Here is a 57,671-nt window from a genome sequence, read left to right as displayed (position 1 = left end):
TTTTTGGTCTAAAGCAATTGACGTTCCTTTGATGATGGGATAGGCATTGTTATGACCACCACCTATGACGACGGGTATTTTTCCAGCGGTAACAATCCGTCTGATCAGTGGATAGATTTGTTCATCAATCCAGGCAACTTTTTCCATTTGCAGTACTCTGGAGGAATCTGTTGGCAGATAGAATTCAAAATGGCCGAGTAGAAGGAGGTCTTCTCCTGAAAAAAAGCTATTGCTTTGTGTATTTAATAATGCATTTAAAGTCGCGTTCCAGGCTGTTGAGCTACCTCTTATGCCGTAATTTGCAGAAATGCCAATATCTTCCGGGATCCCAAGCAACACAAATTTAGCAGGTGATGATTCCAGTTCCTGCCCTGCGTTAAGATAGGCGATCTGCTGTCCGAGTCGGATTTCCCCATCACGAACGTTCACGAAAGCGGCGATGTCTTCTTTTTGATAACGTTTAAAACCTTCCATTAGTAGAATTCACCATTAAGAACGATATGTTCAATTTGAGATTGGCCAAAGCTATAGGGTAAAAATGCGATACTGCTTAAAGTGCGTGTAATAAAAAAATTAGCTCTTTTTCCCTTAGTTATACTGCCTAATTCATGACCTAGCTCCATTGCCGCAGCGCCATTTATTGTGGCGGCGTTGATTGATTCTTCAGGGAGCATCCGCAGGTTGATACAGGCGAGCGAAACTACCAGGTTCATGTTTCCCGAAGGCGTAGACCCTGGATTATAATCTGACGCAATGGCAACTGGAATATTTGCGTCGATTAATCCACGGGCGTTGGCATAGGGTATACGTAGAAATAAAGAGCATGAAGGCAGTAAGGTCGCAATTGTATAATGGTTGGTCATGCTGCCTATAACAAGCGCATCTGTGGCTTCTAAATGATCCACCGATATCGCTTTGTGTTTGAGGGCAATTTCTACGCCACCGGAAACCGATAACTGATTGGCGTGAATTTTTGGCTTTAGTCCGTAGTGCGCTGCGGCGGCGAGCAGTTGATCTGTTTCTTCGACTGAGAAAAATCCTTTTTCACAGAAAACGTCAAAATAATCTGCCAGACCTTCTTGATAGACTGCTGGCAGGAGCTCTTCAACAATCATGCTGATGTAGGCCTGATGGCTTTCCTTGTATGCCAGGGGATAGGTGTGTGCCGCCAATAAGGTCGCTTTGATCGGGATTGGTGAGTTTTCTTTGAGTCTTTTGATGACGCGCAGCATTTTAAGTTCGCTCTCCAAAGTGAGTCCGTAGCCGCTTTTGATTTCCAGGGCGCCGGTACCTTGTCCGATCATGTCATTTAACCTGGCAAACGCGGCATCATAAAGCTCTGATTCATCTGCCGTTTGCATTTTTTCTGCAGAATTAAGGATTCCGCCCCCATTTGCTGCGATCTCTTCATAGCTTTTTCCCTTAATTTTCATCACAAACTCCTCCTCACGCGAAGCGGCAAAAACAATGTGTGAATGTGAGTCGCACCAGGAAGGGAAAATGGCTCCACCATTGACAGAAAAAATGTTTGTATCAGGTGGCAGTTGAGTGGGGATGTTGTTCATATTGCCGAAATCCAGAATAAACCCATTTGCACATAGCAGCCAGGCATCATTAAGGACAGGCAAATTGGCCATCATACTACCCTGTAACACAGCTGTCCCTTCAGGATGTATGCCAGCCAATATTCCAATGTCGCGGATCAGCAGAGGTTTCATCAGGCGGGATTAAGCTCGAGCAATACCGGGCAGTGATCAGAATGGATAGCATCAGGTAGGATAATGACGCGCTTAAGTCGCTCTAGCATAGGGACTGTTGCCAGATGATAGTCGATACGCCAGCCCAGGTTCTTTGCTCTTGAGTTGGCCCTGAAACTCCACCAGGTATAGTTGTGCGGGTCTTTATTGAAATGGCGGAATGTGTCAATAAATCCACGATTCAGAAATAACTCCATCCATTCCCGCTCTTCAGGTAAAAATCCCGACGAATTGGCGTTTGATTTCGGATTATGGATGTCCATTGACGTGTGGCAAATGTTGTAATCGCCGGAGATAATGAGATTTGGATGTTCTTTTCTAAGGTCATCGATATAGCCGTCGAAAAATTTCATGAATGCGTATTTTTTTACCTGACGCTCATCGCCACTGGAGCCCGATGGAAGATATACACTCATTAAAGAAAAGGTGTCAAAATCGGCCCGTAAAATACGGCCTTCCATATCGATCCATTCTTCACCACAACCGTATTCGACATGATTGGGTTTAATTTTAGTCAAAATCGCGACTCCGCTGTATCCCTTTTTCTCTGCTGGAAACCAGTAGTGATGATAACCCAGTTGTTCAATTAGCGCAATAATTTCAGGGATTTGTACCGGAAGTGCTTTGACTTCCTGCATGCAGACCATATCTGCATCAGTGGATTGTAGCCAGCAGAAGAAGTTTTTTGTAGAGGCAGAACGGATGCCATTTACATTGTAGGAGATAATTTTCATAATTTATAAGCTCTTGAGATGGAAGGAGCCATCTGTGATTTCGAGTTCTTTCTCTAGTTTTTTTGATGCCCGGCGTTTTAGAATCGTAACGGTCATTTTTACATCGTCTAAAGGTCTGTCGGACGTATCTTTTTTAACTGAAGCGATCTGATCTATCGTTGGAATGCCCTTGACTACCATACCATAAACAGTATAATTCTTGTCGAGATGCGGGGCACCGCCAATTGTTTTATAGATTTCGCGTTCCCATTCCGGGAGCCGGAACTTCAACCTGTTTTTTTCTACAACGCTGAGTGTTGAATCTGAGTATAACTTTCCTTGAACAATATAGAACTGACATCCACTGCTTGCCTTTTCAGGGTTGTTATCCCGGGCTGCCGCTAAGGCACCCTTTTGGTGGAAAATGCTATCCCGAAATTCTGCTGGAATGGTATAACCCACATCGCCATCGCCCAATGCGGCCCCTTTCATCGCGTTTTTAGATTGGGGGTCTCCACCCTGAATCATGAATTTTTCAATTACCCGGTGAAATAGTGTTCCGTCATAAAAGTGAGCTTTAGCAAGTTTCAGAAAGTTATCGCGATGGAGCGGTGTTTCATTGTAGAGCATGATGGTGAGTTCGCCAAAATCTGTCTTGACCCGTACAAACTTATGTTTAGGCTTTGCAGCGAAACTATAAAGTGAACAACAAACCAAAAGGAGAGACAGGAGTCTTTTCATTGTATTAAGTTTTTGCTAAGATAAATTAATTCCCTTGTCGGCAAAAAAACGTTTGCGGACTAATGTTCTTTACTGCTGTTTTATTGCAGAATAATATATAATTTTGCGGCGTAATGCATAGCCGAAAAAAAATAGCACTGAGTTTATGTGTCCTTTACCTTTTTAGTGTAATGGGCATTGCGCTAAGTCTGCATTTTTGCGGCAATAAGCTGGATGCAATTGGATTTACACAAACTGCTGGATGTAAGATGTGTAAATCAGCAGAAAAGAAGACAACTGAAAACAAATGCTGTAAGAATACTGCGGTAGACGTTAAAGTAACGGATAGTCACCAATCTAGTGTCAAAACGGTTGTTCCAAAGAGCCTTAGTCTTTCACTTTTATTTTCTCCGATGGTGAGCAGGTTGTTGAATCTCTTGATGCCAAGATTGTTTGACTATGTTGCACTGCATGTTCCACCGCCGTCGGGAAAAGTATCCGCGTACGTACTTCATTGCGTTTTCAGGAATTAGGAATAATACACTCATGCTATTGCTTAAGGCAATATTTTTTGATTGAATTTTAATTTTATTCCAGTTTTTATGAAAACATATATTTTTCTTTTAACAGCATTCGGCCTGTTTATGGGCTTTCCGGGCAAGGCCCAACAAATTTCGAACGCCGAAATTCAGGTAACCGGTCTTACCTGTTCCATGTGTTCCAAAGCAACAGAAACGGCATTAAAAAGTCTTGACTTTATCAACAGCATCAGCACAGACCTGAATCAGAATTTATTTACAATTAATTTCAAGAAAGATAAAAATGTAAATATCGACCTGATCAGGAAAAAAGTTGAAGATGCCGGTTTTTCTATAGGAAAACTTAGCGCTACATTTAATTTCAATGCGGTTGCGGTGGATCGGGATGGTCGCGCGACAGTAGATGGAAATGTATATCAGTTAACGAATTCCGACAGAAAAATTTTATCAGGCCCAATTAAGGCTACCGTAATTGATAAGAATTTTGTGCCTGGAAGTACATTTAAAAAGAACGTGAACACGCTGAAAGTGGATTCGTATGCCAGCGGGACAGCAGTGATAAATGGGCGCAAGACACGCGTATATCACCTCAGTATTTAATGATGAGAAAATATATGTGCATGTTGCTTCTGGTTATGATGACCAAAAGCATCTATGCGCAGGAGTTGTATGTATTTACAGAGCCTGCAAGCAATATGCCTGCGCGATCCATAGGTGTCCGACTTACGCATGAAGGAACAACGGGAAGCCAATGGAGCAGTAGAACAATTCCAGAAGTAATGATTGGAGTTAATAGAAAGCTGATGTTTCACGCACAAGGTTTCTTTTCTGATATGGATGGGCGTTACAGAGTTGAAGGCGCTAGTTTATATGGGAAGTACAGGTTTTATTCGGTCGATGGTACGCGTAAACACAGTCGAGCCGCCGCATTTCTACGTATCAGTCAGAGTAGACGGACATTTCCTTCTTCTGATATAAATTTGGAAGGAGATAATAGTGGAACACAGGGCGGATTAATCTTCACGCAGCTGCTGCATAAACTGGCCCTTTCTGCCAATATAAGTTATACAAGAGCCTTCGGCCAAAATCGGTATAATGGACAGATGAATAGCGCGGATGATATGATCGGATATAGTTTGTCGTCTGGTTACCTTGTTCTGCCTGTCGTTTATAAAAACTACAGCCAGCCTAACTTTAATGTTTATTTTGAAGTACTTGGAAAAACGGATCCATCCGATGGGAAGGCGTATTTGGACTTTGCACCAGCTATACAAACAGTCATTAACAGCCGTACGCGGGTAGACCTCGGTTACCGCTTTCAAATCGCTGGAAATATGTGCGATAGGTATTTGAAGAATATGTATTTGGCCAGGGTGGAGTTTAACTTTTTTAATGTGTTGAAATAGCTTATTTCTTACCTTATGTCAAGCTTTTGAAAGGGAGGTTATCGCTAAATTTGATGATTAAATTAAGTTACGATGTCTTTAAGATCACAATTTCAGCAAATACCGTTAAATCCTGTAACAGGGACAGTTATGCCAGCACTTTTTATCGGGCATGGTTCCCCAATGAATGGTATTGAAGATAATGAATTTAGTCGGCAATGGGCGGCCATAGCACGAGATATTCCCCTTCCTTCTGCAGTTCTTGTTGTGTCTGCCCATTGGTTTACAAAAGGGACTTTTATTACGGCTATGGATTTTCCTGAAACTATACATGATTTCGGGGGCTTTCCGCAGGAGTTATTTGATGTTGTTTATCCAGCTCCGGGGAGTCCGGCCCTTGCTGCCGAAACAGTAAGAATTGTTCAGGATACGATTATTACACCCGATCATCACGACTGGGGCCTTGATCATGGTGCATGGACGGTTGTAAGGCACATGTATCCTGATGCCAACATCCCCGTGCTGCAACTCAGCATTGATTATACCAAAGACGGCAGGGCGCATTACGAACTGGCTAGGGAATTATACCAGTTGCGTAAGCAGGGCGTGCTTATCTTGGGCAGTGGAAATATGGTGCATAACTTACGTATGATCAGTTGGGAAATGATAAATGGAGGTGGTTATGACTGGGCTTTACAGATGAATGATACATTTAAGCGCTTAATTCTTGATGGTGATTATCAACCATTGATGCGTTACCAAAATCTTGGTAAAGAGGCTATGCTCGCTATACCCACACCAGAGCATTACCTTCCCCTGATGTACACGTTGGGGCTGAAACAAGATCATGAGCAAGTTTCTATTTTTAATGACAAAGCAATTGGAGGCTCACTTACCATGACATCGGTAAAAATTGGCTAAATTTGTGTTTTAGGGGTACACAAATGATAAAAAAGAGTCTGCTTTTGCTGATCTGTATCTTTGGCTTTTTAGGCCTGAAAGCACAGAAAATAAAAACCGATGTACTGGTTACCGGAAGGGAAAACTGGGCTGCAGCATTACAGTCTGCCTCCTCGGCAGTAAAAACCATATTTTTATATAGCCCAGGGAATTTTCCTGTCGGCCAGCTCGATGTCAATCTCCCTTCGGGAATCGCTGCTGAACTGTTAAAAAAAACGAAAGGCACTGCGACTACAGCACAGACAGATTATATTATTGAAAAGTGGCTCGACTCTACAAAAAACCTCAGCCTGATTCAGGTCCAGGAACCCTTTATGCTATTATCTTCCGGAAGTGGCTGGAAAGTTAGATTGGCAGATGGAAGAGATCTCAGGGCGAAAGTCGCTGTTAGCAGTACTCCATCTCTAAATCAGCCTTTGCCAATTGATTATACCGCAATGGAATATCGGACAAGTTTGGGCTCTGGAATTTACTATTCCGGCAAAAAAACAACAGCGACATTTTTTACGCTGCGAGATTTTCTCAGTCCTGAAAAGGAAAATGCGGTATATGTCCCCTTTACAGAAATACAAGCCGCTCAGGCCGCTGGAGCTATTGCGGCATATGCTGCATTTTTTAAAACTAAAACCAGTCTGTCGAATGTTAAAAGGATTCAGGGTGAGTTGCTAGGTTTCAAAATGGCATTGGTGCCATTGACAGATGTCAGTCCGAGTGATAGCACCTGGCGGGCAGTCCAAAACTTAACACTAATGGGTGTACTAAAGCCAGTGGTTCAGGATGGAAATCTATTTTTTAAGCCCCGCCAGCCAGTCCAGATAGAAGAGGTGAAACAACCCCTAAAGGATCTTTTTTATAAAGCCCAAATCTGGTTTGACGATAATGGGGCCGGTACCATGACTCTGGCTAAAACTATTGCATTGGTGTGTTATGTGGGTAACAAATCTGAAGATGCCGTCCGTATGGTCCTGGAAAAAAGATGGGACATTGATTTTAAACTTGAAGGCCCACTAGATTACACAAAACCGATATCGAGAACAGCTTTTAGTATCCTGGTGAATGCCTATCTGAAACCGGCTGATGTTGGAACAGATAAGTCTGGTAGGATAACACGCTGATATACTGATGCACAGACACACTGTAACATTTGTAAAACCTTGTTTTACTTTAGATTATGCCTTTGTTTTTTTTATAAATTGCAGGCATAACCTAAATTAACATGAAGAAACTTTACCTCCTAAATCTCTTTATGCTTTGTCTGGCCGGTACCGGCTTTGCCCAGTCGCAAACAGACTATAGCACAAATGCACAATTAACCGGGCGGGTGGATGCCCTGGCAAAGAAATTTCCACAATACCTAAAAGCAAAAGTACTTACTAAAACTGTGACAGGCAAAGATGTCTGGATGCTTACGCTGGGCACCGGGGACACCCAGATGAAGCCAGCTATCGCTGTTGTTGGTGGTGTGGATGGCAAGCATCTGTTAGGTGTTGAAATGGCTCTCGGTTTTGCTGAGAAGTTGATGGCGCTACCTGCCGACAGTTTGAAAAAGATTCTGACTGCGCAGACTTACTATGTCTTTCCAAACATGAGCCCTGATGCCACGGAGCAATATTTTGGTAAAATTAAGTATGAGCGCAGCGGGAACGGTACACCCACAGACGATGACAGGGATGGAAAAGTTAATGAAGATGGGTATGACGATCTTGATGGAAACGGAAAAATCACCTCGATGCGCGTACTTGATCCTACAGGCACATATAAGTTGAATCCTGATGACAACCGATCCCTGGTGCTTGCCGATGCAGCAAAAGGAGAAACGGGAAAATACAAACTCCTTCGTGAAGGAATCGACAACGACAAAGACGGGGCATTTAATGAAGATGGCGACGGCGGGATCAGCTTTAACAGAAATTCCAGTTATAACTTTAAAAATTTCGTTGCCGGGGCCGGGGAGTATGCGGTATCTGAAAAAGAAAACAGAGCGCTTTTTGACTTTCTTTTTGACGCGTCCAATGTTTACGCACTTGTCAGTTTTGGTCCGGCTAATAACTTATCTACGCCAGTTGTTTTTAATCCAATGGGTATAAGCAAAAGAATCATTACCGGATGGTATGATCAGGATGTTAAGGCGAATGCGCTGGTTTCTGAGAAATACAATAAAATTACAGGTACCAAAGATGCTCCAAAAGTTACTCCGGAAAGTGGAGACTTCTCGCAATGGGGATATTTTCACTATGGTCGCTTAAGTTTTAGTACACCGGGATGGTGGGTTCCTAAGGCTCGCCCAGACACAACCAAGAAAGAAAAAGCATTTAGCGTTGAGGATGCCGTCCCTGCTTATTTGCGTTGGGCAGCAACACAGGGAATAACCAACACCTTTACCGAGTGGAAGGCTGTAAATCATCCGGATTTCCCAGGCCAAACTGTTGAAGTAGGAGGACTTGATCCCTATGTACTGATTAATCCACCTTATAAGTTGGTGGATCCAATTGTGAGCAAGCATACCAACTTCATTCTGGCATTATCAGCTATGGCGCCATCCATCGATCTGGTTGGTGTAAAAACGGACAAGTTAGGAGAAGGCTTGACGCGTATAACGATGAAAGTGATGAACGCTGGTATCCTGCCTACCCTGACTAAGGTTGGAGAAAAGAGCTATTTTCTGAAAAAGATTTCTGTAAGAATGACGCTTGCCAGCGGCCAGTCAGTAGTTAGCGGCAGGCAGTATCAGACACTCGATGCGATCCCGGGAAGGGATTTCACCGAGCTGACCTGGTTAATTAAAGGAAGCGGCAAAGTTGCAGTTTATGCAGGCAGCCCTTCTTCAGGAAATAAGACAGTTGACCTCACCCTCTAAGCAAACAGACATGAAGATTAAATATATTCTATTTACAGCCCTCGTGTTGTGTGGGCAACTGGTTAACGCACAAAAACCAGAAAACGTTATTGCTGCCGTAGGCAGTCCATTTAACCCCAAAGTACCAATAAGCTGGAACCGCTATTACGATTATGCAGGTTTGACAGATATGGTTAAAAAAATTGCCCAGGCACACCCGGATCTTGTTAAGCTTGAGTCTATGGGCAAGTCGTACCTGGGTAAGGATCTTTGGGTAATGACAATAACCAATTCAAAAGTTGGGAAGGCTGATAAAAAACCGGCTATGTATATCGATGGTAACATCCACTCCAATGAGATCCAAGGTAGCGAGTTTGCGATGTACACCGCGTGGTATCTAACGGAAATGTTTGCGCAGGGTAACAAAAGTATCCAGTCTCTGCTATCGGAGAAGACCTTTTACATTGCGCCGACCATTAATCCTGATGCTAGGGATAGCTTCATTCATTCACCAAACACTGCTCATTCACCAAGAACAGGATTAATTCCTATTGATAATGACCGCGATGGAAAGGTGAATGAAGATGGATTTGATGACTTAGATGGAGATGGACATATCGTAATGATGCGTAGAAAAAGTGCAACAGGTAAATTTAAAGCAGATCCTACAGATCCAAGACGCATGATTTTGGTTGGTCCTGAAGAAAAGGGCGAATATGAATTGCTTGGATCTGAAGGTATTGATAACGATGGTGATGGATTTGTTAATGAAGACGGTGAAGGGGCATATGATCCTAACAGAGACTGGGGATGGAACTGGCAACCAAACTATATTCAAGGCGGCGCTTACAAATATCCTTTTTCAATTCCTGAGAACAGAGCAGTTTCTGATTTCGTGATGAAGCATCCAAACATTGCTGCGGCACAATCTTACCACAACAATGGTGGTCAGATCCTGAGGGGGCCAGGTGCGATGGAAGATATTGATACCTACAATGCACAAGATGTTCGGGTATACGATGCGTTAGGAAAAAAGGGAGAAGAAATGCTTCCTGGTTATCGTTATCTGGTAGTATACAAAGATCTTTATTCTGTATTTGGGGGAGAACTTGATTGGTTCTATGGGGGGCGTGGAATCTACACATTCTCCAATGAGCTTTGGACAGATTATTCCATGTACAATAAGCCAAACGAGGATGGACAATCCCAAACCTACAAGTTTGACCGTGATTTATTGATGAAGGATGCATTTGTCGATTGGCATCCATTTAAACACCCTCAGTACGGTGATATTGAGATTGGCGGTTTCAAGAAAACCTACACCCGTTTGCATCCCGGCTTCCTGCTGGAAAGTGATGCACACCGCAATATGTCATTCAGCGTTTACCATGCATACAATACGCCAAATCTTGCCGTCGGAGAAATTGAGGTTAAAGATCTGGGTTCGGGCTTAAATCAGGTAACTGCGATTGTATCTAACGACCGCATGATTCCAACGCACTCTAGTCAGGATTTAAAGAACAACATTGAGATCCCAGATGTGATCAGCTTGTCGGGAGGAAAAGTAATCGCCGGTATGATTGTAGAAAACAGGGATCTGAACATCACTAGAGAACAAGCTAACGACGCTGCACATATTAAGGTCGCGAACATCCCGGGGAATGGCTTTGTTACCGTACGCTGGGTGGTCCAGGGTGGTGCAAAATACACTGTGCAAGTATCGAGTAAAAAAGGAGGCGAAGCCTCAAAAACAAATTAAATGAAAAGAATATTAGGTTTATTTTTATTAACTGCTTCGGCAGTACAAGCGCAGCAGCTGGCTCCGCTAACGGTGGAGAAAATCATGCGCGACCAGAAATGGATTGGCGTTGCGCCTTCGGCTTACAGGTGGTCGGACGATAGTAAGACGGTGTTTTTTAACTGGAATCCCGAAAATAAAAAGGAACAGCCCCTGTATGCGTTGCAAGTTGGTACAATGAAATATGAGAAGTCTGCTGACTCTCTGTTAAAAAAAGCTATCGGCTCTATCTATCGTTTTACTGCAGATAAAACTATGGGTGTGGCGGAGAAGGACGGCGACGTATATCTGCTCAATGTTAAGACAAAGAAGGTACAAAGGCTGATGCGTACTGTAGAAAGGGAAAGCAATCCTGGTTTCTTGTTTAACGGGGATGTGTATTTTCAGAAGGGCGACAATATATTTAGCCTTGACCTGAAAACCAATGAATTAGTGCAGTTAAGTAACTTTGTTAGAGGTAAGCGTCCGGTAGTGGTAGAGCGTAAGCCTGTTTCTGAACAAGACAGCTGGCTTAAAACAGAGCAAAGCCAGTTGTTCGATATCATCAAAAACCCCGTCCGCCAAACAGGTGGCGGTGGTCGTTTCGGCCGGTTTGCAAGGAGCGGCACTGCAGAATCAATGAAGGCAATTTATTTAGACGATAAAGTGTTAACGGGTCTTGGTGTGAGTCCGGATGGGCGTTACATCACTTATCAGCTGGTAACCCCAGCGGCGTTAGCGACACGTACGGTAGTTCCCAATTATGTAACGGCATCAGGTTATACCGAGGATATTCCTGGTCGGACCAAAGTAGGTGAGGCTATGGCTTCTTATGAAAACTTTGTATATGATAATAAAAAGGACAGTTCGTATAAAGTACATGTTGCGCAGATCCCCGGTATTAAGGATCTGCCAGACTATTTGAAAGACTACCCAAAACAGTTGGCTGAACGAACCAAGAAGAATGAAGACCGCAAAATAAGGCTTTCTGACGCAATTTGGAATGCAAACGGCACAACAGCTGTGGTGGTAGGAGAATCGTTGGATAACAAGGACCTTTGGATCCTGAAAATGGATGCAGCAACTGGTAACTTAACGATCATAGACCGTCAACGGGATGAGGCCTGGATTGGCGGACCAGGCATTGGCTCCAGAAATGTAGGTTGGATAGATAACAACAGACTATATTATCAGAGTGAAGCCAGTGGTTATTCCCATCTATATATTGCCAATATGGCAAGCGGACAAAAAAAGCAACTCACATCTGGAAAATGGGAAGTTCAAACGCTTCAACTTTCGAAAGATAAAAAAACCTTTTATTTCACGGCCAATAAAGAACATCCTGGCATTACCCACTTCTACAAGCTTAGTGTAGATGGTGGTGAGCCGGTACAGATCACGTCCACGAAAGGCGGAAATGAGATCACGCTTTCCCCTGATGAGAAATGGCTGGCGATCAATTATTCCTATATGGATAAGCCATGGGAACTGTATGTGCAGCCAAATCAGCCAGGCGCGAAGGCGGTTCAAATCACAAATTCAACTTCTGCAGAATTTAAATCGTATGCATGGCGTCAGCCGGAAATGGTTTCTTTCAAAAATCGATATGGAGCAGATGTTTACGCGCGAATATATCCTGCTAAAACGCCTGATGCTAACCACCCGGCTGTGGTGTTTGTGCATGGAGCAGGCTACCTCCAGAATGTGCACTATTGGTGGAGCCAATATTCCAGAGAATATATGTTTAACAACTTTTTGGCCGACAATGGCTATACGGTAATTGATATAGATTACACCGGAAGTTCTGGCTATGGTAGAGATCACCGCACAGGTATTTATAGGTTTATGGGTGGTAAAGACCTCACAGACCAGGTAGATGGCGTTAAATTACTCGTTGAGAAATACGGTGTTAATCCAAAACACGTTGGTTTATACGGGGGGTCTTATGGCGGTTTCATTACACTGATGGGCCTGTTTAAAGAACCAGAAGTTTTTGCTAGTGGAGCAGGGTTGAGGTCTGTTACTGACTGGGCGCATTACAACCATGGGTACACAGCGAATATACTTAACGAGCCTTTCAATGATGAGATTGCATACCAACGCAGTTCGCCTATCAATTTTGCTAGTGGTTTAAAGGGAAATTTACTGATGGCACACGGTATGGTAGATGTAAATGTACATTTTCAGGATATTGTGAGGTTATCGCAACGACTGATTGAGCTTGGTAAAAATAACTGGGAACTTGCTGTGTATCCTGTAGAAGACCATGGGTTTACTGAACCGAGTAGCTGGACCGATGAATACAAGCGAATATTCAAATTATTCGAAACAACGTTGAAGAATAAACAATAGTTATAATCTAATTTGTTTATGGGTGGTATAGATTCAGTCTATATGCCCATAAACAATTGATATCATCATTTTCATGCGCAGGGTTGTAATTGAGGCGGTATAGGCGTACCTTTGCGGCAGAAAAAAATAAAAAACATGATAAACTTAGGTCAACAATTCCCTTCATTTTCGAAAACAGCTGTAGTAAGTATTGAGAAAGGCAAAGAGTTTGAAACAATCAACTCTGATTCTATGATCAATGATAATAACGAGTGGACCTGTATGTTCTGGTGGCCAAAAGATTTCACTTTTGTGTGCCCAACTGAGATTGCTGAATTTAATGCAAATTACAGCGAGTTCCGCGACCGTGATACTAAATTGATTGGTGCATCTACAGATTCAGAAAACGTTCACCTTGCATGGAGACATAACCACGATGATCTTCGTGGGTTGAAATTTCCTATGCTTGCTGATACTTCTAAATCTTTAGCTGAAGCTTTGGATATTTTAGAGCCAACTGAAAAAATTGCTTACCGTGCAACAATCATCGTAGATCCACAAGGTATTGTACGTTGGGTAAGTGCAAATGATCTAAGCGTTGGTAGAAACGTAAAAGAAGTTTTGCGTGTACTTGATGCTTTGCAAACTGACGAACTTTGCCCTTGCAACTGGGAAAAAGGTCAGGAGACTTTAACAGTTTAATCTATTCTGTAAACCCATTGTCCCTGTGAAATGCATTTTTGCAGGGATTTTTTTTATCCTAAATTTTTAAAATCATGAGTGAAATCACAGAAGGAATACAAGAATTATTAGCGATTGTAGGTCTGGATGCCGACTATAGAAATGAAAGCCTTTATTTATTGGAAAAAGGTAATTCAAGATACGTACGCGACCTTAAACTTAATTTTAGCAGTACATTTACTTCGAATCATATGACGGAGAAAGAGTGTGCATTACTCGCTTTGAGCATCGCTGTAAATAACAATAATAAGGTACTAACTGAGTTTTTCGAAAAGCTTGCCCTTTCAAAGGATGCTACTGAAGCGGAAATTGGGGAATCCGTTGGTTGTGCTTCTTTATTGGCATTAAATAATGTGTTTTACCGTTTCCGTCATTTTACCGGAAAAGAAAAATATACACAGATTCCAGCACGTGTAAGGATGCAATTAATGAGTAATCCTGTAACTGGAAAAGAATTTTTTGAATTAATGAGTCTGGCTGTTTCTGCCGTTAATGGATGTGAAATGTGCGTTAATGCACATGAAAAATCTATTCTTGGGCTTGGTGCCACAGAAGAGCGTGTATTTGACGCCGTAAGAATAGCTTCAATAGTTACTTCAGCGGGCAAAGTTCTGTACTAATCCTGTTTAAAAAACGGGCTTACTGATAGATTCGGTAAGCCCGTTTTTTTGCCTTTAAGCGAGATTTCGCCCTGCATTTACGATACCATATACAGTCCGGATTGCCAGCTTTTCATAGGCATTCTGCTGATCATCATCTAGCTGATGCTGCAATTGCCCTAGCGCATAATGTTGGATCAACACCAATGGAAGTACTATTTTTTCCCTCACGGCGATAGATCGCTTCTCTACGGGGTAATTTTCCATCAGGGAATCATGCCCCGCCAATTTCAATAGCATAGTCTTAGAGAGCTCAAATTCGTTGTGTAGCATAGTCCAGAAATCTCCGTAGGTTTCGTCGGCAGCGAAGTGCGCCGTGATTGCAAAATCTGTCTTGCTCATCGACATCATACAGTTTTCGATGATAGTTTTGAAATATCCTGATTCCTGATAGGTTTTATGAATATTGGACCAGTTTCCCTGGTCTTCCTGATTTTTTAAGGCAGTTCCGATACCATAAAAGCCCGGGATGTTTTGTTTGAGCTGGCTCCAGGCCGTTACAAAGCTGATTGCCCTGAGGTCTTCGAGCTTAAGTTGTTCGCCTGAGCTCCTTTTAACCGGTCTGCTGCTGATGGTAATTTTAGACAACAAAGTAAGTGGTGAAAATTTCTCGAGGTAGCTTAAAAACAGCGGATGTTTTCTGAGTGCGACAAAAGCGTCGTAGCTGTCGGCGGCCATATTATCTAGAACATCTTTATGCAGGGGATCAAGCAGGATATTATGCTTTTCTCTGATCCCTGCAGATATCCCGGCATTGATCAACTGCTCCATATTAAAGCCAGCGCTGTCTATAGACCCATATTGCGAACTGATGGTCTGTCCCTGAATAGTGAGTTGAATGTTGGTATTAGCAATTTCCTTACCCATAGAAGCATAGAAGCGGTGTGTTTTCCCTCCGCCACGTGATGGGGGGCCACCGCGACCGTCGAAAAACGCAAGCTTGATGTTATGTTTTTCAGCCACCGTAGTTAACGCCACCTTAGCGTTAAAAATTGACCAATTTGCCATCAGATAACCACCATCTTTAGTGCTATCTGAGAACCCTAACATGATATCTTGTTTAAAGCCCCGGCTTTCCAGGTGCTTTATATAAAAGGGATGAGTATACAGTGTTTCCATGATTTCCCCGGCACCAGCCAGATCATGGACTGTTTCAAACAAAGGCACGAAGTCGATGGTCAATTTTTCCTCGTCCCAGCCATTCCATAGGAAAAGCTCTATAAGTTGAAGAATGTCAAGTGCTTGCTGACAGTTAGAAATAATAAATCGATGGCAGGCCAGTTCGCCATTGCTTTCCTGAATCTGTTTAATTTCGGCAATGGTCTGTAAGGTATCATCAATAAGTCCGTCAGCCTCTTCTGTATAGGTGACTTTTGCGCTTTTGAACGAAAGCAAGCTGATTTTCTCAGTTTCTTCCAGGTCGTCGTAATTTTCGGGGAATATAGATACGATGGGTTTGCTTCTTCTGCAATAAGCATGGACATCACGAAGAACGCGACTATCCTGCCTGATGTCCAATGAAGCAAAGTGACTACCAAAAAGGTTGACTTTCCTGATCAGGTCGTCCACAACACCTGAAAACAGGCCGTCATGATTTTCAATCAGGGTGTTCTTGATATCATTGAGTTTTTCGAGCAGAAAAACGCTGATGTTTTCTGGAACGATGCTGGTGTCGAATGCATTATTATATAAGATGTCGTGCACCTCGGCTATGGTATCTTCAACACCCCTGAAGGTTATCCTTCTTTTCAGGTTTCTAAAATCCCGGTAATAGCAACGGAAAAGGATCTGTCTCAGCATTTTTGCTACCTGTATGGTGGCATCGGCATGGACATTTGGATTTCCATCGCGATCTCCACCCGGCCAGAAGCCCAGCTCGATAATCTTTCGGGAAGCTATGTTAAATTCGTCGAGACTATGGTCTACGTCTGCCTGGATATTTGCTGCGGCGAAATAGAATACGTTTTCGAGATACCAGGCAAGACTTAAGGCCTCATCAACAGGAGTTGGGGACTTCTTATTAAAAAATGGTGTTTTCCCCAATTGCTGAAGCAACTGGTTGATGGTCGAAACGTCATTTATTTTCAGCGCAGAGGTTAAGTCGGTAATGATTGAAAGTACGCTTCCGGGATAGAATTGTGTTGGATGGGCTGTAAGAACCAGACGGAGAGAAAACTCGTCTATCAGCTTCTCTATTTTATTTTTAAGGATCTTGTTGTCTATACCTTTTGACAAATAGGAGTGGAGTGAACTTTGATCATCAGGACTATTCAATTTATTGAAAGATGCATCTTCTACAGCATCAAACAACACAACCTGACGCTCAATATATTGGATAAAACGAAAAAGGAGATCTATGATTTCCTTGGGGTCATTATCCTGCGTATATTTTTCGAAAAATGAATTGATGATATCGAGGGGCTTTCCGCGCTCCTTTACTCCATCTTCGCAATGCTTGATAAAAAGGGGGAGCAGCGTGCCTGTGTCTTTGATCTTATAAAAGGGCAGCGTAAGAAATAAACTGTTGTAGAGTTCGAATCGGGAGACGACTTCATTATTGAAGGTCAACTCTTTTTGTCCGGTGGCTCGCGGTTTCTGGGTCATAATAAATGGTTATTTTCCGGCCTCAAGCTAGGAAAAATCATTTAGAATAGGGATATATGCATCCAAAAAATTTTGGCCTTCACGGGAAAATCGTTATCTTGCTTTCGTAAGTTTAAAGAATATTTAAACATCTGTTAAGACAGGTTCATTACTGATTTTAATTAATTGTTGATTTTTTTTGGAAAGAAAAGGTTGCCTTTATGGAGGGGCAACCTTTTTTGATTTGCGCTATCTTGTACGCTATAGTGAAAGCTGTGATGCAATATTCCCAGTTAAATAATCGATGACTTTCGTTTCTAAAGATGGTTCAGACATGAAAAAAAATGGTCTGAACATTATCTATGTCCAGACCATTTTTATTTATTAAAACCGAGTTTAATGTACATCAGCAGGAATGTCAACATTCTTTTTGAATTTCTGAAGGTATAATAATGGGATTGAACATAACATGATCAGTCCAGCTACCCAATAAGCATCATTGTACGTTAACAGCAATGTTTGTTTGAGTACGGTTCCTTCGATGGCTTTCGTAGCCATTAATTTGGCATCCAGATAAGTATAACCTTTACCCATAAAATTATGGATAAATGCATTGAAGCGCTCTGTAAAGGCCGGATTGTACTCATTCACGTTGGTGAGTAAATTGCTTCTGTGAAAGCCCTGGCGAACATGTATCAGCGTTGTTAAAGCGGCAATACCAAATGAGCCTCCCAGTTGTCTCATCATGTTATTCAAACCAGAACCCTGACCAATTTCAGGACCTTTAAGGTCTTGGATCGCTAAAGTGGTTAATGGAACAAACAGGAGTGCCATACCGACACCTCTGATCACCAAAGGCAAAAAGAAGTCGCTGGTACCCGAAGCAAGCGTCGACTTGCTCAGCATACTACAGAATACAAAGAACAGGAACATCCCAATAGTTGCCATAAATTGTGCAGGTATGCCTTTCTTAAGCATGATCCCAATAAAAGGCATCATTACGATAGTACATAATCCACCCGGGAAAAGGAGTTCTCCAGTTTGCAGTGCCGAAAATCCAAGCAGGTTTTGACAGAAGATCGGAAAAACAAACACTGATCCATAAAGCCCGAAGCCGAGTACGAAAGAGGTAAACATTCCGACTGCAAAACTGCGATGTCTCATGATTTTAAAGTTCACAATTGGATGATCTGTGCTCATCTCTCTCCATATAAAGAGGAAGATTCCCAGGATAGATGATACTGAAAGTACAGTGATATAGGCTGTCGAAAACCAGTCTTCACTTTCTCCTTTTTCCAAAACTGTCTGCAAACTACCAATTGCAACAGCCAGGAGGCCGATTCCCCACCAATCTACGGGCTTACCCTGCCCATCTTTCGGCGTCGTTCGGACAAAAGTTATCGTGAGATAGGCTGCAAGGATCCCGACGGGAATATTTACGTAGAAAATCCATGGCCATGAACTGATATCAAGGATATATCCACCAATGGTTGGCCCTACAGTTGGGCCTACTACGGCTCCAAGACCAAACAGGGCAGTAGCGATACCAACATCTTCTCTTGGCCAAGTTTCGATCAATATAGCCTGTGCAGTGGAGATCAGACCACCTCCTGCGATACCCTGCAAAACCCGGAAGAGTACAAGCTCTTCAAGACTTGTTGCGTTACCACATAAAAAAGAAGCAATGGTAAACACTATGATGGAAGTAAGAAAATAATTTTTACGCCCGAAGCGGCTACCTAACCAGCCCGACATGGGTAGTACGATAACATTTGCTACGGCGTAACCGGTAGATAACCAGGCAACATCCTCAAGGGTTGCGCCCAGGTTACCCTGGATCTGTGGTAGCGCTACGTTTACGATAGTGGTATCTATAAGCTCCAATAAGGATGCTGTGATTACCGTAAATGTAATGATCCACTTTTTTAAACCTTGCTCGGCCATTTTGATTAGTCTTTTATAGAAACAGAAACTTTAACGCTCATACCCGGACGGATTTTGTCGAGCATAGCTTTTGAAGCTTTTGTAATTTTGATTTTTACAGGGATACGTTGAACTACTTTTACAAAGTTACCAGTAGCGTTATCTGGGGGAAGTAATGAACCTTTGGCACCAGTTGTTGGAGAGAAATTATATACTTCGCCTTCAATTTTTTCATTAGGATAAGCATCTACTTCTACCTCCACTTTCAGTCCGGCACGGATATCTTCCAACTGTGTTTCTTTGAAGTTTGCAGTCACGTAAAGACTGCCTTCATTTACAATTGAGAAAAGAGACTGCCCGGCTTGCACCAATTGTCCTTTTTGCACATTCTTTTTAGAAACGATACCCGTTGCTGGTGATTTGATATCTGTATATGACAATTGTAATTTGGCAAAATCTACATCTGACTGGCGCTGTGACACTCCATTACTGCTTACAGCAAGTTGAGACTGCGTAGTTCCCACTTGTTTAACTGCTGCTTCGTATTGATCTTTTGTAGCGGTGTATGCGGCTTGCGCAGCTTCTTTTTCAGCCTTAGCCTGATCAAATTGCTGTTGTGTAATCGAACCGTCCTTTACTAGATTAGCATAGCGGTCATAATCCTTTTGTGCGAGGGATAGTTTAACCCTTGCAGCTTCGATATTGGCTTTGGCAGTGCTCGTATTTGCTGCTGTTGCTGCAATTTGAGACTGTGATACGCCAACACCTGCACTTGCGCCTTTTTGTCCGGCCTCGGCTTGTTCAAGCTTTACCTTGAAATCGCTGTCGTCCAATTTCACCAATACCTGGCCTTCAGTAACACGCGTGTTCTCTTCAAACATGATTTGATTCACGTAACCACCAACACGTGCAACTACAGGGCTGATGTCGCCATCAATCTGGGCATCATCTGTATCCACATGTTTACTATAATATAAATATTCTTTAACACCGAAGATGGCGCCCGCAATAACCAGTACCGCTAATATGATGGGTACGACTTTGCTTTTCTTTTTTGTTTCAATTTCAGTAGTCATTGCTGTTTGTGTTATTTATTGAGAAATTTTTCCTGTTGATTTTAATAATGTATAGTAGGCAAGGCCTGCATCTGCTTTAGCGATTTCCAGATTAATCTTAGACTGGTAAAGCAAGGTTTCTGCGTCGATCCTGTCTATTGCTGAAGCCACGTTGTTTTTGTACTTGGATTCGAGTAATCTGTCATTTTCCGATGCTTGCGCTATTGAAGTTTCCAGAATTTGGATTTTGTTGACCGCTAACTGGTAGTTTTGGTAGTTTCTGTTGATTTCTGTTTTTACGTTATCAGACTGAACATCTTTTTCGAGAACTACGCTTTTTTGCTGCACGCGGGCCTCAGAGACTTTATTTTTATTGTTCCACAAGGTTCCGATGTTCCATGAAACCGTTGCGCCAAGGGTTACCGGAACAATAAATTGATTTGCCGGAGGTATGAAACCGCCACTTGGATTGATGTAATATAAATTAGCACCAACACCAACTGTAGGGAGTGTATTCGCCTTAATGGATTTTACATTCACCTCCGCAACCTGGTTTCTTAGATCCAGTTGTCTAAGCTCTTGCCTTGTACTTAGGCCCATGTCTACATAGCTATTTAAAGGGTGAACTGTTTTTATACCATTATCTGGCTCAGTAATTTCTACGTCTGTATTTTCCGGAAGACCCAAAAGAATATCCAGATTGTAGTTGATGATCTTGCGGTTGTTTTCTGCTTCGAGTTGTGTAAGTGTTACGTTTGCTTGCTGCAGTTGAAATCTTAGTACATCATTTTTGGTCACAATACCTTGCTCGAAGAAACGTTGGGCTTGTTTTAGCTGACTTGCAATAGCATCCAGATTCTGCGCAATAACCTTTTTACTCTGCGCTATTTTATATAGGGAATAATAGGTGTTAATTACTACATAGCTGATTTCTTCCTGATCTTTGTCTGCATCTAACTTGGCAACTTCTGTAAGCAGGCGGGTAGATTCTGTAGCGAGTTTTAATCTTCCGCCACCATATATAACTTCTTCTACTGCTGCGGTTCCAACAAATGCGTCAGCACGTTTGGGTAAATGGATTGGATCGCCGCCGCCGATACTTAATGTGTTTGTTGGAATCTCGGCATGGTTATAAATGAACGAAGCACTGGCGCTAGGCAGGACATTGTCTTTAACAACATTAAGCCTGGCTACGGCCTCATCGATTTTATTTTGAGAAAGCTTCAAATTTTTGCTGTTTGCTATGCCAAGTTGCACAGCTTCCTGCAGACTTAGTTTTTTAACATTTTGAGCATACAGCATTCCCGGCAGGAGAAGAGCGAGAAAGCTTAATTTAATTGGTTTGTGTATCATTTTTGGGGTGTTAAATACGTTGTTATAAGATCTTTTAAATAGGTGATCAGCCTTTCAGTAAGGATGTCTTTATCAGCAGGTATGTTGATATCGAGTTTAGATCCGGCCGTAATCTTGGACGGCGAAATTGCCACATTAGTGATGGTACCCATAATTGTTGCGATTACCATGCGCACATCTACCTTTCTAAACATGCCACTTGATATCCCTTCGTTTACAATCTGTTCAATCACATTTAGGTTTCCTGTCATAGAATCTTTTAAGCGACAGTAAATCTCTGGGCGTTGAGAGAGGGAAAGCTCGCGATGCATCATCCGATGAAAGGCTATATTGTCCAGTATCCGGCGGGCATATTGTTCAATTACCTGCATTAGTTTTTCTAGTACAGAGATTTTTTCCTGATTGATGATGGCCAATTGTGCACTAAAACCTTCGATCCTATTGGACATAATTTCGAGGAATACACCATCCTTTGATCCAAAATAATAATTGATCATAGCCATATTAGCACCTGCTTCCTTTGCTATCTGACGCGTAGACGTGCCCTCATAGCCCAGCTCCGAAAATAACTTTTCGGCTGCTGTTAGAATGCTTGTTCTTTTATCTGGTTTTTCCATTTCTTTTTTGATGGCACAAAATTAATCAATCGATTGATTAGTTATAAGAAAATTTTAATGACATGCTTTATGATGACAGAAATCTGACAGGGGAAGACATACTACACTAATTGTATGGATATTTAAGCAGCTGATCTTATTTTTTTAGAAGATCGTCGGAGTTTATGCTGGAAATGAAGCGATTTTAAAATATTTCAATACCTTTGAAGCATAAGATTTTATTGACATGATTAAAGAAGAAAACAAACAGAATTTTAACTGGGTTTACGGCGTTCTAGGTCTTTTCTCGGGTATCTTGATAGCTGCGAGTATATCAGGTAGCTTTTTATGGTCGTTATTCGGTGGTATTTTGGGTCTGATTTTCGGCGCAGTATTCCTGAATAGTATTGTCAAAGGTCGTTCATACTAAAATTCCGGACGAAAAAATAGACCAAGGATGAAAAAATTAAGTATAATTATTGCGCTTGCATGCTTTGCTATTGCGGTAAATGCACAGGATGTAAAATTCCCACCATTAGATCCAAGTCCAGCAGATTTGGCTTACTTTCCGGTAAATGCAACTCAGAAAGCTGTTAAGGGCGGTCCGGTTTTGGCTATTGCCAAGGTTACCTATTCACGGCCTGCAAAAAAGGATCGTGAAATCTTCGGTGCTCTTGAAGGTTTTGGTAAGGTTTACCGTTTGGGGGCAAATGAAAGCACTGAAATTAAATTCTTTAAACCAGTTACGGTTGGTGGGATGCAGATAGCTGCCGGAAGTTATGGGCTGTTTGCAATTCCTAATAAAGATAAATGGACTATCATTATTAGTAAGGATACTGACCATTGGGGTGCATATACTTATGATGAAGCTAAGGATATCGTTCGCGTAGATGTACCTGTTAAGGCACTTGATGGCGTTGTAGAAAATCTGTCAATGGTGTTTACACCAGCTGCTGATGGAGCAACACTAAACATCGGTTGGGATAAAACAGCGGTGGCATTACCGATTCAGTTTAAATAAGAGATACAAAACATGTAAAAAAGGAGTCTTGCAAGCGCAAGACTCCTTTTTTTTAGCGTAGACTTTTTCTGCGAATAAAACCATCCAGGTAGATCAGTCCAAGTACGACGTCTACGAATAAAAATATCTTCATAAACAATGGCGTAATATATTGTGAGATATCGAAACTGATTTGCATTTTTGGCAGTTTAAAATCGGCTACGGTATAAGTTCCATGTGCAGCTGCATAACAAACAATGTAGATGAGTAGTAATACAAAAACAGCAGTTATCGCGTAGATGATGCGTTTGTCAACTTTTGTTTTTAAAGAAATCGGTGCGATTTCCAATTGAACAAGATCCATTACATTTCTCGTAAAGGACATGGAGGGTTCATCAAGCTGTTCGGCATCCAATAGCTGATGAATCTGCAGCAATTCAGCATAGACTGTGCTATAAGTCTCGTCTGAAGCGATTTTGGCGGCTACAATAAGCTTTTCTTCCTGACTGCATGTATTGTCGATGTAATCCCAGATTTGTTCGTCTATGCTTTTCATATCAATTCCTTAACTTCATCTTTTAATAAATATTGTAATTTCTCTTTTAGCCTTGCGCGTGCACGGTGTAATTTTACCTTGATGGTATTGCTTTCCATGTTTAGCGCCTGGCCTATTTCTTCCAGACTTTGTTCTCCCTTATAAAACAATGTAATAATAGCTGCATCATCGGGTAACAGCATTCCGATAGCCTGGTTTAGATAAGCATGACCTGACGTCTTTTCGATTGTGTTGGCATTATAGTCGGATATATGATTCTCCAGCTGTATAGCAGCCCCCTCATCGTCTATCGAAGCGATATCAAGCCTTTTTTTCCTGAGGAAGGTCATTGCTGTTGTATAGGTGATTGCGTATAGCCAGGTGGTAAACTTGGCATCTTGCTTAAAAGTACCTAATGCCCTGTAAGCTTTCACGAAGCAATCCTGCGAAATTTCTTCAGCATCTTCTCTACTTTTAGCGAAGCGCATGGCTAGCGTAAATACAAACCGCTGATGCCGCTTTACCAGCTGCGCATAAGCAGCGGTATTACCCTCCAGGATCATTGTAATTAGTGCTAAGTCACTGAGCTCTTGCTTCATGATACAATGTAACGCTTTAATTTAGTTGTGTAGATTGAGATGATAAAATCTGGTCCGGATGACCGGACCAGTCAGGCGTGTTTACAGTTTATCCGGATTTTTGTCCAGCCAGTTTTTTTCTACTGCATACGATCCAATCAATCCAAATCCACCAAAAAGGCTGATAGAGCCAAAATATACCGCTACAGCCTCGTCGTCGCCCATACCTGTACCCAGTACAGTAAATAATGCAACTATGATTCCTAAACCTAGGCCAACCAATAAAAGGCCAAACTTTAAACTCAAAAATGGTTTAGGGGCAGATTGTCCGGCTCTTCTAATGCCTGGGTCTATTCCTCTTTCAATCATCGCCATTTTTTCTTTATTTGAGAAATATCTTATGCCGAAGACCAGGGCAAAACCGCTGATAAATAATGTAATTGGGATTAGCTCTTCCATGATATTTAGTGTTAAATGTTAAAATTTATGTTCTGTTGAACTTGTGTTCTATGTACTATGACGACATCAAATTTTAAGAGGTTACACCTTGATATGGAAATATTTTATTTTTCTTGCGGTTTAGGTAGAATCGCTACAGTAAGACGGCTGATACAGCTTAACTTGTTTTGATCTGTGTAGAGTCTTATTTCCCAGACATGCGTTTTGGCACCTATATGGATCGGTTTGCAGATGCCAGTTACTTTGCCGTTTTTCACAGCACGCAGGTGGTTGGCATTAACTTCCAGTCCTACGGCGATATATTTTTCAGGGTCGATACTTAGGTAGGAAGCGATACTTCCCAAAGTTTCTGCGAGGACTACAGAAGCACCACCATGAAGGATGCCGAATGGTTGATGTGTACGTTCATCCACTGGCATGGTTGCAGAGATAGAATCATTCGTTATTTCTGTGAACTGTATCCCAAGCAAAGTACCAATATGTTTGCTCGGCCACGAATTGAGTTCTTCTGGGGTACGGGTTAGATGCCACATTACAAATACCGTTCTTTAATAATCTGTGTGTGGTGAATTACGTGGCCGGCAGTGACGAATAGGATAGCTTTTACACTGATGTCTCTGCCGGAGGCATTGCCGACGTTGCCTAATTCAGCCTCATTGAGCGATTTAAACAAATAGAGGTTCGACTTGCGGAGCAGTCCGAATTCTTCAGACAAGCTAAACAGACTGCGGTCAGCAAAGTGCGCATTTGCGACATACTCATCTTCGTCAAAACCGGGGATAGCATTTTTCTCTCCTCTTGCGAAGGCTGTTATGCGGAATGCGAATACCCGCTCAGTATCGATCATGTGTCCAAACAATTGCTTCAGTGTCCATTTGCCGGGCGCATAGGCATAGTCGGCTTTTTCTACCAGACTATTAATATATTCGGGAAATTCAAACGCCTGTCTCTCTAATATCTCTAATACATCGTCTTCTACTAGGCTGATATATCGCTCAGCCCATTGCGGGTATTCATTAGGTAATGGTCGGTTCATAGGTTAAACTGCTTTTTAAAATAATTCGGAAGGTTGTTCCTTTGCCAAGTTCAGAGTCTTTGACAAAAATTTGCCCACTATGGTAATTCTGTACGATTCTTTTTGTTAACGACAGCCCTAGACCCCAGCCCCGTTTTCGGGTTGTATACCCGGGCTGGAACACCGCGTCAAATTTAGACCGGGGAATACCTTTGCCAGTATCCGTCACGTCGATATAGACCTCTTCTTTTGCAAGGTGCTCAATAATGTCGACGGTAATCGTACCTTCGTTTGCAATGGCGTTCGCTGCATTTTTAAGGAGGTTTTCTGTAACCCAATCAAATAAAGGTACGTTTAACATTGCACGGACCTGATCATCACCTGTAATGATGAATTTAACTTTATCTGATGTGCGCAGTTTGAAGTAATCGATGAAATTGCTGACTACTACATACACCACGTGATCTTCTAAAACCGGTTTAGAGCCGATCTTTGAGAACCTGTCGGTAATTACCTCGAGTCTTTTGATATCATTTTCCATTTCTGCAACTAGTGGGTCATTTTCTGCATCGAATCGTGACTTGATGAGCTCTACCCAAGCCATAAGTGAAGAGATTGGTGTGCCGAGTTGGTGTGCTGTTTCTTTAGCCAGACCTACCCACACCTGATCCTGCTCTGCCTTACGGGCGGAACTAAAGGCAACGTAGGCGGTGATTAGAAACAGCGCAATCACGCTAAGCTGAATATATGGAAAATAACGCAATTGGGTTAGAATAAAAGAATCCTTATAGTATACCAACATTTTTTCGCCAAAATAGGTCATTTTTAGCGGTGCATGCTGTCTTTTCATGCGTCTCAGCTCACGTTGGAAATAAGCAGGATCGTATGTGAGGTTTGCTGAGGCTTCGGGATAATTTGTTTTGGTGCTATCGAGGCGTAAAAACGCTTTAATCTCTTTTCCCAAAGTGTCTGTGAGGATGATCGGCGTAGTATTATTTTCAGTAACACTGTTTAGTACAATCGCATCTGGAGAATCATTGAATATTTCGGAAGAGCGCTCCATACTTTTTACCCAAAGCAGGAACTGCGCCTTTTCCTCTAACTCCATTTTCTTGACAAAAAAATCGGTATAAAAGACGGATGCTGTACCTATAATTATGGCAAAGACGAGCAAAAATATTTTCCAGCGGCGTTTTTTTTCGTACGGATTCATAGTATGTGATGGCAAATTACAAATTATATATCTTTGCGTCACGAATATGGAAAAGAAAGTAAGAGTAAGAGTAAGATTTGCCCCAAGTCCCACAGGAGGCCTTCATTTAGGTGGTGTAAGAACTGCCCTGTTCAACTATTTGTTTGCGAAGCAGAACAATGGTACGTTTATTTTGCGTGTTGAGGACACGGATCAGAATCGTTTTGTTGCCGGAGCAGAGGAATATATCGTATCCTGTCTGGAATGGTGTGGAATTGTACCTGACGAAAGTCCACAGGCTGGAGGTCCGTTTGCCCCTTACAGGCAAAGTGAGCGCAAGGCAAACTATAAACAATATGCAGATCAGCTATTGGCAGATGGTTATGCGTATTACGCATTCGATACCCCTGAAGAACTGGATGCCAAAAGAAAAGAAGAACCGAATTTTTTATACGGGCAGCGCAGCCGCATGGGTATGCGTAATTCACTTACCCTTACTGAACAAGAAGTAAATAGCTTGCTTGAGTCGGATGCACCCTATGTTGTGCGAATAAAAATGCCGTCAGATGAGCAGGTTTCTTTTGTCGATCTGATTCGTGGACATGTAAGTTTTGATACTAATCTGGTTGACGATAAAGTTTTATTAAAGGCAGATGGAATGCCGACGTACCATTTGGCAGTTGTTGCTGATGACAGGGAGATGGAGATTTCGCATGTCTTCAGAGGCGAAGAATGGCTCCCGTCTGCACCAATCCATGTATTATTATGGCGTTACCTAGGCTGGGGTGATGACATGCCTGCATGGGTGCATTTACCCTTAATCCTTAAACCAGATGGGAATGGCAAGCTTAGCAAAAGGGATGGCGATAGGCTCGGATTTCCGGTTTATGCGCAGAACTGGACGGATCCTAAGACAGGTGATGTTACCAAAGGATTTAAGGAGCTGGGTTTCATGCCAGAAGCTTTTGTGAATTTACTGGCCATGTTAGGTTGGAATGACGGCACCGACCAGGAGATATTTACGCTTGAAGAACTTATAAGTAAATTTTCCCTGGATCGGATTAGTAAGGCAGGAGCGAAATTTGATTTTGAAAAAGCAAAGTGGTACAACCACGAATGGATCAAAAATGCAGATGCGGGAAAATTACTGCCATACGTGAAAAAAAGTTTCGAAATGTCGGGCATTCCCATCACAAATACGGATCGCTTAAGTGCTGTAGTTAACCTGGTTAAGGATCGCTGCAATTTATTGTCAGATTTTGTAACACAAAGTAGCTATTTCTTTGTTTCTCCTACTGAGTATGATCTGCCTGCTGTAAAACCGAAATGGACTGAAGAGAAGGCAGCGTTTTTTGAAGCATTTATTCCACTATTAACAGATGAATCTGCCGTAGACCTGGAAACCTCTTTTAAGGCTTTGGCGACTGAGCAGCAACTTAAATCTGGAGAACTGATGCTTCCATTCCGTATTATGCTTGTGGGAGGGAAATTTGGGCCAGGGGTATTTGATATAGCTGTATTATTGGGTAAAACCGAAACAGCCTTAAGGATCCGCGCGGCGATACAACAATTTAATTAGATAAAATATGCAATGGTTCGGTAAAGGCAGCGGCAATGTAGACGATAGAAGAGGTATGGGCGGCGGCACCATGGTAGGTGGCGGCGTTGGAATAATTCTCGTGGTACTTGGTCTTCTTTTTGGCAAAGACTTTACCGGCTTAGTTAGTCAGCTCCCTGTTGGTGAACAGGCGCCTACATCTGGTAAGCGGGGTGTACCAACTGATGCTAAAGGAAGGTGGGTGTCAAATATCCTTGAATCCACAGATTCAGTGTGGATAGCTAAATTCCAGGAAATGGGAAAAAATTATGAATCGCCAACACTGACACTTTTTGATGATGGCGTGAATTCCGCCTGTGGTAACGCGAGTTCTGCTGTGGGACCATTTTATTGCCCTGGAGATCAACACGTATACATCGACCTGAGTTTTTACGATGAACTTAAAAATCGTTTTGGTGCTGCCGGAGATTTTGCCCAAGCTTATGTAATTGCGCATGAGGTTGGACATCATGTTCAGAATCTTCTGGGTATTACTGAGAAAATGGATCGCTACCGTAGTCAGCTGAGCGAAGTGGAATACAACAAACTTTCTGTAAAATTAGAGTTACAAGCTGATTTCTTTGCCGGTTTATGGGCACATGATGCCCAAAAACTACAGAATTTCAGGCTTGATCCTGGAGATATTGACGAAGCTTTAACGGCTGCAAATGCTATTGGAGACGATAAATTGCAAAAACAAGCGCAGGGACAAGTTGTGCCCGATTCTTTTACCCACGGTACTTCTGCGCAACGAATGTATTGGTTCAAAAAGGGATATGAAACTGGTGATATCAATCAGGGAGACACTTTCAACTCAAAAGAGCTTTAAGTCGGCAATAGTTTTAACGGACAAATTGACCTATGAACGATAATATTCTTTAAAGTTCTATAACTTAGATATAAATTAAACAAATTTGGCTTTTGTAATGCAGCCTATTTAATATAGATAATGATCCTAATCGTAGATGATACCCCCGAGAACCTAATCTCATTAAAAAAGGTTCTTGAGAAGCATGATTTTGAAGTAGATACCGCTTCCTCCGGAGAAGAAGCATTAAAGAAAGTATTGAAAAATGAATATGTGCTGATTATTCTTGATGTACAGATGCCGGGTATGGATGGGTTTGAAGTAGCGGAAGCTATTTCTGGCTATAGTAAAGCAAAGGAAACCGCTATTATTTTCCTGTCCGCGGCAAACACAGAATTGAAGTTTATTACCAAGGGGTATTCTTCCGGTGGACTTGATTATATTACCAAGCCTGTAGACATGGGGATTCTATTGCTCAAAGTCAAAACCTTCTATAGAATCTACGAGCAAAGCAGAAAGTTAATTGAAATTCAAAAAGCTTTAATGGACGAAATTGAGTTCAGAAAGAAAGCAGAACACAAAAAAGATGAGTTTATCAGTATTGCCAGTCACGAACTAAAAACCCCTTTAACAAGTGTAAAAGGATATGTTCAATTATTAGGTAGAAGCATTGATAAAGGTGATCTTGAAACGGTTAAGAAGCACTTACAAAAAGCAGAAGTTCAGTTGGAAAAATTGAATGACTTAATTGCTGACCTGCTCGATATCTCTAAAATAGAAAGCGGAAAACTTAAATTCAATAAGAAGAACTTTGTTATGGATGATTTACTCGATAGTATCATCGAGATTATGCATCAGAGTAATCCTGAATTTCATATTCTTAAAGAAGGGCACGCCCCACAAGAGATATTTGGTGATGAAATGCGTATTGAGCAGGTTATCATAAATTTTCTCACAAATGCAATGAAATATTCTCCGGGAACTTCAGAAATTAAGATTGTTGTTCGTTTTGAAAACGCCGGCGTATATGTTGGGGTAAAAGATTATGGCATCGGTATAGATACTGAGCAGCAGAAAAGTGTTTTTGACAAATTTTACCGGGTAGAGGAAACGGCAATCCATTTCCAGGGTCTTGGCATCGGCCTGTATATATCGGCTGAGATCATCCGCAGACATGGAGGTGAGGTTGGTGTAAAGAGCGCGATTGGAGAAGGGTCGGAGTTTTATTTCCATATTCCCTTGATTTCACCTACAGATCCAGATTAATATTATATTATTATACTATGCAAAAATCTCTAAAAAAGAACCTTCGTATTGGTTTAGGGCTTTCGTTATTAATACTTTTTGTCAGTTCTCTAGCTTCTTACATCAGTATTAGGAATCTGATTAAAAGTGCAGATCTTGTCGCACATAGTAATGATGTGATTACAAAAACTGATGGTATTTTGTCAACGCTTAAAGATGCTGAAACCGGTCAAAGAGGCTATTTGCTAAGTGGCGATAAGATATTCCTTGAGCCTTATAATGGGGCAAAAGAAAAGGCCCTCGGATTACTAAACGATGTATCAGAGCAGACGGTTGACAATCCTTTACAGCAGCGTAATGCAAAGAAACTGCAGGATATCATTGAGAGAAGGCTAACCATCATCGAAAGCACGATCCGTGTTAAAGAGCGTGGCGGAAATGTGAGTGTGGCCGAGCTGTTGTCGGGTAAGGATTACATGGATTCGGCAAGGCTTATATCAAAGAACATGCAGACAGAGGAAACCAGGTTGCTTGAACTGCGCACAGCCGACCTGAACAAGCTGGCATCTTACACACCGACCCTAATTATTTTGGCGGCGGTCTGTTCACTACTCATCACGTTCTTCTTTTATAGAAAAGTCTCCACGGATTTTAATGCTCGGATGAAGTTACAACAAGCTTTACAAGATAAAAATGAGGAGGTAGATCATCGCATAGAAGTGATTCAGGGATTGGCAAGTCAAATCTCCGCTGGTAACTATAGTATCCGTTTGGAGGAGGGTACAGCCGATGGCCTTGGAAGTTTGGCGGGGTACCTGAATGCCATGGCGGAATCTCTGCAGTACTCATTTTCGCTGCTCGGTGATAAAGAGTGGTTACAAGCGGGAATTGCTAACCTGAATGATAAGATGGTTGGCGAGAAATCAGTTTCTGAATTGGCAGGAGATATTTTAGAAAATATCGTAGAACATACTAAAAGTCAGGTTGCAGCCTTTTATTTGCTGGAAGATAAGGATTTACGTCTTGCAGGGAGCTATGCTTTGGAAGACACACAAAAAAGAGAAATCATTAAATTAGGTGTAGGCATTACAGGTCAGGCAGCTGAATCAGGTAAACAGATGTTACTCAATGATATTCCTGAGGGCAAACTAACTATCAGCTATGCCAGTGGACATACGACGCCTAAAAATGTTGTTGCAGTACCTATTTTTAGAAATCTCGCCGTCGTTGGCGTGATGGAATTTGGATCCATCAGTGCCTATACACCATTACAACTAGAGTTTTTAAACAGCATCGCTAATAATATTGGAGTTGCTATCCACGTATCGCAGAATAGGAAAAAGCTACAAGAATTCCTTGAGGAAACACAGGCACAGGCAGAAGAACTTCAGGCACAGCACAGTGAATTGGAAGGTTTAAACGCAGAACTCGAAGCGCAGAGCCAAAAAATCCAGACATCAGAAGAAGAGTTGCGGGTACAACAGGAAGAGCTTTTACAGAGTAACCAGGAGCTTGAAGAGCGCACCAGTTTACTTGAAGAGAAAAATCAGTTGATTCAGGAGCGGAATCTTGATATTCAACAGAAGGCAGAGCAGTTGGAACAGAGTACAAAATACAAGTCTGAATTCCTGGCTAATATGTCGCACGAACTACGAACACCGCTTAACTCAATTTTACTTTTGTCTAAGTTGATGTCTGAAAATAAAGAACTTGACCCTGAATACATAGAGTATGCGGAAGTGATTCAAAGTTCGGGACAAGGATTGCTGGGACTGATCGACGAAATTCTTGATCTATCGAAGATCGAGGCAGGCAAAATGACACTGGACTTCACTGATGTTAGTTTGACGGAAGTATCGACAGACATGCGGTCGCTTTTCAATCCAATTGCGAACAATAAAAAGTTGAAATTGTTTATTGAAGTTGTACCAGAGCTGGACACCTTGAATACGGATAAAATGCGACTGGAACAGATTCTTAAGAATCTGTTATCTAATGCAATTAAATTTACAACTGAGGGCCAGGTGAGTCTGACTATCCATCCGGACGAAACAGCAAAAATGATCTTGTTTAAGGTTACGGATACCGGCATTGGTATCGCTTCTAATAAACAAGATCTTGTGTTTGAGGCCTTTCAGCAGGCGGACGGGTCAACGAGGCGTCGATTTGGTGGCACAGGGCTTGGCTTGTCAATCAGTCGTGAGCTTGCTAAGCTTCTCGGCGGAGAGATTGAACTTACCAGTAAGGAAAATGTAGGTAGTGAATTCACCTTGATTCTGCCATTGGATCGGGCGGCCACGATGGAGGCTGAAAATCAACAGCAAGTGGAACTGATTAAACTCAGTGAAGTCCAGCCTTCGGCACCGCTTAGCAAACTCCCTGAACGTTTTACGGTTGACCGTATTCCTCAGGAGATACATGACGATAGAGCGGACATTAAGCCTGGGGATAAAATCATTCTTATCATAGAAGATGATACCGCTTTTGCAAAAACGCTTTTGGATTTTACGCGTAAACGCGGCTACAAAGGTATCAATGCAGTAAGGGGTGACGTTGGAATAGAACTGGCCAACCACTATAAGCCGTTAGCCATACTACTTGATATACAGTTGCCAATTAAAGATGGCTGGCAGGTTATGGAAGAATTAAAATCTAACCCGGCTACCCGCCCGATTCCGGTTCATATTATGTCATCGCTGGAGGTTAAGAAGGAAAGCTTGTTAAAAGGGGCAGTTGATTTCATCAATAAACCCGTAGCACTGGAACATATGCGTCAAATCTTTCAGAAACTGGAAGATGCTTTGAGCAGGCATCCAAAAAAGGTACTTATCGTAGAGGAAAATCGGCAGCATGCAGAAGCATTGAGCTATTTCCTTAGTAATTATAATATTCAGACTGAGGTAGCGAACAACGTTAGCCAAAGCATAGGGGCTCTGAATAAGAAAGAAGTAGACTGTGTTATACTTGACATGGGTATTCCAGATAAAAATGCTTACGAGACTTTAGAAACAATTAAGAAAACTAAAGGTCTTGAGAACCTCCCGATCATTATTTTTACGGGAAAAAATCTATCTAAAGGAGAGGAAAACAAAATCAAGCAATATGCTGATTCCATTGTTGTGAAAACGGCACATTCTTACCAGCGCATTTTGGATGAGGCGGGTTTATTTCTGCATCTTGTGGAAGAAAATCAAACCGAAGAAAAAAACAAAAAGCCAGTGTCAGAGCGACTGGGCGGATTGTACGAGGTGCTTAATAACAAAACGGTACTGATCGCCGACGATGACGTCAGGAACATTTTCTCGCTTACCAAAGCGTTGGAGCAACATAAGATGAAAGTATTAGCAGCTACAGACGGAAAGGAGGCGCTACAGGTGCTTAAAGATAACCCGGCGGTAGATGTTGTGTTAATGGACATGATGATGCCTGAGATGGACGGATATGAAAGCACAAAAGAAATAAGGAAGAACCCGGCATACCGCAATTTGCCAATTCTTGCTGTAACAGCAAAGGCGATGATGGGAGACCGGGAAAAATGTATTGCCGCAGGCGCATCAGATTACATTTCAAAACCAGTGGACGTTGATCAGCTGATCTCGTTATTGAGAGTTTGGTTATACGATAAAGTTTAATGCATCATAAATTACTGTAGAGTTATGACTAAAGGTAGAATTTTGATTATAGATGATGACAATAGAAACATCTTTGCATTATCTGCCGTGCTAAAAGCCCGGAAATACGAGTGCCTGTCTGCTACCAGCGGAGAGGATGGTTTGCATTTGCTAAAACAGAATGCAGATATTGCTGTTGTGCTGATGGATATGATGATGCCGGGTATGGATGGTTATCAGGCGATGGCCAAAATGAGGGAAGATGAGACGCTAAGTGGCATTCCAGTTATCGCTGTAACAGCCCAGGCAATGGTTGGTGATAGAGAACGTTGTTTAGAAGCAGGTGCAGTTGGTTACGTTTCCAAACCCATCAACGTTGATACGCTAACTGGCTTACTGACAAAATATATTTAAACAAGTTAATGCTTTTGGATTTACCGGTAATTAGTGAGGAACAGGTGGAAATTTTGCTTTCAGATTTATTGGAGCATTATGGGTATGATTTTACGGGATATTCTAAGGCATCTATCAAAAGAAGGGTACTTAGATTATATATGCTGGATAAAGCGGTCAGCTTTGCGGAGTTCAGGTTTAAGATTATCAACGATCAAGTTTATTTCAAGCGCTTTGTAGAACAAATTACGGTAAACGTAACGGAGATGTTCAGGGATCCTGGTTTTTTTAAAACCTTGCGCAATGAGGTATTACCTAAACTTGGTACTTATCCCTTTATCAGAATTTGGCTGGCAGGCTGCTCTACAGGAGAAGAGGCATTTTCGATGTCTATTATTCTCAAGGAGCTGAACCTCCTGCATAAATCGCTTATTTATGCAACGGATTTAAATCCAACTGTTCTTGAGAAGGCAGCGCAGGGAATGTTCAGCTTGAGTCAGATGAAACAATATTCTGAAAACTACATTTTGTCTGGTGGGACTAAAGACTTTTCCAGTTATTATACTGCAAAATATTCGCTGGCGAAATTTGATGAAGAGCTGAAGCATAAAATTATTTTTTCGACTCACAACCTTGTCTCTGACCACTCCTTTAATGAATTTCAATTGATTCTGTGCAGGAATGTATTAATCTATTTTGACAGGGATCTGCAGCAGAAAGTTTTGAATTTATTTGATGAAAGTTTGGAGGATCTCGGCTATCTTGCTTTGGGAACCAAGGAGACGCTCGACTTTACTTCTGTCGCAAAGAAATACAAGCGTCTGCCACTGGAAAAAATCTGGAGGAAAGTTAGTTAATGGAAAAATGTAAGGCGTTGGTTATTGGAGGCTCTGCAGGAAGTCTCGATGTACTGTTGAAGGTGCTTCCCAATCTTAGTAATTCATTGTCTTTTCCTGTAATCATTGTGGTCCACCGCAAGCACGGAGCTGATTCTTTATTACCGGACTTGTTATCTGGAAAAACTAAACTTGTTGTGAAAGAAGTAGACGAAAAAGAGCCTTTGGTAGCTGGAACAATTTATGTTGCCCCTTCGGATTATCATTTGTTGATTGAACAGGATCAGACTTTTTCACTAGACTATTCCGAAAAAGTAAACTATTCGAGACCAGCGATAGATGTTACTTTCCAAACCGCTGCGGAAGTATATGGGGATAAGCTTGCTTGTTTGCTGTTATCTGGGTCAAATGCCGATGGGGTAAATGGGTTAAAGACGGTAAAGGATTATGGAGGAATTACATTGATTCAGGATCCACTAACTGCCCAGGTTGCATATATGCCTGCCCAGGCAGCGCTACATGTAGATATTGACTACGCGCTCAAAATAGAAGATATGGCACCATTTATAAATTTATTATCAGAATAAAAACCATTACCATGAATCAAGCAAAAAAAGTATTCGTATTTGACGACAATGTAGACATCCTGGAATTATGTACGATCATCTTAGAAGATGCCGGATATGAGATAAAAACATCCTCTACGTCGAATGATATTGTTGACCAGGTATCAGCTTACATGCCGGATATCATTTTCATGGATAACTGGCTTCCTGATGTAGGTGGAATTGATGCAACACGAGAACTGAAGGCCCACGAAACATTGAATAAAATACCTGTAATTTATTTCTCGGCAAACAACGACGTTAAATCCCTAGCCGATCAGGCCGGAGCTGACGGTTACTTATCTAAACCGTTTGATATAGCAGAATTGGAAGAGATTATCAAAAAGTATCTATAATCCGCCAAGAACGTCTACACCTTGTTCGAACACGATATCTACAGGAATTCCTTTTTTGCTTAACCTTTCAAGATCTGATTTTAATTCAGGAGAAATTACTGCATTTTCTTTTCTTGCTTTTTCTACAGCCATTCTATCGCCATTTCCTTGAAGCGTAATGATCATGTTGCTCAGGCCGTTCATAGCGTCCGCAAATTTCGCAAAATCCACTTTGTAAGTTCCATTGGACGTTCTCACGAAAGCTTGCTTATCGGCGAAATAGTTAAAACATTGCATGTTCGCCTGACCATGGGCATCAGCAGCACCGAAACGCACAGAGCGCAACAATCCAGCCATGAACGTTGTGTAGTATTCCTTAATGTCGCCGTTTAATTCACCTTTTTTAAGCAGGCCGGTCACCATATAGAGGCCCAGGATGTCTGCTTTTCCTTCTTCCAGCCATGAATATTGCTCTTTAAGGGCGTCCTTAACAAAACCTTTTCCTGTCACTGTCTTTTTAATACCTAATCCGTGTGCCACTTCATGAAACATCACGTTTGCGAAAAAGGCATCAAATTTCACATAGCTAATTTGCTGTTGATCTATTAACTCTTTTGCAATAGGCACCAGAATTTTCTCAAATTTAGCTTTCATGGCATTTTTTAGTTGCGAGCGACGAGTCCCTTTTTTCTGTTGGATGACTTCGTCGTTCGGCAGGTTTACTGCAATCGTCTTAGCGCCCGCATTGCAATCTCCTGCGTAGTAAACCACGTCATATGCGTTGAGCTCTGAGTCTGAGCCTGGTGTTTCATTTTTGTATTTTGCTGGAACTGGGAGCCCTTTTTGTAGATCTGGTAGCATTTTAACGTACTTTGCTAATCTTTTGCTCCAATCTTTATCTTTTACCAGAACATATGATTCATATGCTGCCCGGGCATTAAAAACTTTATCCTCATAGTTCTCAATCGGACCGATAATAATGTCCAGTCCGTTATTCTTCATGTCAAGCCACGCATAGTCGCTGGCTGTAAAATCGTCTGTTACAAGTGCATCTGCGCGTAGGTTAAGGTATTTTTTCAATCCACTGTCTTCAGCAAGTAAAGCTGCTTGCTTTAATAAATTTGATGCTTTTTGTAATTCTACAGCAAAAAGCACATGGTAGGGAACTGTATAAAGAGCACCTGTAGAGTCTTTTTTTACTACAGAATACTGTCCAAATTTATCTTTTAATGTCGATTTTTCCAGGTCTGCTTTAGTCATCCCCGCAGGATAAAATGTAGCACCATCAGGTTTAGCACCAACTCCACTAATAAAAGCTTTGTTGTCGTTTAATCTGTCCCAGGGTCCATAATTTATTTTGATGAAACTTTTTGTCCGCTCGTCTTTAACAGTATTGAGCAGGCTATCTCTTTGCGGGTAAGTTTGTTTCCAATATAGTTCATCCATAATCTGCGCGGCCTGAACCAATAGCGGCAAAATTTTGCGTTCGCTGTTAGTCAGGTTGTTCAGATTTGTGGTAAGACGTACAGTTTCGTAAATCCTCAACCTGCTGTTTACATATTGTTGCATGCTGTCTGGGAGGATCACAGTTTTGGCCGTGGTAACCACACCATCAGTGTTGGTATTGGTGCAAGAGGCAAGGCCTGCAACAATTATACATCCAGTAAGGAAGAGAGAAGATTTGCGAATAGCGGTCATTGGTATATATTTCTGATTTGTGGCAAAATTAGTAAAAAATGCAGCGGACTCATAAAGTTTGTCTTGCTGAGTGCTTTTGGGTAAATATTAGTAATTTCACCATAATTATCAATCACTATGTTCTATTCATTAAAACCATTCAATCCGAAGAGTTTAATTGTCCCTATGCTATTTCTTTTCGGCTGTGCCGGAAGCAAATATGCTGCAACAAATAAAGTCTATAAAAATCAAGCCAAAGGCTTTGCAGAAACGATAAAGTCAATACCTCCTGTTAATCAGCACATCGATTCTGTAAGCACCGATTTGCAATCCTTCACAGGTTCGGTTAATTTTGGTATTCGAAAACCAAATTTTGTAATTATACACCATACTGCTCAAGGGTCGCTGGATGAGACGATTAAGACTTTCACATTAACGCGTACTGCCGTTAGCGCCCATTATGTGGTGAGCCGCAACGGAAAGGTTGTCCAAATGGTTAATGATTATTTAAGGGCACAGCACGCCGGCGTAGCAAAATGGGGTAATGATACTGACCTTAATTCTTCTTCCATTGGAATCGAATTAGATAATAACGGCGATGAGCCTTATTCGGATGCTCAGATTAGAAGCCTGCTAGGGCTATTGGGGACGCTTAAAAAGAAATATAATATTCCAACGGCTAACTTTATTGGTCATGCTGATATAGCCCCTAAGAGAAAGCCTGATCCGAACAGGTTTCCGTGGAAAGTGCTGGCAGAAAAAGGATTCGGATTGTGGTATGACCAAATCTTAAAAATGCCGCCTGCAACTTTCGATCCCGTGATTGCGTTGAGGTTAATTGGTTATGATACCAGTAATCTGGCTGCGGCAGTTACAGCTTTTAAAAGGCATTTTGTGCAGACAGATATTACGCCGACAATCACTGCAGCTGACAAGCTGATCCTGTATAATTTGTATCCAAAATATCTATAGCATAAAAAAACCGGCTCATTAATCAGCCGGTTTTTTATATCTATTTATTGCCTTTTGACCAGGCGTCTTTCAGCGAAACGGTCCTGTTAAATACGAGGTGCTCCGGAGTTGAGTCTGTATCGAGGGTAAAATAACCCTTTCTTATAAATTGATAGCGGGTATCGAGGGTCGCATCTGCAAGGTATGGCTCGATGTATGCTTCCTTTATTACCTCCATGCTGTTTGGATTTAGGTAATCTTTAAAATCACCTTCCTCGCTATCGGGAGATTCTGAGGTAAATAACCTGTCGTACAAACGGACTTCCGCAACTTTAGCATGGGCTTTGCTTACCCAGTGGATGGTGCCTTTAACATTAATGCCGCTTGTGTCTTCGCCGCTTTTTGATTCTGGATAATACGTGCAATGGATCTCTGTAACTATGCCGCTTTCATCTTTAATAAAGTCCTCACATTTAACGATGTAGGCGTGTTTCAAGCGGACTGTTGCCCCAGGAGCGAGTCTGAACCATTTTTTTGCTGGAACTTCCATGAAGTCCTCGCGTTCAATCCAAAGCTCTTTACTGAAAGGGATTTCACGACTGCCACCTTTATCTTCTGCTTCTGGATTATTTTCTCCGATTAATACTTCCGATCGTCCTTCAGGATAATTGGTAATCACCATTTTGATCGGGTCTAAAACGGCCATTACACGGGTTGAAGTCTTATTCAGGTCTTCCCTTACGCAAAACTCAAGCAGGCTTAGTTCGATCAGATTTTCCCTTTTAGCAATGCCAATTCTTTCGCAGAATTCGCGAATGCTTTCAGGCGTGTATCCTCTTCTTCTTAATCCACTGATGGTAGGCATGCGTGGATCATTCCATCCGCTAACAAGACCTTCATTAACCAGTTGCAAAAGCTTGCGTTTACTCATTACGGTATACGTAAGATTGAGCCGTGCAAACTCGTATTGGTGTGACGGGAAAATATTTAGTTGTGCGATAAACCAATCGTACAGTTCTCTGTGCGATACGTATTCAAGCGTACAAATGGAGTGTGTTATTTCTTCAATACTGTCGCTTTGTCCGTGGGCAAAGTCATACATTGGATAAATACACCAGGTGCTTCCTGTGCGGTGGTGATCTGCGTGTTTAATCCGGTAAACGATCGGATCGCGCATAAGCATATTAGGGCTGCTCATATCGATTTTTGCACGTAGCGTATACGCGCCGTCAGCAAATTCGCCATTTTTCATGCGCGTAAAAATATCCAGGTTTTCTGCTATGCTTCGACTTCTGTGAGGGCTATCCGTTCCGGGCTCTGTTGGCGTGCCTTTAAGACGTGCAATTTCATCTGCCGAACTTTCATCAACATAAGCCAGACCATTTTCAACTAGTTTTACCGCGTAGTTGTACAGGGTGTCGAAATAATCGGATGTGTATAATTCGTTCTCCCATTGGAAGCCAAGCCACTTGATGTCGGCTTGCTGACTGTCTACATATTCTGTTTTCTCCGTTACCGGATTCGTATCATCAAAGCGCAGATTGGTGTATCCGCCATACTTTTTTGTTAGTCCGAAATTCAGGCATATCGCTTTGGCATGTCCAATGTGTAAATAACCATTAGGCTCCGGGGGGAAACGCGTAATTAAGGTTTTGTATTTTCCGCTTTTTAAATCGTTTTCAATGATCTCCTCAATGAAGTTCAATGATCTTTCCTCACTCATAAAAACTGTTAATTTACCTCAAAGTTAATGAAAAACCGCTAATTTAGTTACATTTACCATTGACTATTCTTATAATTTATGAGTAAAACGTTGAACAGACCCATCAGGGTTTTAGTCGCCAAAGTTGGGCTAGACGGTCACGACCGCGGAGCCAAAGTGATTGCAACCTCGCTGAGGGATGCCGGGATGGAGGTGATTTATACAGGACTCCGGCAAACTCCTGAAATGGTAGTCAACACTGCATTGCAGGAGGATGTAGATGCAATTGGAATCTCCATCTTATCAGGTGCCCATATGACAGTTTTTCCTAAAATAATAACAATTATGAAGGAAAAGCACGTGACAGACGTATTGCTTACCGGTGGAGGTATCATTCCCGAAGTAGATATGTTAAAATTGAAAGAAATTGGCGTTGGCGAATTATTTGCTCCTGGAACAAGTATGCAAAGCATCATCACTTACATACAGGACTGGGTTATAGAAAATAGAAACTTTTAAGTATGGATTATCAGAACATTTTGTCGGTAATAAAAGAAAACATTTTATACCTGACTATCAACAGGCCAGAAAAACTTAATGCACTGAACAAAGCAACATTAGCTGAGTTAGCTGATGCAATAGCTATTGCAAACAATACGCCGGAAATCCTCGCGGTCTTATTAACAGGAGCCGGAGAGAAAGCCTTCGTTGCCGGAGCAGATATCTCTGAATTTTCTTCTTTTGGATCTTCGGAAGGCGAGGCGCTAGCACGAGAGGGGCAAGAAAAGGTGTTTAACGCGATAGAAAATTCATCAAAGCCGTTTCTCGCCGCTGTTAATGGTTTCGCGTTGGGTGGCGGACTTGAACTTGCTATGGCCTGTCATATACGGGTTGTTTCAAGCTTTGCAAAATTAGGTTTGCCTGAAGTAACATTGGGACTAATTCCAGGTTATGGGGGTACGCAAAGGCTTACTCAGTTAGTTGGTAAAGGTAGGGCCTTCGAAATGATTGCTACGGCAGATATGATCACTGCCGAGCGTGCAGTTGAGATTGGACTGGCGAATCACGCTGTTCCTGCTGGTGATCTGCTCACGAAAGCTGAAGAAATTTTAACGAAAATAAAACAACGTGCGCCTTTGGCAATAGCTAGCGCAATCAAAGCAACAAATGCCGTACATCATGATCAGGCTAGTGGACTGGAACTTGAGATCAACGAATTTGGTAAGTGTTTTGATACCGCTGACTTCAAAGAAGGTGTTGCCGCATTTTTGCAAAAGAGAAAAGCAGTATTTACTGGAAAATAGTGACAGTAATAAATTTCGAAGTTCATTAAAACTGTAGAAAATATTGCCCACTGACGTTTTTTTTATATATTTATCTCATTAAAAATAATGCATCCCCTTTGCGTATGAGAAAAATATTAATCATTGACGATGAAGTCAATATAGGATTGTTGCTTTCTAAGTTTTTGACCAGAAACGGATTCACCGTTGATACTGCTATTAATGGCCTGTCGGCATTAGAGTACCTGGGTAAGAGTAGCTATGACTTGGTGCTTTGCGATTACCGACTGGAAGATACAGACGGACGGGAGCTGTTAATTAAGATTAAAGAAAGTCATCCTGCTACTGGTGTAATTATCATTACTGGTTATTCAGATATCAAGTTGGCGGTGGAACTGATCAAGCTTGGCGCTTACGATTATATTACAAAGCCTTTGTATCCTGATGAAATATTGAACACTATTAATAAAGCAATCGATACGCAGCAGGCGCTAAATGCGGATACCAATGAGCGTTCCGCGCAGGAATTGCAAAAAGGGAAAGCTGCGAAAGCAACGTATTTGCAGGATGCGAATTTTGTGGCGGGACAAAGTAGTGCGTCTAAAGAGCTCCTTAAACAGATTCAGCTGGTAGCTCCAACCACCTACAGTGTTATTTTAACTGGCGAAAGCGGAACAGGTAAAGAATCGGTCGCCAAGGCTATTCATGAAAACAGTCCGCGCAAGGACAATCCTTTTATTGCGATGGACTGTGGTTCTCTTACAAAGGAACTCGCGGGAAGTGAATTTTTTGGACATGAGAAAGGATCTTTCACAGGGGCCTTATATACCAAAATTGGTCATTTTGAAATGGCTAACGGCGGCACTTTATTTCTTGATGAGGTAGGTAATCTTTCATATGATATTCAGGCGGCACTTTTAAGGACTGTGCAAGAGCGAAAAATTAAACGAATCGGCAGTACAAAAGAGATTGAGCTTGATGTCCGGATTATTGTAGCTACTAATGAAAACCTGGGAAATGCAATTCAAAAGGGAAAATTCAGAGAGGATTTATATCATCGATTTAACGAATTTTCTATCAGCTTACCGCCTTTGAGCCAACGCGGAAAAGATATTATGATATTTGCTCAGACATTTCTTGAACTGGCAAACAAAGAGGTCAATAAAAACGTTCTGAGTTTTTCATCAGAAGTTGAAGATTGTTTTCTTACTTATAACTGGCCGGGGAATGTACGGGAGCTAAAGAACGTGGTTAGGCGGGCAACGTTGCTCACCGAAACACAGGAAATTCAGCTCAAGGCGCTTCCACTGGAAATTTCTACTTACGCAAAGAGCGCCGTTATGGAAAGTTCTATGCAAAGAACTGTAGAAAAACCCCGGGATTTGAAGAATGCTGCGCTTGAGGCCGAATATGAGGCGATATTGAATGTGTTGAGAGAGGTAAACTTCAATAAAACGAAGGCAGCAAAGATTTTGAATATAGATAGAAAGACATTATACAATAAGATGAAAGCAATAAATCTGGACACCTAATATTTTTTCATGTCTCTTCTTTCGTATAAGCAGCGTAATAATATAATACTGGTCATTATTGTTGCCCTGGGATGCTTGATTGCCTGGTCGTTGCTTGGAATCTTTAGTGCAATTCTGAGTACACTGGTTTTGTATACGATACTTCGGCCAGCATTTCTATATCTGGTAATAGACAGGCGGTGGAACAAACGGCTTGCCGTAATTCTTCTTCTGCTAACTTCGATTGTTCTCATCATCCTCCCGTTTTATGGGTTAAGCAGCATGGTAATCAGTAAGATTACGGAGTTGCAGAATGATCAGATTTACTACAAGAATATGTTTTTTAAGCTCAAGCATTTGATTCCTGTAGGGAGCAATATTCAGAGTCTCCTCGAAGACGGTTTGCGAAAAGCAGGTACTTGGGCAACGGAGTTATTTCCTTCTATAATTTCGGGTGCGTTTGATATAGTTTTTGGTTTAATCCTCATGTATTTCATGCTGTATTTCATGTTGATTGAACACGAAACGTTTGAATCGGCGATGTTAAAATACGCTCCATTCAGGGAGCAGAATGCGTTGCGCTTTGCCGAAGAAATGAAGAACACTACTTTCGCCAACGTAGTTGGTCAAGGCCTAATATGCGTAGTGCAGGGTTCTATGGTCAGTTTATCTTTTTTTGTGCTAGGATATAATGATCCATTTTTCTGGGGCGTAATCACCACCTTCATCTGCTTTATTCCGGTTTTAGGTCCGCCTATTATTTTTGTTCCGGCAGCATTGCTGCAGATCGCCAACGGACATAATTTTGCTGGCTGGGCGATGATCATCTTTGGTTTTGTAGTTATTTTAAACATCGACAATGTCCTAAGATTTATGATAGCCAAAAAGGTTGGCGATATTCACCCTATTATTACGGTAATCGGCGTAGTTATAGGGATTCCTCTCTTTGGAATCTTGGGGCTGGTATTTGGTCCATTATTGCTCTCATATTTTATTTTATTGGTCCGGATATATGAAACAAGCGCTATGGCATCAGACAGATTGGAAAGAATTAAAACAATTCCAGAAGAGGGAGAGTTATGATAATGAATAAACAATTGCAAAAAATCTAAGTGTTATGAATGATAATTCAAAAGTATTAGTAGGCCTTTTGGCTGGATTGGCGGCAGGAGCTGCGTTAGGATTGCTGTTTGCGCCTGAAAAAGGTAGTGAAACCCGCGACAGATTAAGTCAGTCTTTAAAAGATCTGGGTGATTCAATCAAAGAAAGAGCTGCAGACGAAATTGATAACTTAACTAATCTTAAAGATAAAGTTGTAAGTTCTGTTAAGACCCGTTTAAGGGATGCAGAAGACGAATTTGTTGACGATACTGAACACGCTTAACCAGTGTTTATTTAATTTTACTATGATGCAGGAAAATAAAGAAAAACATCTGGAAGATATTATTTCAGAAGCTAAGTCTTATCTCGATACCCGGGTCGAATATACCCGATTGTATCTGGTAGAGAAAGTATCCAAGATCTTCGCCGATCTGGTTACTAACGCTGCTGTAATCATCTGCTTTGTACTTGCGTTCTTATTTGGCACGTTTACACTTGCTTTGTTTCTTTCTGACTTGTTCCATAGTTACACGAAAGGCTTCGGTTGCGTATCGCTGATCTACATTGCTCTGGCAATTATTGTTTACCTGACAAAAGATAGATTTATTGAGAAGGCTATTATCAACTTCGCCATTAGAAAATATTTCAACAAATTAGCTGATAAGGAGGAAGGTGATGAGGAAAAGATATAACATTCAGAATCTGGAGGAGCTGCAAGGCAGGATCGCTGAACTAAAGGCCGTATATAACAGCCAGGGTAAATTGATCGTCGAAGATTCAAAGCTTTATGTGAAGCAATTTACGTTAGGAGCACTGATCAAAAAATATGCTACTCCTTCTTCTCTTTTAAAAGTGGACGATAAACTGAACATCAGCAGTAAAGTGATGTCTCTGGTGCTTCCAGTGTTGATGAACAGTACACTATTCAGGGGATCTGGTTTTATTACCAAGACACTTGTCGGGCTGGCTACAAGCAAAGTTGGAAAAACGCTTGATGCAGAGCATTTGTCAGCAATATTCAATTCTGTGAAATCGTGGTTCGGCGGCGATAAAAAGAAAAAAGTAAAACCGGTTGGTTATGTAGATTATGGTATTCCACCAGACAGCGAAACGTATTAAATAAAAAAAGGAGCAAATTAAATTTGCTCCTTTTTTGTGTTATCTCAGATCTGTTTTAATCTGCAACTCCTTGAGTTGCTTTTCATCTATTGTAGATGGACTATCGATCATCACATCTCTGCCTGAATTATTTTTCGGAAAGGCAATTACATCACGGATGCTATCCAGACCAGCAAATATAGAACATAAGCGGTCAAAACCAAATGCAATTCCACCATGTGGAGGTGCTCCAAATTCAAAGGCATCCATCAGAAATCCAAATTGCTTTTGAGCTTCTTCAGCACTGAAGCCAAGGTGTTTGAACATCAGCGCTTGTAATGTACGGTCATGGATACGAATAGAGCCGCCGCCAATTTCTGTACCATTCACTACCATATCATAGGCATTAGCCCGTACATCGCCCGGATTGGTATCCAATAGCGCAATATCTTCAGGTTTAGGGGATGTAAAGGGATGGTGCATGGCGTGGTAGCGCTCGCTCTCTTCATCCCATTCCAATAACGGAAAATCAAGTACCCATAAGGCGCTAAATTTATTCTTGTCTCTTAAGCCTAAACGCGTTCCCATCTCCAGCCTTAACTCACTGAGTTGTTTACGGACTTTATCGGTTCCGCCAGCCATAATGAGCACCAAGTCACCAGGCTCAGACTGCATCAACTCAGCCCATACCTTTAATTGAGTTTCATCATAAAACTTGTCCACAGATGATTTAATAGTACCATCTTCATTATGTCTGTAATAGATAAGGCCAGTTGCACCGATTTGCGGGCGTTTAATAAACTCTGTAAGCTCATCAATCTGTTTCCTGGTATAATGTGCAGATCCCTTTGCGTTAATGCCAATGACGAGCTCTGCCTGCTCAAACACCGGGAACTGATGTCCTTTTACAAGATTTGTTAAGTCTACAAAAGCCATGTCGAAACGGGTATCAGGCTTATCTGATCCGTATAGTCGCATAGCATCAGCGTATTGCATTCTTGGTACTTCTGGAAGGTCTATGCCCTTTAAGTCTTTAAATAACAGACGAATCAACCCTTCAAATGTGTTTAAGATATCTTCCTGCTCAATAAAAGACATTTCGCAGTCAATCTGCGTGAATTCTGGCTGTCTGTCGGCACGTAAATCTTCATCTCTGAAACACTTCACGATCTGAAAATAACGGTCAAAACCAGAAACCATTAATAATTGCTTAAAGGTTTGAGGAGATTGTGGAAGCGCATAAAATTCCCCAGCATTCATTCTACTTGGAACAACAAAATCTCGTGCGCCCTCTGGAGTAGATTTGATCAGCACCGGTGTTTCTACTTCGATGAAGTCGAGACCATCAAGATAACGACGTACACTTTGAGCCATCCTGTGACGCAGAATCATATTATTCCTGATCGGGTTTCTGCGGAGATCCAGATAACGGTATTTCATCCTTAAATCATCTCCGCCATCTGTTTCGTCATCAATTAAAAAAGGAGGCAGCTTGGCTGCATTTAATATTTCAAGCGCGGTGATCTTTATCTCGACCTCTCCGGTTGGCATTTTCAAATTCTTATTTGAACGTTCTACAACAAGTCCAGATGCTTTGATCACGAATTCGCGACCGAGGCTTCTCGCCGATTCACATAATTCCTTGTTGTCGTCCATATTAAATACGAGCTGGGTGATTCCATATCGGTCACGTATATCAATAAAGGTCATTCCTCCAAGGTCTCTTGATTTTTGTACCCATCCGCACAGGATTACACTTTCGCCTAAGTTGGCAATGGTAAGTGCTCCGCATGTAGTTGTTCTTAGCATGGTAAAAAGTATTAGGGCGCAAAAATATTCATTTTGAGCCACATATTTCTGCCCTAATCTAATTTACAGCGTGATATCATATTTTTTTTTCATATTGATGCAACGTTTGGGAATTTTGCCTGTCCTTTATATCGAATTACAAAAACATTGGAAGCTGTATACATAGACAAAAACATTGACCTGGTCAACGAATGCAGAAAGGGCAGCCGTAGTGCACAATTTGAGATTTACAAATTGTACTCAAAAGCAATGTTCAATATTGCACTCCGAATTGTAAACCATGAGGCAGAGGCCGAAGATGTTTTACAGGAGGCTTTTTTGGATGCCTTTGGCAGGGTTAAAGATTTCAGGGGAGACACGACCTTCGGATTGTGGTTAAAGCAGATCGTAATAAATAAATCGATAAACTATCTGCGCAAAAGGAAGGCGGAATTTGTTTCTATTGATGATGTTGATGTTGCTGACGAGCAAAAGGGAGATGAAGAAGATCTGGAACTGAAGATTGAGGCCGTAAAAGCAGCAATAGCGAAGCTGGCCGACGGGTACAGGATTGTGCTTACGTTATATTTATTTGAAGGATATGACCATGAAGAGATCGCCCATATCTTAAAAATTTCGGAGAATACTTCAAGATCCCAATACATGCGGGCCAAACAAAAATTACACCGTTTACTGGAAAAGAAAGGAGCACAGGATGAGTAACAAAATTGAAGAGTACATCAAAACTAACAAGAAAGCTTTTGATACAGCGGAGCCGGGAGCGGCATTATGGGCAAAAATCGATGCCGAGTTAAATAAAAAAAAAATAACACAACCCGTTAAGTTGCAGGTATGGATTGGTATTGCGGCTTCGTTGCTGCTGATCTGTAGTATTATGTTTTTCTACACGACTAAAGCCAGGTCAACGAATGGTATTATCGCAGAGGTTAACCCGGCTTATGCAAAGAAAGAGATGCGTTTCGCCAGTCTGATAGAAGAGAAAAGAGATAGCCTTGAGGTGTTTGCAAAGGACAACCCTGAACTCTATCAGAAGTTTTCTACAGATCTTGAAAAGCTGGATGGTGACTATAAATCTTTGAAACGGGAGTTACCGAATAGCCCTAACCAGAAACTTGTGGTAAAGGCAATGGTAAAAAATTTAGAATTACAACTGCAACTGATCTCGCAGCAGCTTACTATTATTAATCAAGTTCAACAATTTAAAAAAGATAATCAAATATGAAGCAGTTAATCATCATACTTCTGCTAGGCTGCGGCTTATGTGCCGGAGCGCAACAGCTTAATACGAATGCGCCTCAATATGCCCTGAATACAAATGCGCCTGCGAATGCCATGGCAAGCGCAGATGGACAGATAACTGCTTCGGTTACTCAGCCTGAAGAAGGCGACGTATCGAAAACATTTAGCAGAGCATTCGCTATTGATCAATCAGACAAAATAAGCGTAAGTAATCAGTTTGGGTCGATCACCATAAAAACCTGGGATAAAAGAGAGGTAAAGGCTGAGGTGTCAATCAGGGCATTTAGCAGTAGTGATGCTAAAAAGTTGCTTGATCAGGTGGTGATTGAAGCTGGTAAAGCAGGTGACTTAGTTACATTCAAAACGCGGATAGATGAAGAAAATTCGCGTTGGGGTAACTTTATAAGAAATGGGCGGAAGTCGAGACAGGAGGTTAAAGTTGACTATGTTATTTACATGCCGGCAACAAATGCATTAACGGTGTCTCAACAGTACGGGAATGTAACAATGGGAGATTTCGATGCTGCGCTTTCAGCTAAAGTTCAATACGGAAATCTGATTGTCGGAAAGTTGAGCAGCAGTAACAATTATCTTTCTGTGCAGTATGGAAAGATGAATGTTGCCGAGGCGACTAAGGCAACGATTAAACACCAATACGGAGCAGGTGTAGTATTGGGAACGATAGGAACACTGAATTTGAATGCACAGTATACAAAAGTAGATATCACAAGTATAACAGGGGAAGCAGTTATTGAACAGCAATACGGCCAGGGATTGACCATTGGTAGTGTTGGAAGCCTTAATTTGGATGCTCAGTACATCAAAGTGAAGATTGGTTCGGTTAAGAGAAACGGTGCAATTGTTAATCAGCAATATGGAAGTCTTGATATTACCAGTGTGGGCAGTATTAAAGTCGATGCGCAATATACAGGAGTCAATATTGGTCAACTAAATGGAGATGCAAGCTTCAATATGCAGTACAACAACCTAATTATTGGGACAGTTGGGGAGGGTGTTAAAAGACTTACCGCGGATTGTGAATACGTATCGATGTCGTTCAACTTCGCAGAGCGGTATAATGCAAATGTAGATGTTCAAACTTCTTATGCCAGTTTTAGATTTGGCGCGGGAGTTTCGGCGAAGCTGACAGGTGATGATGAAGACAGGAGTTCCAGGGAAAAAAATTATGTTGGCAAGATTGGTAGTGGTGGGACAAATGTGGTTAGGATTAAAGCGGAGTATGGATCTGTTACCTTTAAATAACCTTTCAGAACAATATATGTTAAAGCTTGTTGAGTAATTCAGCAAGCTTTTTTATATTAGCGAGTATATCACTATGGAAATCTTATCACAACCCGAAACCTGGATCTCATTAATTACGCTAACCTTATTAGAGATCGTCTTGGGGATTGATAATATTATTTTCATTTCGATCTTGTCTTCTAAACTGCCAGAAGAAAAACAGAAAAGTGGGCGCCAGTGGGGCTTAGGGTTAGCTATGATTACCAGGATTTTGCTGCTGCTTTCGTTAAGTTGGGTTATGACATTAACAGCCACTCTGTTTAATCTAGGCGAATTAATTAAACTGGATAATAAAGAGTGGCTTGAAAAGCTAGCCATCTCGGGAAGAGATTTGATCCTGATTGTGGGTGGCTTGTTCCTGATTTACAAAAGTACGCATGAAATCCATTTGAAGCTGGAAGGGGAAGAAGAAGAAGCCGGTAATGTTAAAGTTTATACATTTAGTGGTGTCCTGATACAGATCTTACTGTTGGATATTGTTTTCTCCCTGGATTCTGTAATTACCGCTGTGGGTATGGCGGATCATGTTGAGATTATGATCGCAGCAGTTGTTATTGCGGTGATTATTATGATGATCTCTGCCGGGGCCATTAGTGGATTTGTTAACAAACACCCAACGGTTAAAATGCTTGCCCTATCATTTTTATTACTTATTGGCGTTTCGCTGCTTGCAGAGGGATTGGATCAACATATTCCTAAAGGCTATATCTATTTTGCTATGGCTTTCTCTGTCCTTGTAGAGTTGCTCAACTTAAAAATGAAAAACAAGGGAAAAAAGCCGATAAAGTTAAGAGAGTCCCCGGAAAAGAATAAGGTTTAGTACTTTTGTCCATGATTTCTTTTTTTGAAGCCACCTTGGCTGAACTTTCCATCCACAGGGTGGGTAATAAAGCGCAGGATGAATTTTATGTCCTTTCAGAACAGTCTTTAAATATCCAGGACGAGTCCTTAAAAAATATCCTAATCAGTTATTTTCTGAGTCCATATCAGAAAACGACCGAGATCTATCGGTTTATGCATCCTAATGAGGATTTGAATCTCAATGAGGTTTATCATTTTGTGCATGATGTTTTTGAGAATGGTGAACACTTTCATGAGAATAGTCAGCAACTGGCTAAATACCTCTATGATCTTTCAAATCATCCTAAAATTAAGGCGGGTGAACTGTATGTTGCCTATTTTGAGAATGTTCAGATCGAGGGCGATCTCCATGACGCCATTGGTATTTTTAAGTCAGAGACTAAAGAAACATACCTCAAAGTATATCCTGAACAGGCTGGATTCAACATGAGCTATGAGGAAGAAGCAATTAATATCAGTAAGTTGGATAAAGGATGTCTGATCTTTAACACTGATGCAGCGGAAGGATATAAGGTGGCGGTCATTGATCAAACAAATAGAAGTGCAGAGGCAGTGTACTGGAAGGATGATTTCCTGAAGCTTAAGGTTAGGAATGATAACTTTAATCAGACAAACAATATTCTGGGTGTGTATAAGAACTTTGTGACTGAGAAGTTGGATGAGGATTTTGATATCTCTAAAGCAGACAAAATTGACTTACTTAATAAGTCAATGAAGTATTTCAAAGAAAAGGAAAGCTTTGATATTGATGAGTTTGCTAATGAGGTAATCGCTAACGAAGAAGGGATTGCATCATTTAAAAATTATAAAAAGAGCTACGAAGAAGAGTTTGACGCTACGATAGCTGACACATTCGATATCTCCAGTGCGGCGGTGAAAAAGCAGGCACGGGTGTTTAAAAGCGTACTTAAGCTTGATAAGAACTTCCATATCTATATCCATGGTGATAAGGAACTTATTGAAAAGGGATACGACGATGGTAAAGCGATGAACTATTACAAAGTTTTCTTTAGGGAAGAGGAATAAAAATTACAATATTTTAAAAAATGTGAATCATTGAGGTTATATTGTAGCTTTATAAAAGCCAAATATTTAACCTCTTATGAACCCGGAATCTGGAAAGAACAATATTTTCAAAGTGATCGGTGCCTCCTCTCTTGGCACACTGATTGAATGGTATGATTTTTATATTTTTGGTAGTCTTGCTACTATCATTGGCGCACAACTATTTCCTGCAGATGCGGGTGCATCTGCGCTGATCAATACACTGGCGATTTTTGCTGCCGGCTTTATCGTCAGGCCATTCGGCGCGCTGGTGTTCGGACGTTTAGGCGACCTTATTGGACGGAAATATACTTTTCTACTTACACTTGTGCTGATGGGAGGGTCTACATTCCTGATCGGACTTATCCCTTCTTACTCTAGTATCGGCTATGCTGCTCCCTTGTTGGTATTGCTGTTAAGGCTGGTTCAGGGATTGGCTTTAGGAGGAGAATATGGAGGTGCTGCTACATATGTCGCAGAACATGCCCCAGTGAACCGTAGGGGTTATTTCACCAGTTGGATCCAGACTACAGCAACGGGAGGCCTTTTCCTGTCGCTCGGTGTTATCGTGCTAACAAAGAATTTAATTGGTGCTTCTGATTTTGCTGCCTGGGGTTGGCGAATTCCTTTTTTGCTATCGATTCTGTTAGTGGGGGTGTCTATCTATATTCGTATGAAGATGCATGAATCACCGATGTTCACAAAGCTAAAAGCCGAAGGGAAGGTTTCAAAGAATCCACTCAAAGAAAGCTTTAGCAAGAAAGCTAATTTTAAAATGGTATTGCTTGCGCTGTTTGGAGCAACGATGGGACAGGGGGTAATCTGGTACACGGGGCAATTTTATGCGCAATCGTTCCTGGAAAACACGTGTAAACTTGATTTTAATGATTCCAGATATATCTTGCTTTGGGGAATAGTATTCGCCACACCATTCTTTGTGATTTTTGGATCCTGGAGTGACAAGGTTGGTCGAAAATGGATCATGCTTTCGGGAATGCTTTTAGGCATTATCTTTTACAGACCTATTTATCAGATATTTCTTGATGATACTGATTTTAGTCAGATCACCCAACAAGATGTCAAATCAGTCTCCGTACCCGTGATTGCTAAGGAAGTGCAGGCGGGAGACAGTCTTATTACACAAAAAAGTACAGTTGTTTTGGTTAATGGTGCTTCTTTTACGAGCATAAAATCTTTGACTAAAACTGCTAACGGAAAGGTGCTTGATTCCACTGAACTTATGAAAGACAAGAAGCTTTCTACAACAACATTCTGGAAGTTTGTTGGCTTGGTCTTTTTTCAAATCTTGTTGGTTACCATGGTGTATGGGCCAATTGCAGCATTTTTAGTAGAGTTATTTCCAACAAAAATCAGGTACACGTCTATGTCGTTACCCTATCATGTAGGAAACGGAGTCTTTGGCGGACTGGTGCCTTTTGTTGCAACGCTTATTGCAAGTTTCCCTGGGTCAACGCCGCTTACGGGGCTCTGGTATCCGATCGGGATTGCGGCATTGAGTTTTGTCATCGGCGCCATCTACTTATCTAATCAGAAGCCAGACCATGGCGAAATCACAGAATCAAACACGTAATTGAAATGAACAAGTTAAAAAAAGCACTGGGATTGTGCTGGATCCTTCTTGGTCCAGCAGCTGTCGTTTTCCTGTTTATACAGGCTATTGAAAAGACCAGATTAGCAGAACCAGGCATTGCACAAACCAACACTGCGCTGCAATGGGGAATTATCCTGTTCATATTTATTCCGATAAGTGCAGGCCTGGTGATATTCGGCTATTACGCCATCACCGGAGCTTACGAAAAAGAAGAGCTATAACACACGTAATAGCAGGCCTTTTAAGTACTCTCCTTCAGGGAAGGAAATTCTAACGGGGTGATCTTCCGGTTGAGTAAACTGTTTTACGATCTGTACTTCCCTTCCGGCATCAAGTGCGGCCCACGCGATGATTTGCTTGAATGTTTCTATGTCTACTGCACCGGAACAAGAAAATGTAGCTAAAAGGCCACCCGGAGGCAGTAACGCCATACCTAGTCTATTTAGATCCTTGTAGGCCCTCGCAGCACGATCCAGTGCTGAACGAGAAGGGGCATATTTTGGTGGGTCAAGAACAACGACATCAAAAAGATGACCTTCGTCTTTAAATTTACGCAGTTGTTTGTTTACATCCGCCTGAACGCTGGTATTTTGTTGTATGTCAAATCCATTGAGTTGAATGTTATGCTGAAGTGTCTCCAGCGCTAATGCGGAGCTGTCTACGCTTGTTACATGACTTGCACCGTGTCTTAGGCTGTTCAATGAAAAACCGCCGCTATAACAGAAGCAATCTAATACTTTTTTGTCTTTTGTATATTCAGCAAGAATTTGACGGTTGTCGCGTTGATCGCAATAAAATCCAGACTTCTGTCCGTTAACAATGTTAATGTGATAATTAATGCCATTTTCTTTTACAGCGATAAACTCTGGAGGGAGTTCTCCCCATAGTAAACCTTGTTTAGCTTCCAGATTTTCGTGATCCCGAGCAGTAGCATCACTTTTATCGAAAATTCCTTTTGGATTTAAGGCTGAACGGAGTATGTCAATGATATCATCCTTGACATTTTCTATGCCTGAACTTAAAATTTGTAAAGAGAGGAAATCAGCATATCGGTCTACAATCAGGCCAGGTAGATAATCGGCTTCGCTAAACACGAGGCGGCAGGTATCGGTTTCAGAATCCCTAAGGACGTGGCCTCTTGAAGAGATAGCTTTATGCAGTTTTTCTGCATACCAGTCCCTGTTAATAATTCGTTGTTCATCCCATTCCAACAAACGAACAGCTACTCTGGATTGTGCATTATAATATCCATATGCCAGGAAAGTTTTATCAGCAGCAAGAAGCCTGATAACATCTCCATTTGCAGGATCGCCTTTAACTTTATCTATCGCACCGGAAAATACCCAGGGGTGTTTCTGATGAACTGCTTTTTCTTTGCCTTTTTTAAGTATGATCTCAACCATTTGGCAAAGTTACTAAAAGCAAAACACCATTGTCTTTTCGTGGCCATATTTAATATGAAACCCTCAAAGGACAATGGTGTTTGTAAAGTATTCTAAAGCTTAATTAAGCTGTAGCTTTTTTGAAACGTTCTGCAACAGCATCCCAGTTCACTACATTCCAGAATGCAGCGATATAGTCAGGACGTCTGTTTTGATATTTTAAGTAATAAGCATGTTCCCATACGTCCATACCCAACACTGGTGTGCCCTTTACTTCAGCAACACTCATTAAAGGATTATCTTGATTTGGTGTAGAGCTCACAGCAAGTTTCTTGTCAGCTGTAACAATTAACCAAGCCCATCCAGAACCAAAACGTGTAGCCCCAGCTTCAGCAAATTTAGTTTTGAAATCGGCAAAAGAGCCAAAAGCAGCTTTAATAGCCTCAGCTAATGCGCCAGTAGGCTCACCACCTTTGTTTGGGCCGATAACTTCCCAGAATAAAGAGTGGTTATAGTGTCCACCGCCATTGTTGCGTACTGCAGCAGGGAATTTTTCAATGTGTTTGATGATTTCTTCTATGCTTTGAGAAGCTTCTGGTTTTCCTTCCAGTGCTTTATTTAAATTAGTTACGTAAGCCTGGTGATGCTTATCATGGTGAATTTCCATGGTCATTTTATCGATATGCGGTTCCAGTGCATCTGTTGCGTAATGTAACGCAGGTAATTCAAAAGCCATACTATTATGATTTAAGGTTTAAATAATTTGTAGACAAATATAACATTCAAAGGGAAAGATTGTTCACATTTTTTGGGCTTTAATCACGCTTATCGGCAAAGAAACGGCGCATCAATTTGGCCGCTTCCTCGTCAAGAACACCGCCTTTCACGATAGTTTTTGGATGTAATAACGTGTCGCCCTTGCTGGTAAAACCTCTTTTAGGCTCCGAAGCCCCATAAACAATACGTCCAATTTGTGTCCAGTAGCTGGCGCCGGCACACATTACACAGGGTTCAATCGTGACATACAGCGTACAATCTTTGAGGTACTTTCCTCCCAATGTTTGACTAGCCGCAGTAAAAGCCTGCATCTCTGCGTGCGCAGTTACATCGTTTAACTGCTCAGTCAGATTGTACCCCCGGCCAACAATTCGGCCCTTGCAAACCACAATTGCTCCAATTGGGATTTCTTGTGCTGCAAAAGCATGCTCAGCTTCCTGCAGCGCCAGCTTCATAAAGTGCACATCGGCAACTTCCAGGTCTGGTGTTTCAGAAAAATCATAAAAACTCATAATGCAAAGATACAGTTATGTTAAACCAGTTTACTCCCGTTGGGAACTTTGCGTTCAATCATTGTAAGTACAATTGCACCTTGCTCGTCGGCGAAGCCCGTAACCAAAAATTCAGACATGAACTTTCCGATTTGTTTTTTAGGGAAGTTGATTACACCGACAACCTGACGGCCCAGTAACTCCGCTTTGCTGTAGTGGACTGTGATTTGCGCTGAGCTTGTTCTTATACCAAACTCTCCGAAGTCGACTTTGATCTTATAGGCGGGTTTCCTGGCTTCAGGGAAATCAAAGACCTCTATTATCGTTCCTGCCCTTAATTCTACGCGTTCAAACTCGCTCCAACTGATTTCTTCCATATGTTAAATTCCGATTACGTCTTTCTTTTTACGTTGCTTCATTGCCTTAGGGATCACAGCAAGAATTTGTTCTTTCAAAGCGTTAAGCATGCGTTTCTTTATAAAGTTCTTATGAGTTACAAGACTGATCTCTCTCACTGGCTCAGGTGATTTAAACGAACGAACTTTAGTGAGTTGTTTGACACTGAGTTCCGCTAAAGCCAATTCCGGCAATAAGGTAGCGCCGTCATTGCGGTCAACCATTCTGATTAGTGTCTCCACGCTACCCGTATTGTAAGTGAGACCCTGAATCCTGTTATCCTTTGTAGACCGACAAATATTAAGAACCTGGGAACGCATGCAGTGTCCCTCATTTAATAACCAAATATTTTCATCTTCCAGATCATCAGCGTCGATCGCTTTCTTTTTAAACAGACGGCTATTTTTGCTGATGTACGTTACAAAATTTTCGTAGTACAGTGGGATCTCAGACATCGCAGGATCACCCAAGGGCGTAGCTAGAATGCCGCAATCCAGGATGCCTGTTTTTAGATGATGAATTATATCCTCAGTAGTATATTCCCAAATCTTTAAATTCAAGTCAGGGTATTTATCCATCATAGCTGCGATAACCTGCGGGAGGAGATAGGGCGCAACCGTGGGAATAATGCCGATGCGAATCTCACCTACAATTTCTTGCTGCTGACTGTCAATTATTTCTTTGATTTTTTGACTTTCCTGCAAGATAATTCGTGCCTGTTCTATGATCTGAGATCCGATTTCAGTGGGTACTACAGGTTGTTTGCTACGGTCAAAAAGTTTGACGTTCAGCATTTCTTCAAGTTTCTGAATTTGCATACTCAAGGTGGGTTGAGTAACAAAACATTTCTCTGCAGCACCTACAAAACTTCTGTAAGTGTCTACGGCAACAACATATTCTAGTTGAACAAGCGTCATAGCTAAAGTTGATTTTACAAACAAATGTAATCAACTTTAGCTATAAGGGAAATATTATGTATGCTTTTCGATGAAGTCTTCGTAAGCAAGTTTGATGCCTTGCTCAAGGTTAATCTGATGTTTCCAGCCCAGGTCATGCAGTTTGGTTACATCCATCAGCTTTCTTGGTGTTCCATCAGGTTTTGTGCTGTCAAATACCAGGTTACCTTCGTAACCTACAGTCTTCTTGATCAACAAAGCCAGGTCTTTGATCGTTAAATCTACACCAGTACCAATGTTAATCAGTGTAGGCTCATTGTAGCTGTCCATCAGGAAATAGCAGGCATCAGCAAGATCATCAGCAAAAAGGAACTCACGCATCGGTGATCCTGATCCCCAGAT

59 protein-coding genes (1 of these 59 running past the window's edge) are annotated in these 57,671 nt (G+C 41.6%); 35 read left to right on the top strand and 24 right to left on the bottom strand.

The window, feature by feature from the left end; translation table 11 throughout:
* The 4 genes in view from CLV32_RS21565 to CLV32_RS21550 are tightly spaced (at most 3 nt apart) and all read right to left on the bottom strand, a layout consistent with a single transcriptional unit that may run on beyond the window.
* Positions 1 to 474 carry the 5' end (the start) of a formimidoylglutamase gene (locus CLV32_RS21565; protein WP_133559049.1) on the bottom strand. 504 nt of this gene lie to the left of the window's left edge, so only the first 474 of its 978 coding nucleotides appear in the window; its start codon is at positions 472 to 474; its stop codon lies beyond the left edge, outside the window.
* A complete protein-coding gene (hutI, locus tag CLV32_RS21560; protein ID WP_133559048.1) occupies positions 474 to 1,718 on the bottom strand; it encodes an imidazolonepropionase in 1,245 nt (414 codons plus the stop codon). The genes CLV32_RS21565 and hutI overlap by 1 nt, the downstream gene beginning before the upstream one ends.
* Entirely contained in the window at positions 1,718 to 2,491 is a 774-nt protein-coding gene (locus CLV32_RS21555; RefSeq protein WP_133559047.1) for an exodeoxyribonuclease III, read from the bottom strand. The genes hutI and CLV32_RS21555 overlap by 1 nt, the downstream gene beginning before the upstream one ends.
* A 3-nt stretch (positions 2,492 to 2,494) precedes the next feature.
* The gene (locus tag CLV32_RS21550; RefSeq protein WP_133559046.1) at positions 2,495 to 3,211 is read right to left on the bottom strand and encodes a peptidylprolyl isomerase; all 717 of its coding nucleotides are present in this window, start codon (positions 3,209 to 3,211) and stop codon (positions 2,495 to 2,497) included.
* Between the two features lie 113 nt (positions 3,212 to 3,324).
* Here CLV32_RS21550 and CLV32_RS21545 point away from each other — a divergent pair, with 113 nt between their 5' ends.
* From CLV32_RS21545 to CLV32_RS21500, 10 genes are all read left to right on the top strand, one after another.
* Positions 3,325 to 3,723, top strand: coding sequence for an HYC_CC_PP family protein (locus tag CLV32_RS21545; protein WP_449415931.1), 399 nt, complete (start codon positions 3,325 to 3,327; stop codon positions 3,721 to 3,723).
* Between the two features lie 69 nt (positions 3,724 to 3,792).
* Positions 3,793 to 4,329: a heavy-metal-associated domain-containing protein gene (locus tag CLV32_RS21540; RefSeq protein WP_133559044.1), complete on the top strand. Its 537-nt coding sequence runs from the start codon at positions 3,793 to 3,795 to the stop codon at positions 4,327 to 4,329.
* Positions 4,329 to 5,135 (top strand): hypothetical protein, encoded by an 807-nt coding sequence (locus CLV32_RS21535; protein WP_133559043.1) that lies wholly within the window; start codon positions 4,329 to 4,331, stop codon positions 5,133 to 5,135. Before CLV32_RS21540 ends, CLV32_RS21535 begins: the two co-directional genes overlap by 1 nt.
* Before the next feature lie 72 nt (positions 5,136 to 5,207).
* Positions 5,208 to 6,035, top strand: coding sequence for a 4,5-DOPA-extradiol-dioxygenase (gene ygiD, locus CLV32_RS21530; protein ID WP_133559042.1), 828 nt, complete (start codon positions 5,208 to 5,210; stop codon positions 6,033 to 6,035).
* A 23-nt stretch (positions 6,036 to 6,058) separates the two neighbouring features.
* Positions 6,059 to 7,189, top strand: coding sequence for an S-layer homology domain-containing protein (locus CLV32_RS21525; protein ID WP_133559041.1), 1,131 nt, complete (start codon positions 6,059 to 6,061; stop codon positions 7,187 to 7,189).
* 101 nt (positions 7,190 to 7,290) lie between these two features.
* Positions 7,291 to 8,931, top strand: a complete 1,641-nt coding sequence (locus tag CLV32_RS21520; RefSeq protein WP_133559040.1) for a M14 family metallopeptidase — start codon at positions 7,291 to 7,293, stop codon at positions 8,929 to 8,931.
* 10 nt (positions 8,932 to 8,941) lie between these two features.
* On the top strand, positions 8,942 to 10,669 hold the full coding sequence (locus CLV32_RS21515; protein WP_133559039.1) for a M14 family metallopeptidase: 1,728 nt from the start codon (positions 8,942 to 8,944) through the stop codon (positions 10,667 to 10,669).
* Entirely contained in the window at positions 10,670 to 13,039 is a 2,370-nt protein-coding gene (locus CLV32_RS21510) for a S9 family peptidase (RefSeq protein ID WP_133559038.1), read from the top strand.
* A 135-nt stretch (positions 13,040 to 13,174) separates the two neighbouring features.
* Positions 13,175 to 13,720, top strand: coding sequence for a peroxiredoxin (locus tag CLV32_RS21505; protein ID WP_208111072.1), 546 nt, complete (start codon positions 13,175 to 13,177; stop codon positions 13,718 to 13,720).
* Positions 13,721 to 13,794: 74 nt separating this feature from the next.
* Positions 13,795 to 14,379 carry a carboxymuconolactone decarboxylase family protein gene (locus tag CLV32_RS21500; RefSeq protein WP_133559037.1) on the top strand — a complete coding sequence of 195 codons (585 nt, stop codon included), beginning with the start codon at positions 13,795 to 13,797 and terminating at the stop codon, positions 14,377 to 14,379.
* A 54-nt stretch (positions 14,380 to 14,433) separates the two neighbouring features.
* Here CLV32_RS21500 and CLV32_RS21495 read toward each other — a convergent pair whose 3' ends face one another.
* From CLV32_RS21495 to CLV32_RS21475, 5 genes are all read right to left on the bottom strand, one after another.
* On the bottom strand, positions 14,434 to 17,022 hold the full coding sequence (locus tag CLV32_RS21495; protein WP_133559036.1) for a phosphoenolpyruvate carboxylase: 2,589 nt from the start codon (positions 17,020 to 17,022) through the stop codon (positions 14,434 to 14,436).
* Positions 17,023 to 17,397: 375 nt separating this feature from the next.
* Entirely contained in the window at positions 17,398 to 18,945 is a 1,548-nt protein-coding gene (locus CLV32_RS21490) for a DHA2 family efflux MFS transporter permease subunit (RefSeq protein ID WP_133559035.1), read from the bottom strand.
* Positions 18,946 to 18,950: 5 nt separating this feature from the next.
* A complete protein-coding gene (locus CLV32_RS21485) occupies positions 18,951 to 20,000 on the bottom strand; it encodes an HlyD family secretion protein (RefSeq protein ID WP_133559034.1) in 1,050 nt (349 codons plus the stop codon).
* A gap of 15 nt (positions 20,001 to 20,015) precedes the next feature.
* Positions 20,016 to 21,332 carry a TolC family protein gene (locus CLV32_RS21480; protein WP_133559033.1) on the bottom strand — a complete coding sequence of 439 codons (1,317 nt, stop codon included), beginning with the start codon at positions 21,330 to 21,332 and terminating at the stop codon, positions 20,016 to 20,018.
* The gene (locus CLV32_RS21475; protein ID WP_133559032.1) at positions 21,329 to 21,949 is read right to left on the bottom strand and encodes a TetR/AcrR family transcriptional regulator; all 621 of its coding nucleotides are present in this window, start codon (positions 21,947 to 21,949) and stop codon (positions 21,329 to 21,331) included. Before CLV32_RS21475 ends, CLV32_RS21480 begins: the two co-directional genes overlap by 4 nt.
* Positions 21,950 to 22,175: 226 nt before the next feature.
* On the opposite strand from CLV32_RS21475, the gene CLV32_RS21470 reads away from it, so the two are divergent.
* Positions 22,176 to 22,358 carry a hypothetical protein gene (locus tag CLV32_RS21470; protein ID WP_133559031.1) on the top strand — a complete coding sequence of 61 codons (183 nt, stop codon included), beginning with the start codon at positions 22,176 to 22,178 and terminating at the stop codon, positions 22,356 to 22,358.
* 27 nt (positions 22,359 to 22,385) lie between these two features.
* Positions 22,386 to 22,949, top strand: coding sequence for a DUF2911 domain-containing protein (locus CLV32_RS21465; protein ID WP_133559030.1), 564 nt, complete (start codon positions 22,386 to 22,388; stop codon positions 22,947 to 22,949).
* A 52-nt stretch (positions 22,950 to 23,001) separates the two neighbouring features.
* Here CLV32_RS21465 and CLV32_RS21460 read toward each other — a convergent pair whose 3' ends face one another.
* The 6 genes from CLV32_RS21460 to CLV32_RS21435 form a co-directional block, all read right to left on the bottom strand.
* On the bottom strand, positions 23,002 to 23,484 hold the full coding sequence (locus CLV32_RS21460; protein WP_133559029.1) for a hypothetical protein: 483 nt from the start codon (positions 23,482 to 23,484) through the stop codon (positions 23,002 to 23,004).
* A complete protein-coding gene (locus CLV32_RS21455; RefSeq protein ID WP_133559028.1) occupies positions 23,481 to 24,062 on the bottom strand; it encodes an RNA polymerase sigma factor in 582 nt (193 codons plus the stop codon). Before CLV32_RS21455 ends, CLV32_RS21460 begins: the two co-directional genes overlap by 4 nt.
* 81 nt (positions 24,063 to 24,143) lie before the next feature.
* Positions 24,144 to 24,500 (bottom strand): DUF6249 domain-containing protein, encoded by a 357-nt coding sequence (locus CLV32_RS21450; RefSeq protein WP_243732380.1) that lies wholly within the window; start codon positions 24,498 to 24,500, stop codon positions 24,144 to 24,146.
* A 104-nt stretch (positions 24,501 to 24,604) separates the two neighbouring features.
* Positions 24,605 to 25,033, bottom strand: coding sequence for a hotdog fold thioesterase (locus CLV32_RS21445; protein WP_133559026.1), 429 nt, complete (start codon positions 25,031 to 25,033; stop codon positions 24,605 to 24,607).
* Positions 25,033 to 25,536: a DinB family protein gene (locus CLV32_RS21440; RefSeq protein ID WP_133559025.1), complete on the bottom strand. Its 504-nt coding sequence runs from the start codon at positions 25,534 to 25,536 to the stop codon at positions 25,033 to 25,035. The genes CLV32_RS21445 and CLV32_RS21440 overlap by 1 nt, the downstream gene beginning before the upstream one ends.
* Positions 25,517 to 26,728 (bottom strand): sensor histidine kinase, encoded by a 1,212-nt coding sequence (locus CLV32_RS21435; protein ID WP_133559024.1) that lies wholly within the window; start codon positions 26,726 to 26,728, stop codon positions 25,517 to 25,519. Before CLV32_RS21435 ends, CLV32_RS21440 begins: the two co-directional genes overlap by 20 nt.
* Positions 26,729 to 26,774: 46 nt before the next feature.
* Between CLV32_RS21435 and gltX the strand changes: the two genes are divergently transcribed.
* The 8 genes from gltX (at position 26,775) to CLV32_RS21395 (ending at position 36,158) form a co-directional block, all read left to right on the top strand.
* Positions 26,775 to 28,286: a glutamate--tRNA ligase gene (gene gltX, locus CLV32_RS21430; protein WP_133559023.1), complete on the top strand. Its 1,512-nt coding sequence runs from the start codon at positions 26,775 to 26,777 to the stop codon at positions 28,284 to 28,286.
* A gap of 7 nt (positions 28,287 to 28,293) precedes the next feature.
* Positions 28,294 to 29,133, top strand: coding sequence for a KPN_02809 family neutral zinc metallopeptidase (gene ypfJ, locus CLV32_RS21425; protein WP_133559022.1), 840 nt, complete (start codon positions 28,294 to 28,296; stop codon positions 29,131 to 29,133).
* A gap of 120 nt (positions 29,134 to 29,253) precedes the next feature.
* Positions 29,254 to 30,378, top strand: coding sequence for a hybrid sensor histidine kinase/response regulator (locus CLV32_RS21420; protein ID WP_133559021.1), 1,125 nt, complete (start codon positions 29,254 to 29,256; stop codon positions 30,376 to 30,378).
* A gap of 17 nt (positions 30,379 to 30,395) precedes the next feature.
* Complete coding sequence (locus tag CLV32_RS21415; RefSeq protein WP_133559020.1) at positions 30,396 to 33,989, top strand: response regulator; 3,594 nt, start codon at positions 30,396 to 30,398, stop codon at positions 33,987 to 33,989.
* 24 nt (positions 33,990 to 34,013) lie between these two features.
* Entirely contained in the window at positions 34,014 to 34,382 is a 369-nt protein-coding gene (locus CLV32_RS21410) for a response regulator (protein ID WP_133559019.1), read from the top strand.
* 8 nt (positions 34,383 to 34,390) lie between these two features.
* Positions 34,391 to 35,218, top strand: coding sequence for a CheR family methyltransferase (locus tag CLV32_RS21405; protein ID WP_133559018.1), 828 nt, complete (start codon positions 34,391 to 34,393; stop codon positions 35,216 to 35,218).
* Positions 35,218 to 35,784 carry a chemotaxis protein CheB gene (locus CLV32_RS21400; protein ID WP_133559017.1) on the top strand — a complete coding sequence of 189 codons (567 nt, stop codon included), beginning with the start codon at positions 35,218 to 35,220 and terminating at the stop codon, positions 35,782 to 35,784. Before CLV32_RS21405 ends, CLV32_RS21400 begins: the two co-directional genes overlap by 1 nt.
* A gap of 11 nt (positions 35,785 to 35,795) precedes the next feature.
* A complete protein-coding gene (locus CLV32_RS21395) occupies positions 35,796 to 36,158 on the top strand; it encodes a response regulator (protein ID WP_133559016.1) in 363 nt (120 codons plus the stop codon).
* On the opposite strand, the gene CLV32_RS21390 is transcribed toward CLV32_RS21395, so the two are convergent.
* On the bottom strand, positions 36,153 to 37,835 hold the full coding sequence (locus tag CLV32_RS21390; RefSeq protein ID WP_133559015.1) for a dipeptidyl-peptidase 3 family protein: 1,683 nt from the start codon (positions 37,833 to 37,835) through the stop codon (positions 36,153 to 36,155). The genes CLV32_RS21395 and CLV32_RS21390 overlap by 6 nt on opposite strands.
* A gap of 165 nt (positions 37,836 to 38,000) precedes the next feature.
* On the opposite strand from CLV32_RS21390, the gene CLV32_RS21385 reads away from it, so the two are divergent.
* Positions 38,001 to 38,786, top strand: a complete 786-nt coding sequence (locus tag CLV32_RS21385; protein ID WP_133559014.1) for an N-acetylmuramoyl-L-alanine amidase — start codon at positions 38,001 to 38,003, stop codon at positions 38,784 to 38,786.
* A 40-nt stretch (positions 38,787 to 38,826) separates the two neighbouring features.
* On the opposite strand, the gene CLV32_RS21380 is transcribed toward CLV32_RS21385, so the two are convergent.
* On the bottom strand, positions 38,827 to 40,488 hold the full coding sequence (locus tag CLV32_RS21380) for a glutamine--tRNA ligase/YqeY domain fusion protein (RefSeq protein WP_133559013.1): 1,662 nt from the start codon (positions 40,486 to 40,488) through the stop codon (positions 38,827 to 38,829).
* 78 nt (positions 40,489 to 40,566) lie between these two features.
* Here CLV32_RS21380 and CLV32_RS21375 point away from each other — a divergent pair, with 78 nt between their 5' ends.
* The 7 genes from CLV32_RS21375 to CLV32_RS21345 all read left to right on the top strand — a co-directional run bounded on the left by CLV32_RS21375 (position 40,567) and on the right by CLV32_RS21345 (position 45,481).
* On the top strand, positions 40,567 to 40,986 hold the full coding sequence (locus tag CLV32_RS21375; protein ID WP_133559012.1) for a cobalamin B12-binding domain-containing protein: 420 nt from the start codon (positions 40,567 to 40,569) through the stop codon (positions 40,984 to 40,986).
* Between the two features lie 2 nt (positions 40,987 to 40,988).
* Complete coding sequence (locus tag CLV32_RS21370) at positions 40,989 to 41,771, top strand: enoyl-CoA hydratase/isomerase family protein (RefSeq protein WP_133559011.1); 783 nt, start codon at positions 40,989 to 40,991, stop codon at positions 41,769 to 41,771.
* Between the two features lie 104 nt (positions 41,772 to 41,875).
* Positions 41,876 to 43,282, top strand: coding sequence for a sigma-54-dependent transcriptional regulator (locus CLV32_RS21365; protein WP_133559010.1), 1,407 nt, complete (start codon positions 41,876 to 41,878; stop codon positions 43,280 to 43,282).
* 9 nt (positions 43,283 to 43,291) lie between these two features.
* Positions 43,292 to 44,344 carry an AI-2E family transporter gene (locus CLV32_RS21360; RefSeq protein WP_133559009.1) on the top strand — a complete coding sequence of 351 codons (1,053 nt, stop codon included), beginning with the start codon at positions 43,292 to 43,294 and terminating at the stop codon, positions 44,342 to 44,344.
* Between the two features lie 34 nt (positions 44,345 to 44,378).
* The gene (locus CLV32_RS21355) at positions 44,379 to 44,645 is read left to right on the top strand and encodes a YtxH domain-containing protein (RefSeq protein ID WP_133559008.1); all 267 of its coding nucleotides are present in this window, start codon (positions 44,379 to 44,381) and stop codon (positions 44,643 to 44,645) included.
* A gap of 22 nt (positions 44,646 to 44,667) precedes the next feature.
* On the top strand, positions 44,668 to 45,054 hold the full coding sequence (locus CLV32_RS21350) for a phage holin family protein (RefSeq protein WP_133559007.1): 387 nt from the start codon (positions 44,668 to 44,670) through the stop codon (positions 45,052 to 45,054).
* Entirely contained in the window at positions 45,038 to 45,481 is a 444-nt protein-coding gene (locus tag CLV32_RS21345) for a hypothetical protein (RefSeq protein ID WP_133559006.1), read from the top strand. Before CLV32_RS21350 ends, CLV32_RS21345 begins: the two co-directional genes overlap by 17 nt.
* A 39-nt stretch (positions 45,482 to 45,520) precedes the next feature.
* Here CLV32_RS21345 and aspS read toward each other — a convergent pair whose 3' ends face one another.
* The gene (gene aspS / locus CLV32_RS21340) at positions 45,521 to 47,269 is read right to left on the bottom strand and encodes an aspartate--tRNA ligase (protein ID WP_133559005.1); all 1,749 of its coding nucleotides are present in this window, start codon (positions 47,267 to 47,269) and stop codon (positions 45,521 to 45,523) included.
* A gap of 147 nt (positions 47,270 to 47,416) precedes the next feature.
* Here aspS and CLV32_RS21335 point away from each other — a divergent pair, with 147 nt between their 5' ends.
* The 7 genes from CLV32_RS21335 (at position 47,417) to CLV32_RS21305 (ending at position 53,548) form a co-directional block, all read left to right on the top strand.
* Positions 47,417 to 47,971, top strand: a complete 555-nt coding sequence (locus CLV32_RS21335) for an RNA polymerase sigma factor (RefSeq protein ID WP_133559004.1) — start codon at positions 47,417 to 47,419, stop codon at positions 47,969 to 47,971.
* Positions 47,964 to 48,491: a hypothetical protein gene (locus CLV32_RS21330; protein WP_133559003.1), complete on the top strand. Its 528-nt coding sequence runs from the start codon at positions 47,964 to 47,966 to the stop codon at positions 48,489 to 48,491. The genes CLV32_RS21335 and CLV32_RS21330 overlap by 8 nt, the downstream gene beginning before the upstream one ends.
* Positions 48,488 to 49,771, top strand: coding sequence for a hypothetical protein (locus CLV32_RS21325; RefSeq protein WP_133559002.1), 1,284 nt, complete (start codon positions 48,488 to 48,490; stop codon positions 49,769 to 49,771). Before CLV32_RS21330 ends, CLV32_RS21325 begins: the two co-directional genes overlap by 4 nt.
* A gap of 73 nt (positions 49,772 to 49,844) precedes the next feature.
* Entirely contained in the window at positions 49,845 to 50,630 is a 786-nt protein-coding gene (locus CLV32_RS21320) for a TerC family protein (RefSeq protein ID WP_133559001.1), read from the top strand.
* 11 nt (positions 50,631 to 50,641) lie between these two features.
* A complete protein-coding gene (locus CLV32_RS21315) occupies positions 50,642 to 51,697 on the top strand; it encodes a nucleoid-associated protein (RefSeq protein ID WP_133559000.1) in 1,056 nt (351 codons plus the stop codon).
* Between the two features lie 76 nt (positions 51,698 to 51,773).
* Positions 51,774 to 53,306, top strand: a complete 1,533-nt coding sequence (locus tag CLV32_RS21310; RefSeq protein WP_133558999.1) for an MFS transporter — start codon at positions 51,774 to 51,776, stop codon at positions 53,304 to 53,306.
* Positions 53,307 to 53,311: 5 nt separating this feature from the next.
* A complete protein-coding gene (locus CLV32_RS21305; protein WP_133558998.1) occupies positions 53,312 to 53,548 on the top strand; it encodes a DUF6814 family protein in 237 nt (78 codons plus the stop codon).
* Here the strand turns inward: CLV32_RS21305 and CLV32_RS21300 are convergent.
* The 6 genes from CLV32_RS21300 to CLV32_RS21275 all read right to left on the bottom strand — a co-directional run.
* Positions 53,543 to 54,730, bottom strand: coding sequence for a class I SAM-dependent rRNA methyltransferase (locus tag CLV32_RS21300; RefSeq protein WP_133558997.1), 1,188 nt, complete (start codon positions 54,728 to 54,730; stop codon positions 53,543 to 53,545). The genes CLV32_RS21305 and CLV32_RS21300 overlap by 6 nt on opposite strands.
* Before the next feature lie 103 nt (positions 54,731 to 54,833).
* Complete coding sequence (locus tag CLV32_RS21295; protein ID WP_133558996.1) at positions 54,834 to 55,445, bottom strand: superoxide dismutase; 612 nt, start codon at positions 55,443 to 55,445, stop codon at positions 54,834 to 54,836.
* Between the two features lie 79 nt (positions 55,446 to 55,524).
* Positions 55,525 to 55,998, bottom strand: a complete 474-nt coding sequence (locus CLV32_RS21290) for a nucleoside deaminase (RefSeq protein WP_133558995.1) — start codon at positions 55,996 to 55,998, stop codon at positions 55,525 to 55,527.
* Positions 55,999 to 56,018: 20 nt separating this feature from the next.
* Positions 56,019 to 56,354: a tRNA-binding protein gene (locus CLV32_RS21285; RefSeq protein ID WP_133558994.1), complete on the bottom strand. Its 336-nt coding sequence runs from the start codon at positions 56,352 to 56,354 to the stop codon at positions 56,019 to 56,021.
* A gap of 3 nt (positions 56,355 to 56,357) precedes the next feature.
* Positions 56,358 to 57,290, bottom strand: a complete 933-nt coding sequence (locus CLV32_RS21280; RefSeq protein WP_133558993.1) for a hydrogen peroxide-inducible genes activator — start codon at positions 57,288 to 57,290, stop codon at positions 56,358 to 56,360.
* Positions 57,291 to 57,344: 54 nt separating this feature from the next.
* Positions 57,345 to 57,671: NAD-dependent epimerase/dehydratase family protein (locus CLV32_RS21275; RefSeq protein ID WP_133558992.1), on the bottom strand; the 327-nt coding region annotated here is incomplete at its 5' end.

This window comes from Pedobacter duraquae (assembly GCF_004362245.1).
GTDB lineage: Bacteria > Bacteroidota > Bacteroidia > Sphingobacteriales > Sphingobacteriaceae > Pedobacter > Pedobacter duraquae.
Note: the sequence above shows the minus strand (reverse complement) of the source record. Positions and strands in the feature narration are given on the sequence as shown.

Coding starts and splice junctions, on each gene's coding strand:
- hutI (WP_133559048.1), bottom strand. CDS start 1,718: ATGAAACCTCTGCTGATCCGCGACATTGGAATATTGGCTGGCATACAT.
- CLV32_RS21555 (WP_133559047.1), bottom strand. CDS start 2,491: ATGAAAATTATCTCCTACAATGTAAATGGCATCCGTTCTGCCTCTACA.
- CLV32_RS21550 (WP_133559046.1), bottom strand. CDS start 3,211: ATGAAAAGACTCCTGTCTCTCCTTTTGGTTTGTTGTTCACTTTATAGT.
- CLV32_RS21545 (WP_449415931.1), top strand. CDS start 3,325: ATGCATAGCCGAAAAAAAATAGCACTGAGTTTATGTGTCCTTTACCTT.
- CLV32_RS21540 (WP_133559044.1), top strand. CDS start 3,793: ATGAAAACATATATTTTTCTTTTAACAGCATTCGGCCTGTTTATGGGC.
- CLV32_RS21535 (WP_133559043.1), top strand. CDS start 4,329: ATGATGAGAAAATATATGTGCATGTTGCTTCTGGTTATGATGACCAAA.
- ygiD (WP_133559042.1), top strand. CDS start 5,208: ATGTCTTTAAGATCACAATTTCAGCAAATACCGTTAAATCCTGTAACA.
- CLV32_RS21525 (WP_133559041.1), top strand. CDS start 6,059: ATGATAAAAAAGAGTCTGCTTTTGCTGATCTGTATCTTTGGCTTTTTA.
- CLV32_RS21520 (WP_133559040.1), top strand. CDS start 7,291: ATGAAGAAACTTTACCTCCTAAATCTCTTTATGCTTTGTCTGGCCGGT.
- CLV32_RS21515 (WP_133559039.1), top strand. CDS start 8,942: ATGAAGATTAAATATATTCTATTTACAGCCCTCGTGTTGTGTGGGCAA.
- CLV32_RS21510 (WP_133559038.1), top strand. CDS start 10,670: ATGAAAAGAATATTAGGTTTATTTTTATTAACTGCTTCGGCAGTACAA.
- CLV32_RS21505 (WP_208111072.1), top strand. CDS start 13,175: ATGATAAACTTAGGTCAACAATTCCCTTCATTTTCGAAAACAGCTGTA.
- CLV32_RS21500 (WP_133559037.1), top strand. CDS start 13,795: ATGAGTGAAATCACAGAAGGAATACAAGAATTATTAGCGATTGTAGGT.
- CLV32_RS21495 (WP_133559036.1), bottom strand. CDS start 17,022: ATGACCCAGAAACCGCGAGCCACCGGACAAAAAGAGTTGACCTTCAAT.
- CLV32_RS21490 (WP_133559035.1), bottom strand. CDS start 18,945: ATGGCCGAGCAAGGTTTAAAAAAGTGGATCATTACATTTACGGTAATC.
- CLV32_RS21485 (WP_133559034.1), bottom strand. CDS start 20,000: ATGACTACTGAAATTGAAACAAAAAAGAAAAGCAAAGTCGTACCCATC.
- CLV32_RS21480 (WP_133559033.1), bottom strand. CDS start 21,332: ATGATACACAAACCAATTAAATTAAGCTTTCTCGCTCTTCTCCTGCCG.
- CLV32_RS21475 (WP_133559032.1), bottom strand. CDS start 21,949: ATGGAAAAACCAGATAAAAGAACAAGCATTCTAACAGCAGCCGAAAAG.
- CLV32_RS21470 (WP_133559031.1), top strand. CDS start 22,176: ATGATTAAAGAAGAAAACAAACAGAATTTTAACTGGGTTTACGGCGTT.
- CLV32_RS21465 (WP_133559030.1), top strand. CDS start 22,386: ATGAAAAAATTAAGTATAATTATTGCGCTTGCATGCTTTGCTATTGCG.
- CLV32_RS21460 (WP_133559029.1), bottom strand. CDS start 23,484: ATGAAAAGCATAGACGAACAAATCTGGGATTACATCGACAATACATGC.
- CLV32_RS21455 (WP_133559028.1), bottom strand. CDS start 24,062: ATGAAGCAAGAGCTCAGTGACTTAGCACTAATTACAATGATCCTGGAG.
- CLV32_RS21450 (WP_243732380.1), bottom strand. CDS start 24,500: ATGGAAGAGCTAATCCCAATTACATTATTTATCAGCGGTTTTGCCCTG.
- CLV32_RS21445 (WP_133559026.1), bottom strand. CDS start 25,033: ATGTGGCATCTAACCCGTACCCCAGAAGAACTCAATTCGTGGCCGAGC.
- CLV32_RS21440 (WP_133559025.1), bottom strand. CDS start 25,536: ATGAACCGACCATTACCTAATGAATACCCGCAATGGGCTGAGCGATAT.
- CLV32_RS21435 (WP_133559024.1), bottom strand. CDS start 26,728: ATGAATCCGTACGAAAAAAAACGCCGCTGGAAAATATTTTTGCTCGTC.
- gltX (WP_133559023.1), top strand. CDS start 26,775: ATGGAAAAGAAAGTAAGAGTAAGAGTAAGATTTGCCCCAAGTCCCACA.
- ypfJ (WP_133559022.1), top strand. CDS start 28,294: ATGCAATGGTTCGGTAAAGGCAGCGGCAATGTAGACGATAGAAGAGGT.
- CLV32_RS21420 (WP_133559021.1), top strand. CDS start 29,254: ATGATCCTAATCGTAGATGATACCCCCGAGAACCTAATCTCATTAAAA.
- CLV32_RS21415 (WP_133559020.1), top strand. CDS start 30,396: ATGCAAAAATCTCTAAAAAAGAACCTTCGTATTGGTTTAGGGCTTTCG.
- CLV32_RS21410 (WP_133559019.1), top strand. CDS start 34,014: ATGACTAAAGGTAGAATTTTGATTATAGATGATGACAATAGAAACATC.
- CLV32_RS21405 (WP_133559018.1), top strand. CDS start 34,391: ATGCTTTTGGATTTACCGGTAATTAGTGAGGAACAGGTGGAAATTTTG.
- CLV32_RS21400 (WP_133559017.1), top strand. CDS start 35,218: ATGGAAAAATGTAAGGCGTTGGTTATTGGAGGCTCTGCAGGAAGTCTC.
- CLV32_RS21395 (WP_133559016.1), top strand. CDS start 35,796: ATGAATCAAGCAAAAAAAGTATTCGTATTTGACGACAATGTAGACATC.
- CLV32_RS21390 (WP_133559015.1), bottom strand. CDS start 37,835: ATGACCGCTATTCGCAAATCTTCTCTCTTCCTTACTGGATGTATAATT.
- CLV32_RS21385 (WP_133559014.1), top strand. CDS start 38,001: ATGCTATTTCTTTTCGGCTGTGCCGGAAGCAAATATGCTGCAACAAAT.
- CLV32_RS21380 (WP_133559013.1), bottom strand. CDS start 40,488: ATGAGTGAGGAAAGATCATTGAACTTCATTGAGGAGATCATTGAAAAC.
- CLV32_RS21375 (WP_133559012.1), top strand. CDS start 40,567: ATGAGTAAAACGTTGAACAGACCCATCAGGGTTTTAGTCGCCAAAGTT.
- CLV32_RS21370 (WP_133559011.1), top strand. CDS start 40,989: ATGGATTATCAGAACATTTTGTCGGTAATAAAAGAAAACATTTTATAC.
- CLV32_RS21365 (WP_133559010.1), top strand. CDS start 41,876: ATGAGAAAAATATTAATCATTGACGATGAAGTCAATATAGGATTGTTG.
- CLV32_RS21360 (WP_133559009.1), top strand. CDS start 43,292: ATGTCTCTTCTTTCGTATAAGCAGCGTAATAATATAATACTGGTCATT.
- CLV32_RS21355 (WP_133559008.1), top strand. CDS start 44,379: ATGAATGATAATTCAAAAGTATTAGTAGGCCTTTTGGCTGGATTGGCG.
- CLV32_RS21350 (WP_133559007.1), top strand. CDS start 44,668: ATGATGCAGGAAAATAAAGAAAAACATCTGGAAGATATTATTTCAGAA.
- CLV32_RS21345 (WP_133559006.1), top strand. CDS start 45,038: ATGAGGAAAAGATATAACATTCAGAATCTGGAGGAGCTGCAAGGCAGG.
- aspS (WP_133559005.1), bottom strand. CDS start 47,269: ATGCTAAGAACAACTACATGCGGAGCACTTACCATTGCCAACTTAGGC.
- CLV32_RS21330 (WP_133559003.1), top strand. CDS start 47,964: ATGAGTAACAAAATTGAAGAGTACATCAAAACTAACAAGAAAGCTTTT.
- CLV32_RS21325 (WP_133559002.1), top strand. CDS start 48,488: ATGAAGCAGTTAATCATCATACTTCTGCTAGGCTGCGGCTTATGTGCC.
- CLV32_RS21320 (WP_133559001.1), top strand. CDS start 49,845: ATGGAAATCTTATCACAACCCGAAACCTGGATCTCATTAATTACGCTA.
- CLV32_RS21315 (WP_133559000.1), top strand. CDS start 50,642: ATGATTTCTTTTTTTGAAGCCACCTTGGCTGAACTTTCCATCCACAGG.
- CLV32_RS21310 (WP_133558999.1), top strand. CDS start 51,774: ATGAACCCGGAATCTGGAAAGAACAATATTTTCAAAGTGATCGGTGCC.
- CLV32_RS21305 (WP_133558998.1), top strand. CDS start 53,312: ATGAACAAGTTAAAAAAAGCACTGGGATTGTGCTGGATCCTTCTTGGT.
- CLV32_RS21300 (WP_133558997.1), bottom strand. CDS start 54,730: ATGGTTGAGATCATACTTAAAAAAGGCAAAGAAAAAGCAGTTCATCAG.
- CLV32_RS21295 (WP_133558996.1), bottom strand. CDS start 55,445: ATGGCTTTTGAATTACCTGCGTTACATTACGCAACAGATGCACTGGAA.
- CLV32_RS21290 (WP_133558995.1), bottom strand. CDS start 55,998: ATGAGTTTTTATGATTTTTCTGAAACACCAGACCTGGAAGTTGCCGAT.
- CLV32_RS21285 (WP_133558994.1), bottom strand. CDS start 56,354: ATGGAAGAAATCAGTTGGAGCGAGTTTGAACGCGTAGAATTAAGGGCA.
- CLV32_RS21280 (WP_133558993.1), bottom strand. CDS start 57,290: ATGACGCTTGTTCAACTAGAATATGTTGTTGCCGTAGACACTTACAGA.